The organism is Streptomyces sp. NPDC014889, assembly GCF_043081205.1.
In the GTDB taxonomy this organism is placed as follows: domain Bacteria; phylum Actinomycetota; class Actinomycetes; order Streptomycetales; family Streptomycetaceae; genus Streptomyces.
The window spans coordinates 386,545-441,074 of record NZ_JBIBWH010000007.1 but is presented as its reverse complement, the minus strand read 5'-3'; the positions used below and the strand labels follow the sequence as shown (position 1 = coordinate 441,074).

40 protein-coding genes and 1 pseudogene (1 of these 41 running past the window's edge) are annotated in these 54,530 nt (G+C 73.2%); 16 read left to right on the top strand and 25 right to left on the bottom strand.

The window, feature by feature from the left end; translation table 11 throughout:
* Positions 1–422 precede the first annotated feature (422 nt).
* Both ACF09J_RS17005 and ptsP read left to right on the top strand, forming a co-directional pair.
* Complete coding sequence (locus ACF09J_RS17005) at positions 423–872, top strand: PTS glucose transporter subunit IIA (protein WP_392306191.1); 450 nt, start codon at positions 423–425, stop codon at positions 870–872.
* A 92-nt stretch (positions 873–964) separates the two neighbouring features.
* Entirely contained in the window at positions 965–2,635 is a 1,671-nt protein-coding gene (gene ptsP / locus ACF09J_RS17000) for a phosphoenolpyruvate--protein phosphotransferase (protein ID WP_392306190.1), read from the top strand.
* A gap of 70 nt (positions 2,636–2,705) precedes the next feature.
* On the opposite strand, the gene ACF09J_RS16995 is transcribed toward ptsP, so the two are convergent.
* Together ACF09J_RS16995 and ACF09J_RS16990 are read right to left on the bottom strand one after the other, a co-directional pair.
* Positions 2,706–3,593 (bottom strand): hypothetical protein, encoded by an 888-nt coding sequence (locus ACF09J_RS16995; protein ID WP_392306189.1) that lies wholly within the window; start codon positions 3,591–3,593, stop codon positions 2,706–2,708.
* 124 nt (positions 3,594–3,717) lie between these two features.
* The gene (locus ACF09J_RS16990; protein ID WP_392306188.1) at positions 3,718–5,694 is read right to left on the bottom strand and encodes an acetoacetate--CoA ligase; all 1,977 of its coding nucleotides are present in this window, start codon (positions 5,692–5,694) and stop codon (positions 3,718–3,720) included.
* 214 nt (positions 5,695–5,908) lie between these two features.
* On the opposite strand from ACF09J_RS16990, the gene ACF09J_RS16985 reads away from it, so the two are divergent.
* Entirely contained in the window at positions 5,909–8,269 is a 2,361-nt protein-coding gene (locus tag ACF09J_RS16985) for a glycoside hydrolase family 31 protein (RefSeq protein ID WP_392306187.1), read from the top strand.
* 55 nt (positions 8,270–8,324) lie between these two features.
* Here ACF09J_RS16985 and ACF09J_RS16980 read toward each other — a convergent pair whose 3' ends face one another.
* Positions 8,325–8,861, bottom strand: coding sequence for an NUDIX domain-containing protein (locus ACF09J_RS16980; RefSeq protein WP_392306186.1), 537 nt, complete (start codon positions 8,859–8,861; stop codon positions 8,325–8,327).
* A gap of 231 nt (positions 8,862–9,092) precedes the next feature.
* Here ACF09J_RS16980 and glpK point away from each other — a divergent pair, with 231 nt between their 5' ends.
* Positions 9,093–10,613 carry a glycerol kinase GlpK gene (glpK, locus tag ACF09J_RS16975; RefSeq protein WP_392306185.1) on the top strand — a complete coding sequence of 507 codons (1,521 nt, stop codon included), beginning with the start codon at positions 9,093–9,095 and terminating at the stop codon, positions 10,611–10,613.
* 72 nt (positions 10,614–10,685) lie between these two features.
* On the opposite strand, the gene ACF09J_RS16970 is transcribed toward glpK, so the two are convergent.
* The 5 genes and pseudogenes from ACF09J_RS16970 to ACF09J_RS16950 all read right to left on the bottom strand — a co-directional run bounded on the left by ACF09J_RS16970 (position 10,686) and on the right by ACF09J_RS16950 (position 18,630).
* Positions 10,686–11,291: an ATP/GTP-binding protein gene (locus ACF09J_RS16970; RefSeq protein WP_392306184.1), complete on the bottom strand. Its 606-nt coding sequence runs from the start codon at positions 11,289–11,291 to the stop codon at positions 10,686–10,688.
* Positions 11,275–14,929: pseudogene (locus tag ACF09J_RS16965) on the bottom strand (hydantoinase B/oxoprolinase family protein); the annotation flags it as partial. The pseudogene ACF09J_RS16965 and the gene ACF09J_RS16970, both read right to left, overlap by 17 nt.
* Positions 14,930–14,953: 24 nt before the next feature.
* On the bottom strand, positions 14,954–15,346 hold the full coding sequence (locus ACF09J_RS16960; RefSeq protein WP_392306183.1) for a DUF742 domain-containing protein: 393 nt from the start codon (positions 15,344–15,346) through the stop codon (positions 14,954–14,956).
* An 18-nt stretch (positions 15,347–15,364) separates the two neighbouring features.
* Positions 15,365–15,790 (bottom strand): roadblock/LC7 domain-containing protein, encoded by a 426-nt coding sequence (locus ACF09J_RS16955; RefSeq protein WP_392306182.1) that lies wholly within the window; start codon positions 15,788–15,790, stop codon positions 15,365–15,367.
* Positions 15,787–18,630: a nitrate- and nitrite sensing domain-containing protein gene (locus ACF09J_RS16950; protein ID WP_392306209.1), complete on the bottom strand. Its 2,844-nt coding sequence runs from the start codon at positions 18,628–18,630 to the stop codon at positions 15,787–15,789. Before ACF09J_RS16950 ends, ACF09J_RS16955 begins: the two co-directional genes overlap by 4 nt.
* A 402-nt stretch (positions 18,631–19,032) precedes the next feature.
* Between ACF09J_RS16950 and ACF09J_RS16945 the strand changes: the two genes are divergently transcribed.
* Entirely contained in the window at positions 19,033–19,512 is a 480-nt protein-coding gene (locus ACF09J_RS16945) for a hypothetical protein (RefSeq protein WP_392306181.1), read from the top strand.
* 61 nt (positions 19,513–19,573) lie between these two features.
* On the opposite strand, the gene ACF09J_RS16940 is transcribed toward ACF09J_RS16945, so the two are convergent.
* The 8 genes from ACF09J_RS16940 to ACF09J_RS16905 all read right to left on the bottom strand — a co-directional run bounded on the left by ACF09J_RS16940 (position 19,574) and on the right by ACF09J_RS16905 (position 32,613).
* Positions 19,574–24,274, bottom strand: a complete 4,701-nt coding sequence (locus ACF09J_RS16940) for a hypothetical protein (RefSeq protein ID WP_392306180.1) — start codon at positions 24,272–24,274, stop codon at positions 19,574–19,576.
* 87 nt (positions 24,275–24,361) lie between these two features.
* On the bottom strand, positions 24,362–25,240 hold the full coding sequence (locus ACF09J_RS16935) for a hypothetical protein (protein WP_392306179.1): 879 nt from the start codon (positions 25,238–25,240) through the stop codon (positions 24,362–24,364).
* Between the two features lie 52 nt (positions 25,241–25,292).
* Positions 25,293–26,819 carry a hypothetical protein gene (locus ACF09J_RS16930; protein WP_392306178.1) on the bottom strand — a complete coding sequence of 509 codons (1,527 nt, stop codon included), beginning with the start codon at positions 26,817–26,819 and terminating at the stop codon, positions 25,293–25,295.
* 375 nt (positions 26,820–27,194) lie between these two features.
* Positions 27,195–28,055: an SGNH/GDSL hydrolase family protein gene (locus tag ACF09J_RS16925; protein ID WP_392306177.1), complete on the bottom strand. Its 861-nt coding sequence runs from the start codon at positions 28,053–28,055 to the stop codon at positions 27,195–27,197.
* Positions 28,052–29,215: a glycosyltransferase gene (locus tag ACF09J_RS16920; protein WP_392306176.1), complete on the bottom strand. Its 1,164-nt coding sequence runs from the start codon at positions 29,213–29,215 to the stop codon at positions 28,052–28,054. Before ACF09J_RS16920 ends, ACF09J_RS16925 begins: the two co-directional genes overlap by 4 nt.
* Complete coding sequence (locus ACF09J_RS16915) at positions 29,212–30,339, bottom strand: glycosyltransferase family 4 protein (RefSeq protein ID WP_392306175.1); 1,128 nt, start codon at positions 30,337–30,339, stop codon at positions 29,212–29,214. The genes ACF09J_RS16920 and ACF09J_RS16915 overlap by 4 nt, the downstream gene beginning before the upstream one ends.
* 139 nt (positions 30,340–30,478) lie before the next feature.
* Entirely contained in the window at positions 30,479–31,897 is a 1,419-nt protein-coding gene (locus ACF09J_RS16910; RefSeq protein WP_392306174.1) for a HEAT repeat domain-containing protein, read from the bottom strand.
* Positions 31,898–32,220: 323 nt separating this feature from the next.
* Entirely contained in the window at positions 32,221–32,613 is a 393-nt protein-coding gene (locus ACF09J_RS16905) for an ankyrin repeat domain-containing protein (protein WP_392306173.1), read from the bottom strand.
* 311 nt (positions 32,614–32,924) lie between these two features.
* On the opposite strand from ACF09J_RS16905, the gene ACF09J_RS16900 reads away from it, so the two are divergent.
* Together ACF09J_RS16900 and ACF09J_RS16895 are read left to right on the top strand one after the other, a co-directional pair.
* Positions 32,925–33,119, top strand: coding sequence for a hypothetical protein (locus ACF09J_RS16900; RefSeq protein ID WP_392306172.1), 195 nt, complete (start codon positions 32,925–32,927; stop codon positions 33,117–33,119).
* A 41-nt stretch (positions 33,120–33,160) separates the two neighbouring features.
* Complete coding sequence (locus ACF09J_RS16895) at positions 33,161–34,738, top strand: hypothetical protein (RefSeq protein ID WP_392306171.1); 1,578 nt, start codon at positions 33,161–33,163, stop codon at positions 34,736–34,738.
* 68 nt (positions 34,739–34,806) lie between these two features.
* On the opposite strand, the gene ACF09J_RS16890 is transcribed toward ACF09J_RS16895, so the two are convergent.
* Entirely contained in the window at positions 34,807–36,306 is a 1,500-nt protein-coding gene (locus ACF09J_RS16890) for a PLP-dependent aminotransferase family protein (RefSeq protein ID WP_392306170.1), read from the bottom strand.
* A gap of 99 nt (positions 36,307–36,405) precedes the next feature.
* On the opposite strand from ACF09J_RS16890, the gene ACF09J_RS16885 reads away from it, so the two are divergent.
* The 4 genes from ACF09J_RS16885 to ACF09J_RS16870 all read left to right on the top strand — a co-directional run bounded on the left by ACF09J_RS16885 (position 36,406) and on the right by ACF09J_RS16870 (position 39,898).
* Positions 36,406–37,035, top strand: a complete 630-nt coding sequence (locus tag ACF09J_RS16885) for a YitT family protein (protein WP_392306169.1) — start codon at positions 36,406–36,408, stop codon at positions 37,033–37,035.
* A 17-nt stretch (positions 37,036–37,052) separates the two neighbouring features.
* Positions 37,053–37,820 (top strand): glycerophosphodiester phosphodiesterase, encoded by a 768-nt coding sequence (locus ACF09J_RS16880; RefSeq protein WP_392306168.1) that lies wholly within the window; start codon positions 37,053–37,055, stop codon positions 37,818–37,820.
* A gap of 74 nt (positions 37,821–37,894) precedes the next feature.
* Complete coding sequence (locus ACF09J_RS16875; RefSeq protein ID WP_392306167.1) at positions 37,895–39,244, top strand: MFS transporter; 1,350 nt, start codon at positions 37,895–37,897, stop codon at positions 39,242–39,244.
* A gap of 279 nt (positions 39,245–39,523) precedes the next feature.
* Positions 39,524–39,898 carry an RNA polymerase-binding protein RbpA gene (locus ACF09J_RS16870; protein WP_003977404.1) on the top strand — a complete coding sequence of 125 codons (375 nt, stop codon included), beginning with the start codon at positions 39,524–39,526 and terminating at the stop codon, positions 39,896–39,898.
* Between the two features lie 160 nt (positions 39,899–40,058).
* Here ACF09J_RS16870 and fxsA read toward each other — a convergent pair whose 3' ends face one another.
* The 4 genes from fxsA to ACF09J_RS16850 form a co-directional block, all read right to left on the bottom strand.
* Entirely contained in the window at positions 40,059–40,613 is a 555-nt protein-coding gene (fxsA, locus tag ACF09J_RS16865) for an FxsA family membrane protein (RefSeq protein ID WP_392306166.1), read from the bottom strand.
* Between the two features lie 85 nt (positions 40,614–40,698).
* The gene (locus ACF09J_RS16860) at positions 40,699–41,499 is read right to left on the bottom strand and encodes a polyprenol monophosphomannose synthase (protein ID WP_392306165.1); all 801 of its coding nucleotides are present in this window, start codon (positions 41,497–41,499) and stop codon (positions 40,699–40,701) included.
* 548 nt (positions 41,500–42,047) lie between these two features.
* Positions 42,048–43,652 carry an amidohydrolase gene (locus tag ACF09J_RS16855; protein WP_392306164.1) on the bottom strand — a complete coding sequence of 535 codons (1,605 nt, stop codon included), beginning with the start codon at positions 43,650–43,652 and terminating at the stop codon, positions 42,048–42,050.
* A gap of 89 nt (positions 43,653–43,741) precedes the next feature.
* Complete coding sequence (locus tag ACF09J_RS16850; RefSeq protein ID WP_390833124.1) at positions 43,742–44,182, bottom strand: Lrp/AsnC family transcriptional regulator; 441 nt, start codon at positions 44,180–44,182, stop codon at positions 43,742–43,744.
* A gap of 234 nt (positions 44,183–44,416) precedes the next feature.
* On the opposite strand from ACF09J_RS16850, the gene ACF09J_RS16845 reads away from it, so the two are divergent.
* Together ACF09J_RS16845 and ACF09J_RS16840 are read left to right on the top strand one after the other, a co-directional pair.
* Positions 44,417–44,863, top strand: coding sequence for a hypothetical protein (locus tag ACF09J_RS16845; RefSeq protein ID WP_392306163.1), 447 nt, complete (start codon positions 44,417–44,419; stop codon positions 44,861–44,863).
* 182 nt (positions 44,864–45,045) lie between these two features.
* Positions 45,046–45,297, top strand: coding sequence for a hypothetical protein (locus ACF09J_RS16840; RefSeq protein ID WP_392306162.1), 252 nt, complete (start codon positions 45,046–45,048; stop codon positions 45,295–45,297).
* Here the strand turns inward: ACF09J_RS16840 and ACF09J_RS16835 are convergent.
* The gene (locus ACF09J_RS16835) at positions 45,260–46,432 is read right to left on the bottom strand and encodes an acyl-CoA dehydrogenase family protein (protein ID WP_392306161.1); all 1,173 of its coding nucleotides are present in this window, start codon (positions 46,430–46,432) and stop codon (positions 45,260–45,262) included. The two genes, ACF09J_RS16840 and ACF09J_RS16835, sit on opposite strands and share 38 nt — an antisense overlap.
* A gap of 324 nt (positions 46,433–46,756) precedes the next feature.
* Between ACF09J_RS16835 and ACF09J_RS16830 the strand changes: the two genes are divergently transcribed.
* Complete coding sequence (locus ACF09J_RS16830) at positions 46,757–47,989, top strand: glycoside hydrolase family 18 protein (protein ID WP_392306160.1); 1,233 nt, start codon at positions 46,757–46,759, stop codon at positions 47,987–47,989.
* A gap of 131 nt (positions 47,990–48,120) precedes the next feature.
* On the opposite strand, the gene ACF09J_RS16825 is transcribed toward ACF09J_RS16830, so the two are convergent.
* Positions 48,121–48,741: a TetR/AcrR family transcriptional regulator gene (locus ACF09J_RS16825; RefSeq protein WP_392306159.1), complete on the bottom strand. Its 621-nt coding sequence runs from the start codon at positions 48,739–48,741 to the stop codon at positions 48,121–48,123.
* 197 nt (positions 48,742–48,938) lie between these two features.
* Positions 48,939–50,315 (bottom strand): peptidase C39 family protein, encoded by a 1,377-nt coding sequence (locus ACF09J_RS16820; RefSeq protein ID WP_392306158.1) that lies wholly within the window; start codon positions 50,313–50,315, stop codon positions 48,939–48,941.
* A 268-nt stretch (positions 50,316–50,583) separates the two neighbouring features.
* On the opposite strand from ACF09J_RS16820, the gene ACF09J_RS16815 reads away from it, so the two are divergent.
* Complete coding sequence (locus ACF09J_RS16815; RefSeq protein ID WP_392306208.1) at positions 50,584–51,204, top strand: uridine kinase; 621 nt, start codon at positions 50,584–50,586, stop codon at positions 51,202–51,204.
* A 430-nt stretch (positions 51,205–51,634) separates the two neighbouring features.
* The gene (locus ACF09J_RS16810) at positions 51,635–53,500 is read left to right on the top strand and encodes an AAA family ATPase (protein WP_392306157.1); all 1,866 of its coding nucleotides are present in this window, start codon (positions 51,635–51,637) and stop codon (positions 53,498–53,500) included.
* Between the two features lie 50 nt (positions 53,501–53,550).
* Here ACF09J_RS16810 and ACF09J_RS16805 read toward each other — a convergent pair whose 3' ends face one another.
* Positions 53,551–54,530 carry the end of a pentapeptide repeat-containing protein gene (locus ACF09J_RS16805; RefSeq protein ID WP_392306156.1) on the bottom strand. 2,761 nt of this gene lie beyond the right edge of the window, so only the last 980 of its 3,741 coding nucleotides appear in the window; its start codon lies off the right edge, out of view — the gene reads right to left on this strand; the stop codon is at positions 53,551–53,553.

The following is a 54,530-nucleotide window of genomic DNA, read 5'->3' as shown; positions in this document are numbered from 1 at the left end:
GCGTTGACTTTTGGCACGCTGTTGAGTTCTCAAGGAACGGACGCTTCCTTCGTACTCACCCTCTCGGGCTTTCCTCCGGGCGCTTCCCTTCGGTGATCCAAACTCTATCAGGCTTTTCCCGTCTCTCTGACCACCGTCCTGCGGGCATGCAGAAGATGATCCCGGGATAGGATCTGACAAGTATGGGTGCTGCCGGGCAAGGACGCCTGGTGGCGCCGCTGAGCCCCGAGCAGGGGTACGACTGTACATGGACCCGCGGAGTGGGTGCAAACCGTTTCGTTTGGTGGTCTAGACCACCAACGTGAGCTGTGTAAGCTCTCGCCCGTAACCGGTGCTTACCGTGACATAGCTTGCCGCCACACCGCGCCGTCTCCGGCGATCAATGGCGGCGCACATGAATCTCCACCCCTGGGAGGCTTCCCATGACCACCGTGACGTCCCCCGTCGCAGGACGCGCCATCGGACTGGCGGCCGTGCCGGACCCGGTCTTCTCCGGGGCCATGGTCGGCCCCGGCACCGCGCTCGATCCGGTACGTGAGCCCGCGGACGCCGTGGCCCCCGTCGACGGAGTCATCGTCTCGTTGCACCCGCACGCCTTCGTCGTCGTCGACGAGCAGGGGCGCGGAGTGCTCACCCATCTCGGCATCGACACCGTGCAGCTCAACGGCGAGGGCTTCGAGCTGCTGGTGAAGAAGGGCGACACGGTGGTGCGCGGTCAGGCGGTGGTGCGCTGGAACCCCGCCGCCGTCGAAGCCGCCGGCAAGTCCCCCGTGTGCCCGGTCGTGGCCCTTGAGGCCACCGCCGACAGCCTCTCCGATCTTCGCGACAGCGGAGAGGTGAAGACCGGCGACAGCCTCTTCACCTGGAAGTGACCCCGCTGCCTCCCCTGGGACGGCCTCCCGAGGGGTGGCGCACATCAACCACCGCGGCGGTGGGACCCGCCGCACTACCGGAGACGGGTGAGATGGAGACAACGCTGCGAGGCGTCGGTGTGAGCCACGGTGTGGCGATCGGCGAGGTTCGGCACATGGGTACGGCGGTGCTGGAACCGCCGGCCAAGCAGATCCCCACTGAAGAGGCGGAGCGCGAACAGGGGCGCGCCCGTCAGGCGGTGGAGGCCGTCGCGGCCGATCTGATGGCACGCGGCAATCTGGCCGGGGGCGAGGCGCAGGCGGTGCTCGAGGCACAGGCCCTGATGGCGCAGGACCCCGAACTGATCGCGGATGTGGAGCGGCGTATCGCCGTCGGCAGCACGGCCGAGCGCGCGGTGTACGACGCGTTCGCCGCCTACCGGGACCTGCTCGCCGGTGCCGGTGAGTACTTCGCGGGCCGGGTGGCCGACCTGGACGACGTGCGGAACCGTATCGTCGCCCGTCTGCTCGGGGTGCCGATGCCGGGTGTGCCGGACAGCGACGAGCCGTACGTGCTGGTCGCCCGTGACCTGGCGCCGGCGGACACGGCGCTGCTGGACCCGACGCTGGTCCTGGGCTTCGTCACCGAGGAGGGCGGTCCGACGAGTCACAGCGCGATTCTGGCGCGGGCGCTCGGTGTGCCGGCCGTGGTGGCGCTGCCCGGCGCCGTGGAACTGGCCGAGGGCACGGTGATCGCCGTCGACGGCAGCACCGGCGAGATCTTCGTGAACCCCGGTGAGGAGAAGAAGGCCCAGTTGGAGGCCGCGGCCGCTGAGCGCAGGGCGGCGCTGGCCTCCGCGACCGGTCCCGGTGCCACGTCGGACGGCCACAAGGTGCCGCTGCTCGCGAACATCGGCGGTCCGGCGGATGTGGCGGCGGCGCTCGAAGCCGGTGCCGAGGGTGTGGGTCTGTTCCGGACCGAGTTCCTGTTCCTGGACGACGACAAGAACGCGCCGTCCGAGGAGAAGCAGGTCGCGACCTACCGGCAGGTCCTTGAGGCCTTCCCCGAGGGCCGGGTCGTGGTGCGTGTGCTGGACGCGGGCGCGGACAAGCCGCTGGGCTTCCTGACGCCGGCCGACGAGCCGAACCCGGCTCTCGGCGTGCGGGGGCTGCGGACGCTGCTCGAACACCCGGAGGTGCTGCGCACTCAGCTGTCGGCGCTCGCCAAGGCCGCCGAGGGCCTGCCGGTCTACCTCGAGGTGATGGCCCCGATGGTCGCGGACCGGACGGACGCCAGGGCGTTCGCGGACGCGTGCCGTGACGCCGGGCTGCGGGCGAAGTTCGGTGCGATGGTCGAGATCCCGTCGGCCGCGCTGCGGGCGCGCTCGGTGCTTCAGGAGGTGGAGTTCCTTTCGCTGGGGACCAATGACCTCGCGCAGTACACCTTCGCCGCCGACCGTCAGGTGGGTGCGGTGTCCCGCCTGCAGGACCCCTGGCAGCCCGCGCTGCTCGACCTGGTCGCGATCGCCGCCGAGGCGGCGCGGGCCGAGGGCAAGAGCTGCGGTGTCTGCGGTGAGGCCGCGTCCGACCCGCTGCTCGCGTGTGTGCTGACCGGTCTGGGTGTCACCTCCCTCTCCATGGGTGCGGCGTCGCTTCCCCATGTACGGGCGACGCTGGCGAAGTTCACGCTGGCGCAGTGCGAGCGGGCGGCGGCCGCGGCGCGGGCCGCGGAGAGCGCGGACGAGGCGCGTGGCGCGGCGCAGGCGGTGCTGTCCGGCGAGTGACCGTGCCCGGCCGGTCGCCGGCTGGTTTGCGAGGGGCGCTCCACTGTCCGGTGGGGCGCCCCTCGGTTGTTCAGCCGTGCCGCGGGGCCGGTCCTTCCTCTCCGAGGTCGGGTGGCTCGCCGTAGTCGACGCCGGATTCCGGGGAGATCAGGTCGCCGGATTCGATGTCGGTGCAGTAGGCGTCGAAGACCTCGCCGGCGGTGAGCGGTTCGAGGCCGCCGGCGCGCAGGCGCCAGCCGTAGACGCGGTCGGCGGTGCCGGGGGCGGTGGTGCGCATGACGAGCCCGCCGGGGCCGTCGGTGGCGATGCCGAGGGCGAGGACCGTGGTGAACTCCAGGGCTTCGGCCTCGTCGAGTTGTGTGGTGTCGCCTTCGTCGTCGGCGTGGAGGACGGCGAGGAGGGTTTCGGGTGTGCCGGTGACGCTGCACACCAGGTGCCTGTTGCCCGGCGGGGCCGTGTCGAGGATGCGGGCCACGAGGTCCGCGGCGCGGGCGAAGGCGGCACGGCCGATGTTCTCGCCGCAGGAGGCGCAGGGGCCGAGCCGGGCCAGGAGGGTGGAAGCATACTCCCAGGTGGCCTGGCGGACGGCCTCGTCGACGAGGTCGGGGACGAGTTCGGCCAGGGGCCGGCCGTCGTAGGGAAGTGCGGGGCCCGTGCCGGCGAGTTCGGCGGTGAAGCGGGCGCGGCTGGACGGGACGTCGGGGTCGAGACCGGTGGCCTCGCAGTATTCGGCGTACTCCTCGGGGTCGAAGAGGGCCACCGTGGTGTGGCCGCCCTGCGCGGCCACGAGTCGGAGGAGTTTCTCGACCTGGTGGAGGTAAGTGGTGTGGTCGTCGAAGGTGAAGCTGCGGTAGCGCCGCATGGCGCGGAAGTCCTGTTCGTCGGTGAGCAGGCCGATGGTGCCGGCGATCTCCCGGCGCAGGACGCGTCGCATGGTCAGGTGGTCGGTGTGCGCCATGTTTCCCCCTGTGAGCGCAGTCGATCTGTGCTCACTCACCGTAATCGGCGCCACTGACAACGGGGCCGGGCCGGTGTTCGCGGGGCGTGCGGTCCCCCCGCCGTGGGTGGGGGGACCGGGGTGCTCAGGCGCGCTTGCGGGCCAGTTCTTCGTAGAAGCGCAGCAGGTCGAGGTCGTCGACCGAGCCGGGGTTGACCGCCTTGTCCAGCGGCGTGCCCTGGAGGAGGCGCTTGACCGGGACCTCGATGCGCTTGCCGGTGAGGGTGTGCGGGATGCCCGGCACCTCGATGACCTCGTCGGGGACGTGGCGTGGGGAGAGCTGTTCGCGGATGGTCCGCTTGATGCGGCCGAGCAGCGCGTCGTCGAGGGCGGCGCCGGGGGTCAGCTGCACGAAGAGGGGCATCCAGTAGCCGCCGTCGGGCTGTTCGACGCCGATGACGAGGGATTCCTTGATCTCGGGGAGGCGTTCGACGGCTTCGTAGATGTCGGCGGAGCCCATCCTCACGCCCTGGCGGTTGAGCGTGGAGTCGGAGCGGCCGTGGATGATCACCGAACCGCGGGAGGTGAGCGTGATCCAGTCGCCGTGCCGCCATACGCCGGGATACATGGCGAAGTAGCTGTCGTGGTAGCGGCTGCCGTCGGGGTCGTTCCAGAAGTGGATCGGCATGGAGGGCATGGGGTTGGTGACCACGAGTTCGCCGACCTCGTCGATCAGCGGTGTGCCGTTCGGGTCCCAGGACTGCAGGTCGGTGCCCAGGCACGGGGCCTGGAGTTCGCCGATGTGGACCGGGAGGGTCGGTACGGCTCCGGCGAAGCAGGAGCACACGTCGGTGCCGCCGCTGACGGAGGCGATCCACAGGTCCGCCCCGCTCTCGGCGAACTCGTCGTGCAGCCAGCGGAACCCGTCGGGCGGCAGCGGCGATCCGGTCGTCGCGACACACTGCACCGTCGACAGGTCGAAGTCGCGCGAGGGGTGCACTTCCGCCTTGCGGCAGGCCATGACGTAGGCGGCGGAGGTGCCGAAGAGGGTGGCGCCGGTGCGTTCGGCGATACGCCACTGGGCGCCGGTGTCGGGATAGCCGGGGCTGCCGTCGTACAGGATGATCGTCGTGCCGGTCAGCAGTCCGGAGACGAGGAAGTTCCACATCATCCAGCCGGTCGACGTGTACCAGAAGAAGCGGTCTTCGGGGCCGAGGTCGCAGTGCAGGCCGAGTTGCTTGAGGTGCTCGACGAGGATGCCGCCCTGGGACTGCACGATCGCCTTGGGCAGGCCGGTGGTGCCCGAGGAGTACAGCACCCACAGGGGGTGGTCGAAGGGCACCGGTTCGAAGACGGGTTCGACGTCGGCGGAGGTCAGGCCGGACCACTCCAGGGCGCCCTCGGGTGCTTCGGTGCCGAGGAGCGGGATGTGGACGACCGCGCGCAGGGTGGGCAGTTCGCGGCGCAGTTCGGCGACGACGTCGCGGCGGTCGTGCTCCTTGCCGCCGTAGCGGTAGCCGTCGACGGTGAACAGGACGACGGGTTCGACCTGCTGGAATCGGTCGAGGACGCTGCGGGCGCCGAAGTCCGGGGCGCAGGAGGTCCAGACGGCGCCGACGGCGGCCGCGGCGAGGAGGGCGACGACGGCCTCGGGGATGTTCGGCAGGTAGCCGCTGACCCTGTCCCCCGGGCGTACGCCGAGGGCGCGCAGCTCGGCGGCCAGGGAGCCCACCTGGCGGCGCAGCTCGGACCAGGTCACCGGGCGCGGTTCGTGCGTCTCGTCGACGTGGAGGAGCGCGGGCTCGTCCGCGCGCGTGGCGGCCGCGCGCAGGGCGTGCTCGGCGTAGTTCAGGGTGGCGCCGGGGAACCATTCGGCGCCGGGCATCGACCGGTCGCCCAGTACGCGCGCGTAGGGGCTGGTGAACCGTACGTCGAACCACTGTGTGACGGCGTTCCAGAAGGCTTCCAGCTCGTCGACGGACCAGCGGTGCAGGGCCGGGTAGCCGCCGGCGGCCGGAGCGCCGTGGTGCTCGGCGGCCCAGGCCTGGAACTTCGTGATCTGTGCCTGGGCGATCCGCTGCGGATCGGGCTGCCAGAGCGGCTGGGGGTTCGCGGTCGACATGGGGCGGCTCCCGGACTGTGCGCGTCGTGTGCGTCGGTCCGCGCACGTGCTGGGGTGTGCGCGTGACGCGGCTGACACGGACGATGCCATGTGATCGACTTCTGCACCAGGGTGCACCGCACATAGTCCCCGGCGTGAAGATGTGGTCGCGGCACGGATGAACGGCAGTTGAACGCCACGCGCGCACACAGCCGTGAATGGCAGGGTGAGCAGCATGGACGGTCGTGACCTGGTGCGTTCGGTGAAGGCGGTCGGTTCGGTGGGGGTGGCCCACGGGCTGCGCACGGTGCGGGCCGCGTGGCGCCGGCGGCGTGTCGACGCCGGCGGCCTGCCGTCGCGTGGGGCCGAACGCGCGCGCGTGCCCGGCGCGGTGCGGGACGTGGAGCCCGGGCCCGGGGGCGGGGTCGTCCGCTTCGCCCGCTCGGAGCTCCGTATCGCCGTCGCCGGGAACGGGGCGGTCTTCTGGGGCTGGGACGGCGCCGGGCCCGAGCCGTCGTACGCGCTCGCCGGCCCTTGCCCGGAGCCGGACTCGCGCGCGGTGCTGGAGCCGGACAAGGACGGCGGCTGGCGGATCGTGGCCGAGCGGGTCACCGTCGGCGTCTCGCGGCACGGTGCCATCGAGGTCCGCACCCCCGGGGGCGTGCCGCTGCGCCGGGATCTGCCACCACGCTGGTGGGAGCCGGCCGGCGGGGGCCCGGCACGGTGGTCGCAGCGGTCGGAGGTGGCGGCCGACGCGCGGTTCTTCGGTCTGGGCGGCCGGGCGCGCGGTCCGCGGCTGCGCGACGGCACCTATCGCCTGTGGAACACCGATCCCGGCCACGCGTGCGGTCCCGGTGACGATCCGCTCCACGTCACCATGCCGGTCCAGCTCGTCGTGGCCGACGCGGGCACGCACCTGGTGTTCCACGACAACTCCTGGGACGGCGCGGTCACCCTCCGGGAGGGGGCGGAGGGGGCCGGCTCGGGCCACGACAGGGCCGGGGTGAGCGAGCTCAGGATGGACGGGGGTCCGCTGCGCTGCTGGGTGGTTGTCGGCACCCCCGCGCGCGTGGCGCACGTCTGGTCCTCCCTCACCGGACCGGCCGCGCTGCCGCCGGCGTGGGCCCTGGGGCACCATCACACACGGTGGGGCGGCGACGAACAGGAGGTGCGGCGGATCGTCGCGGGCCACCACGAGCACGGACTGCCGCTGGACGCCGTGCACCTGGACGCCGGCCATTACGACGCGCATCAGGTGTTCACCATCGACGAGGACCGCTTCCCCAAGCTGCCGGTGCTCGCCGAGGAACTGCGGCGGGACGGGATCCGGCTGGTGTCCGTCGTCGAACCGGCCGTGAGGGCCGCGCCGGGGAACGCCGTGTACGACGGCGGTACGGCCGCGGGCGCCTTCGTGCGGGACGGCTCGGGCCGGCTGGTGCGGGGCGTCGTCCGGCCCGGGGAGGCGGTCTTCCCTGACTTCACGCACGCGCGCGTGCGGCAGTGGTGGGGCGGCTTGTACCGGGAGCGGCTGGATCAGGGCTTCGCCGGTTTCTGGCACGGCATGAACGAGCCGACCTCCTTCGCCGCCTTCGGGGAGACGACCCTGCCCCGGTCGGCCCGGCACGCCCTGGAGGGCCGGGGCGGCGACCATCGCCAGGCGCACAACGTGTACGCCCTGTGCATGGCCGAGGCGGCGTACGAGGGGCTGCTCGGCCTGGTGCCCGAGGAGCGGCCGTTCCTCTTCTCGCGGTCGGGGTGGGCCGGGATGCAGCGCTACGGCGGCGCCTGGTCGGGAGAGATGGCTGGCTGGGCGGGGCTGCGGGCGTCGCTGTCACTGGTCCTGGGGCTGGGCCTGTGCGGAGTGCCGTACTCCGGCCCGGACGTGGCAGGTTCCGGCGGCGGTCCCTCGCCCGAGTTGTATCTGCGCAGGCTCCAACTGGGGTCCTTCCTGCCGCTGTTCCGCACGCACGCCGGCCCGCGGGCGGGGCGCGGGGAGCCGTGGGAGTCCGGGCCGGAGATCCTGGAGCACGCGCGCGTGGCGCTCGTCGAGCGGCGGCGTCTGCTGCCGTACTTCGTGACCCTCGCGCATCTGGCGCGGCGCACCGGGGCGCCCTATGTGCGGCCGCTGTGGTGGGGCGCTCCGGAGGACCGGGCGCTGCGGGACTGCGAGGACGCCTTCCTGCTCGGCGACGGCCTTCTGGTCGCCCCTGTGCTCGATCCCGGTACGGACCGGCGGGCGGTGCGGCTGCCGCGGGGCCGCTGGTACGACACGGCGACGGGACGGGCGTACGAGGGGCCGGGGCAGGTGCTGGTCGACGCCCCGCTCTCCCGGATCCCGGTGTTCGCGCGCGCGGGCACCGTGATCCCCGTGCTGGGCGATGACGGCGGTCTTGAGCTGGAGGTGTGGGCGCCCGCTCCGGGGCGTGCCGGGGGCGGCCTCGTGGTGCCGGACGCGGGCGGCGGCTGGGAGGAGCCGGGGATCGAGCGCTACGCGACCCGCCGGCAGGGCGGGAAGGTCGTCGTCGAGTGCGAGCGGGAGGACGGTGCCGGCGAGCCGCCTCATCCGCTGCGCATACGGGGGCTCGGCGCGTCCTGACTCCGGGAGTGCGCCGGGATGAGAGGCGCCGGCCGCGCCACAGCGTGGGGCCGGCTCAGACGTAGCGGCCGTCGAACCAGGCCCGGACGGCCCGTGTGTGCAGGGGGAAGGCGAGTTCGGCGGGCCTGCGCAGCAGGTTCCGGTCCTCCGTCTCGTCGGTGGCGGTGAACGACGGCAGGCCCTCGGCGGGGCGCTCGGGCAGCAGTCCGAAGAGCAGCAGATGCCCGTCGGGAGAGCTCATCGCGTCGGCGAGCCGTACATCGCGCGCGGCCGCCTCGATCCCGGTCTCCTCCCGGAGCTCGCGGACGACGGCGTGACGCCAGTCCTCGTGGTCGTCGACGTAGCCGCCCGGCAGGGCCGTTCTCCCTCGCGCGGGGGCGATGGTGCGGGTGATGACGATCAGGGCGGTGCCCCGGGTGTCGTACACGGGCTGGAGGGCCACCGCGACCGGCAGCGGGTTGCGGTAGGCCACGGTGCCGCACGCCGGACAGGTGCGCGGCCGGCCGCCGACGCCCTCGCCGTACGGCGCTCCGCAGCTCGAACAGTGGGAGTGCGGTACGGACTTGGCGGTCGCGTGCGGTATGTCGGACACGCGCGGACTGTATCCGATCGGCGGGCGTACGTCCTCCGTCGGCGGTTGCCACCGTTGCCGCCGCCGTCCTTGACGCTCCCTGCGCGAGGGAGAACACTTCCCCGGGCGTGGGCGCCTTCGCCGCCCATCCCGGGCTGTTTCCGCCGATGTGGGACAAACTGTTACCAGTGAGGGCGCAGGGGATGGATGGTCCCGGCCCTCGGCCGCTTCTCCACCTCACAAGGGGTAGCCATGACGGACAACGCCGAGAAGTTCGTGGCCGCCATCGACCAGGGCACCACCTCGAGCCGCTGCATCATCTTCGACCACAGTGGCGCCATCGTCGCCGTCGACCAGCGCGAGCACCGCCAGATCTTCCCCAAGCCCGGCTGGGTGGAGCACGACGCCACCGAGATCTGGTCGAAGGTGCAGGCGGTGGTCGCGGGCGCGGTCGCCAAGGCGGGGCTGCGGGCCGACCAGCTCAGCGCGCTCGGCATCACCAACCAGCGCGAGACGACCGTCCTGTGGGACCGGGCCACCGGCAAGCCCGTGCACAACGCGATCGTCTGGCAGGACACGCGGACCGCGGCGCTCTGCAACGAGCTGGGCGGTTCCGAAGGGCAGGATCGTTTCCGCGAGCAGACCGGCCTGCCGCTCGCCAGCTACTTCTCCGGCCCCAAGGCGGCCTGGCTGCTGGACAACGTGCCCGGCCTGCGCGATCGCGCCGAGCGCGGTGAGATCGCCTTCGGCACGATCGACACCTGGCTCATCTGGAATCTGACCGGCGGCGTCGACGGCGGCCGGCACGTCACGGACGTCACCAACGCCGGCCGCACCATGCTGATGAACCTGCAGAACCTCCGGTGGGACCAGTCGATCCTGTCCGCCATGAACGTCCCCGAGGCGATGCTGCCCGAGATCAGATCCTCCTCCGAGGTGTACGGGGCCGCTGTCGGCCAGCTCGCCGGGGTGCCCGTGGCATCCGCCCTCGGCGACCAGCAGGCGGCCGTGTTCGGTCAGGCCTGCTACGACGTGGGCGACGCCAAGAACACCTACGGCACCGGCAGCTTCCTGCTGCTGAACACCGGCAACCGGCCCGTGCCGTCCAAGAGCGGCCTGCTCACCACCCTGGGCTACAAGATCGGCGACGAGGCCCCGGTGTACTGCCTGGAGGGCGCCATCGCCATCACGGGCGCGCTGGTGCAGTGGTTCCGCGACCAGCTCGGCATCATCCGCACCTCGGACGAGATCGAGACGCTCGCGGCGAAGGCGGAGAACAACGGCGGCGCTTACATCGTGCCCGCCTTCTCCGGCCTGTTCGCGCCGTACTGGCGCTCCGACGCGCGCGGGGTGGTCACCGGCCTGACCCGGTACGTCACCAAGGCGCACCTCGCGCGGGCGGTGCTGGAGGCGACCAGTTGGCAGACGCGCGAGGTCGTGGACGCCATGTACCAGGACTCCGGGGTACAGCTGACGACCCTGAAGGTCGACGGCGGCATGACGAAGAACAACCTGCTCATGCAGCACCAGGCGGACGTGCTCGACGTGCCGGTGATCCGGCCCAGGATCTCCGAGACCACCTGCCTGGGCGCCGCCTACGCGGCCGGGCTGGCCACGGGCGTGTGGAACGACCTCGAAGAGCTCAAGTCGCACTGGCAGAAGGACGCCGAGTGGATCCCTTCCATGGACGCCTCGGTCCGTGACCGCGAGTACCGCAACTGGCGCAAGGCCGTGGAGAAGAGCTTCGGCTGGCTGGACGACGGCGAGAGCTAGGGAGCCGGCCCTCAGGGCCTCGTACGCGGCCCGTACCCCCGTCCGGCCGGGGTGCGGGCCGTGTGTGCGGCGTCAGACGGCGGTGGCCCGGCGGCGTTGCGCGGCGTGGGCCATCGCGTGCTGGACGACCTCGATGAGGACCTCCTTCACCGACTCGCGTTCGCGGGCGTCGCACAGCAGCACCGGGACGAGGCCGTCGAGGTCGAGGGCCTGGCGGACGGTGTCCACGGCATAGCGGGCGGCGCCGTCGAAGCAGTTGACGGCCACGAGGAAGGGGATGGAGCGCCGCTCGAAGTAGTCCACGGCGGCGAAGCACTCCTCGAGGCGACGGGTGTCGGCCAGCACGACCGCGCCGAGCGCGCCCTCGGACAGTTCGTCCCACATGAACCAGAACCGCTCCTGCCCGGGCGTGCCGAAGAGGTACAGCACCAGGTCCTCGCGCAGCGTGATACGGCCGAAGTCCATCGCCACCGTGGTGGAGTGCTTGCCCTCCACGCCGCTGAGGTCGTCGACCGGCCGTCCGGCCTCGGTCAGCAGTTCCTCGGTGCGCAGCGGCCTGATCTCGCTGACCGCGCCGACGAGGGTCGTCTTACCCACGCCGAAGCCGCCGGCCACCAGGATCTTGAGCGTGACGGGCTCGACCGGGGGCTTGCCACGCTCGGAACGGCCGAGGATCATCGCGTGCTTCTCCTGCTCGATGCGGTGTCGGACGGCGGCGGGCCGTATCCTCCGCCGCCGGGGGTCTCGACGACGAGCACGTCGTCGGGGGCGACGTCCACGGAGTCCCGTCCGCCGAGTTCGGCGACCGTGCCGTCAGCGCGTTCCACCCGGTTGGCGCCGAGGGCGCCGGGCTCGCCGCCTGCCATGCCGTAGGGGGGCACCCTGCGGTGCTGGCAGAGCGTGGAGACGGTCATGGCCTCCAGGAAGCGGATGCGGCGCACCGCGCCGTCCCCGCCCGGCCACCGTCCGGCGCCGCCGCTGCCGCGCCGGACCGCGAACTCCTCCAGCCGCACGGGCAGCCGCCATTCGAGGACTTCGGGGTCGGTGAGCCGGGAATTGGTCATGTGTGTCTGGACCACACAGGCGCCGGGGAATCCGTCGCCCGCGCCCGATCCGGAGGCGACGGTCTCGTAGTACTGGTGGCGCTCGTTGCCGAAGGTGATGTTGTTCATCGTGCCGGAGCCCTCCGCCTGTACGCCGAGCGCCGCGTACAGGGCGCCGGTGATCGCCTGGGAGGTCTCCACGTTTCCCGCGACGACGGCGGCCGGGGGACGCGGGGAGAGCATGGAGCCGGGCGGCACGACGATCCTCAGGGGGCGCAGACAGCCGTCGTTGAGCGGGATGTCGTCGGCGACCAGTGTGCGGAAGACGTACAGGACGGCTGCGTTGACCACGGAGAACGGGGCGTTGAAGTTGGTGGTGAGCTGCTCGGAGGTGCCGGTGAAGTCGATCGTCGCCGACCGTCGCTCGCGGTCCACGCGCACCTGTACCCGGATGACGGCGCCCGAGTCGGTCTCGTAGGCGTACTCGCCGTCGTCCAGGGCGTCGATGACGCGGCGGACGGCCTCCTCCGCGTTGTCCTGGACGTGCCGCATGTAGGCCTGGACGACGTCGAGGCCGAAGTCGTCGATCATGCGGGCGACCTCGTCGACGCCCTTCTGGTTGGCGGCGATCTGGGCGCGCAGGTCGGCGAGGTTGGTCTCCGGGTTGCGGGAGGGGTGTCGCGCGCCGGTCAGCAGGCGGCGGGTCTCCTCCTCGCGCAGGCGGCCGTTCTCGGCGAGCAGCCAGTTGTCGAAGAGGACGCCCTCCTCCTCGATGGTGCGGCTGTCGGCCGGCATGGAGCCCGGCGCGATCCCGCCGATCTCGGCGTGGTGGCCGCGCGAGGCGACGTAGAAGAGGATGCGGTCACCCTGCGTGCCTGCGGTGTCGAAGACCGGGGTGATGACGGTGACGTCCGGCAGGTGGGTGCCGCCGTGGTACGGGTCATTGACCGCGTAGGTGTCACCGGGCCGCATCCGGGGGCCGCGGCGCCGGATGACCTCCTTGACGCTGGTGCCCATCGAGCCCAGGTGTACGGGGATGTGCGGGGCGTTGGCCACCAGGTTTCCGTCCGGGTCGAACAGGGCGCAGGAGAAGTCGAGGCGCTCCTTGATGTTGACGGACTGGGCCGTGGACTCCAGCCGGGCGCCCATCTGCTCGGCGATGGACATGAACAGGTTGTTGAACACCTCCAGCAGGACCGGGTCCGCTTCCGTACCGAGATCGGAACTCTGCGTGACCGCCACGCGTTCCAGGAGCAGATGCCCGTCGTCCTTGGCCACGGCCCGCCAGCCGTCGTCGACGACGGTCGTCGCACTGGCCTCGGTGACGATCGCGGGGCCGGTGACGGGGTCGCCGGGGGTCAGGTCCTCCCGGCGGTGGAGGGGTACGTCGCGCCAGGCGCCGGCGGTGTGGAGCCTGACCGTCTCCGGGGCGGTGGAGCGTCCCGCGCGGGCGTGCTCGTCCGGGGCGAGGGCGGACAGATCGGGGGGTTCGGTGAGGCCGGTGGCTTCCACGGAGAGGGATTCGACGACGATCGGGCGGTCGAGCGTGAAGGAGTACGTGGCGCGATGACGTCCTTCAAAGGCGTGCCGCATGGCGGCGGGCTCGGTCAGCTCGACGGTGAGGATGGTGTCCGTGCCGTCGTAGCGGAGCTGGGCGCGGCGGGTGACACGGACGCGCTCCTCGGGGACGTCCTCGGCGCGCAGTTCCGCGCGGGCCGCGCCCTCCAGGTCGTCGGCGGTCTTGAGCACGCCCGGCATGGCGGCGGGTTCCAGGGGTGCCTCGACGGACTGCTCGCGCATGGCCGTGGTGTCGGCGAGGCCGATGCCGAGCGCGGACAGGACGCCCGCCATGGGTGGGACGAGCACGGTGCGGATGCCGAGCGAGTCGGCGACCATGCACGCGTGCTGTCCGCCCGCGCCGCCGAAGGTGGTGAGGGCGTAGCGGGTGACGTCGTGGCCCTTCTGCACGGAGATCCGTTTGACGGCGTTGGCGATGTTGGCGACGGCGATCCGGAGGTATCCCTCGGCGACCTGTTCGGGGGTGCGGTCGTCGCCCGTCCGCTCATGGATCTCACGGGCGAGCGCGGTGAAGCGTTCGCGGACGAGTGCCTCGTCGAGGGGCTGGTCGCCGCCGGGCCCGAACACCTCCAGGAAGTGGGCCGGCTGGATGCGGCCGAGCATGACGTTGGCGTCGGTGACGGTGAGCGGGCCGCCGCCCCGGTAGCAGGCGGGCCCCGGGTCGGCGCCCGCCGAGTCCGGGCCGACCCGGTAGCGGGAGCCGTCGAAGTGCAGGACCGAGCCGCCGCCGGCGGCCACGGTGTGGATGTCGAGCATGGGGGCGCGCAGCCGGACGCCGGCGATCTGCGTGGTGAGGACGCGCTCGTACGCGCCCGCGTAGTGGGAGACGTCGGTGGAGGTGCCGCCCATGTCGAAGCCGATAACCCGGTCGAAGCCGGCGAGCCGGGACATGCGGGCCATGCCGACGATGCCGCCGGCGGGCCCGGACAGGACGGCGTCCTTGCCGCGGAACTGTCCGGCCTCGGCGAGCCCGCCGTTGGACTGCATGAACATCAGCCGTACGCCGTCCAGCTCGGTGGAGACGTGCTGGACATAGCGGCGCAGCCCGGGCGACAGGTAGGCGTCGACGACGGCGGTGTCGCCGCGCGGGACGAGCTTCATCAGGGGGCTGACCTCGCTGGACAGCGAAATCTGCGGGAAGCCGACGCGGGCGGCCAGGTCGCCGACGGCCCTCTCGTGCGCGGGGTGCAGATGGCTGTGCAGGCAGGCCACGGCGACGGCGCGGATCCCGTCGTCGTACGCCTGCCGGAGGGGGCCGGTCAGCGCGTCCAGATCGGGGGCGCGCAGCACGGTGCCGTCGGCCGCGATGCGCTCGTCGACCTCGACGACCCGCTCGTACAGCAGCTCGGGCAGCTCGATACGGCGGGCGAAGATGTGCGGGCGGTTCTGGTAGGCGATGCGCAGGGCGTCCCGGAAGCCGCGGGTGACGACGAGGACGGTCCGCTCGCCCGTGCGCTCCAGCAGGGCGTTGGTGGCCACGGTGGTGCCCATGCGGACCGCCTCGACGGAACGGGCGGAGCCGTCGGAGCCGTCGGGGCCGTCGAGGAGCGCGCGGATGCCCGCGACGGCCGCGTCGGCGTACCGGGCGGGGTTGTCGGACAGCAGCTTGTGCGTGACCAGACGTCCGTCCGGGCGCCGTGCGACGATGTCGGTGAACGTGCCGCCCCGGTCGACCCAGAACTGCCAGCCCGTCATGTCACCACCCCGCTTCCGTGTAGCTCACAGCGCCCGCAGGCCGTTGATCACGTCCCGCAGGATGCTCTCGTCGGGCAGTTCCGCGGGCGGCACCGGACGTGTCACGTGGACGTACTCCTCGTCCACGAGGTCGCCGACGAGCACGCGCACCACGCCGAGGGGCAGATCGAGCTCCGCGGCGAGTTCGGCGACCGACTGCGGGGACCGGCACAGCTCGACGATGTCCACGTGTTCCGGCGACAGCGTGACGTCCGCCTCCGGGTCGTCCACATGCGGCTCCGTGACGACCACCGCGATCAGGTCGAGGCGGTGCTGGGCCGCGTGGCTGGTGCGGCCCCGCGTCATGGCGTACGGGCGGACCACCGGTCCGGCCTCGTCGTCGAACCAGTGGCTTCGTGCCTGACCGTCTCCGCTCATGTCATCCCACTACCCGCCTCAGGGCGCATCGGTGCGTGGAGCGGCACCCAGATGCGCACCGACCCGCTTGACGAGCAGGGTCATCTCGTAGGCCACCTGGCCGACGTCGGAATCGGCGTCCGACAGGACGGCGAGGCAGCTGCCGTCGCCGGCCGCGGTCACGAACAGGAAGGCGTCGTCGAGCTCGACGACCGTCTGCCGGACGCCGCCCGCGTCGAAGTGCCGGCCCACGCCCTTGGCGAGGCTGTGGAAGCCGGAGGCGACGGCGGCCAGGTGCTCGCTGTCCTCCCGGGTCAGGTCCTTGGACACGCCGGTGGCCAGTCCGTCCCGGGACAGGACGATGGCCTTGCGGATGCTCGCGACCTTGTCCACGAGTTCGTCGAGGAGCCAGTTCAGCTCCACCTTGTCCGTCGCGGTGTGGCCGGTCGCCTTCGGTGCGGTCATCGACCGTCCCCCTTTGTCGTTCCCTGTGCTGTGCTGCCGTGCGGGGTTCGGTCCCCCGCGGCGTTCTCCTCGCGGCCGCGCTGCCAGCCGCGCTGGAGCGAGGCCATCCGGCTGCGTACCTCGTCGGCGTCGCGTTCGACGGGGTCGGGGCCGTCCTCGGCGGGCCGGCCGGGGCTCTGTTTCAGTTGCGGGGCGAGACTGGCCTGCCGTACCCGCCGGGGCAGCGGACCCGCGTCGGGTTCCGGGCCGCCGGGTGACTCTGCCGGGTCGTGCCCCTCGCCGTCCGGCCCGCCGGCGGCAAGCGCGGGGCGGACCGTGCGCCGCGGCAGGGCCGGAGCCTGCCGCGGCCCCTGGCTCGTGGCCGGGGACTCCTCGGCGCCTCCGCGGTCCCCGCGGCCGCCGGCTCGGGCCGGTCCCTGCGGGGCCTCGTCGCGACGGCGGACCGGCAGCGGGGTCGCCGGTTCGCGCTCCGGGCGGTCGGGGCCCGCCGCGTCACCGGCGTCGGCCGTCGCGCGCCGGGATCTCTGCTCGGTGACCGGGCGTCCGTGGGAGCTGACCAGCTTGGGCGTGCGGCGCCGGGGCAGCGGGACCGGGCGCCCCGGGGTGTCCTCCTCGCCGGTCTCCTGCGGCGTGCCGCGCCGGCTCGTGCTCTGCCGGTGCTCGGCGAGGCTGCGGGGCAGCACCTCCTGTGCCGTCTCCCGTGCCGGGGAGGGGCGCGGTCCGAACAGTCCGCCGCGTTCGCCGGCTTCCTCGTCGAGGACGTCCGGGAAGTCCTCGATGGCGTCCAGGTCGACGGGGGCCTCGAGCTCCACCGGCCCGTCCAGGACGGAGGCGGGCAGTCCGGGCAGCCGCACGGGTGCCTGGGCGAGAGCGGTCCCGCGGCCCGGCTCGCGGTCGGCCTTCCCTGCGGGCCGGTCGAGACGGAAGCCGACGCCGTTGGTGTCCGGGACGTCGTCCGTCAGCAGCGCGTCGGGGATGAGCACGACGGCGGTGGTGCCGCCGTATGGGGACGGCTGGAGCGAGACCCGGACGTTCTGCCGCTGGGCGAGCCGGCTGACCACGAACAGCCCGAGCCGGTCGGTGTCGGAGAGCTCGAACTCGGGTGTCTCGGCGAGCCGGAGGTTGGCGTCGAGCAGCGCCTCGGCGGCCATGCCGAGGCCCCGGTCGTGGATCTCCAGGGTGAAGCCGTTGGCGACGCGTTCGCCGATGACCTGGACCGCGGTGTGCGGCGGCGAGAACACCGTGGCGTTCTCCAGGAGTTCGGCCACGAGATGGGTGAGGTCGGCGACGGCGGGGCCGATGACGGCGGTGCGCGGCAGCCGCCGGACCTCGATGCGTTCGTAGTCCTCGACCTCGGCGACGGCGGCGCGCACGATGTCCATCAGCTGGACGGGCTTGCGCCACTGCCGGGACGGGGCGGCGCCGGAGAGGATCACCAGGCCTTCGGCGTGCCGTCGCATCCGGGTGGTCAGGTGGTCGAGCCGGAACAGGTCGGCGAGTTCGTCGGTGTCCTCGGTGCGACGTTCCATCGCGTCGAGGAGGGTGAGCTGCTTGTGCAGCAGGACCTGGCTGCGGCGGGCGAGGTTGACGAAGACCTCGGAGACACCGGCGCGGAGATCGGCCTGCTTGACGGCGGCCTCGACGGCGGCCCGCTGGAGGGTGTTGAGGGCCTGGCCGACCTCGCCGATCTCGTTCCTGTCGTACTCCAGGCGCGGGACCTCGGTCTCGATGTCTACCTGTTCGCCGGCCGACAGGCGGCGCATCACGCTGGGCAGCCGGACGCCGGAGGCCTCGTGGGCCTCCAGGCGCAGTTGCCCGAGGTCGCGGATCAGGCTGCGGCCGACGCGCACGGAAAGGACGAGTGAGACCAGCACGGCGATCAGGCCGAGGACGCCCGCGACGGCCGCTTCGAGGATGACATTCATGGCGACCGGGCGGACGCGGTCCTGGAATCGGTCGTTGGCGTCGTCGTTGAGGGTGCCCAGCTCGTCGAGGACGTCTCCGGCCGCGGTGTCCCAGCTCTGCACGGTCACCGCCCGCGGTATGCCGGACGTGCTGGAGACGGCGGCCTGTTCGGCGGTCCGCACCGGTGCGGAGGAGGCGTTCTGCCAGAAGCGGTCGTAGCGGCCGCGCTCGGAGGAGGGCAGCAGGGGCAGTTCGACCTCGTAGAGCAGGGAGCGCTGGGCGACCAGGTCGGAGACACCGCGGGTCTCGGCGCGGGTGAGATGGCCGACGATCAGCGAGGAGCCGAGCAACGCGTCCTCGCGGGAGAGGAGTTCGCGGGCCTGGGCGAGACCGACCAGGGCGCGGTACTGCTTGGCCAGGTCGGCGTCGTCGACGACGTGGAGGTTGGCGAGCAGGGCGTAGCAAGGGTCGACGAGCCGGTTGTAGAGGTCGAGTGCCTGGGCGCGTCCGACGGCGCGGTCCTCGACGCTGCGGCGCAGGGAGTCGATGCCGTCGAGGGCGTCCAGGGCGACGCTCAGACGTCCGGTGCCGTCCGGGCCGAGCGCTTCGCGGACGTCGGGGTCCTTCGCGGTCCCGCGGATCTTGGCGATGGCCTCGTCGGTGGCACTCCTGCTGCGGCGCAGTGCGGTGAGGCTGTCGGAGGCGCGCGGGTCGGCGAGGTGGACGAGGGTCTGGCGGCGTTCCTGCTGCACGGCCCGCACGGCGTCCTCGGTGGGGTAGGCGACCTTCCCCACCACGTTGGACGCGTTGAACAGCTGGGTCACGTGCCGTCCGGTGATCAGTGTGGCGAAGGCCCAGATCGCCGTGAGCGAGAGCAGCGGCACGAGAAGCAGCGCCACGATCTTCCGGCGGATGGACTTCCCGCGAAAGCGCATGGCCTCCCCCAGCTCGTCCCCCAAGGGCCCGGGGGTACACATGTGCGTCAACAAACGGCGCGAGCCTACTACCGACATGCAGTCAACTCGAAGAGCTGTCCGGAGCCTGTTCTTCCGCATTGGCGCCGGGTACGGGCGAGTTGTCGGGGCATTGCGGGAGATGCCGGTCCGCGGGACCGGGACGACGGGGTACCGCAACGGGGCGCCCGGCCTGGCCGGTTGACCGATTTTTTTCGTCGGCCGGGAATCTTCGTGACGTCTCGTTCGTCCTTGTCCACGGGAGATGGGGGCGGAATCGGCCACAGCACGCGCAGTGTGCGTCCGGACCGCGTAAAACAGCGCAAGCCGGGCAGCCACTGGGAAGCCGAACTTTCGGGCACCGGAGTGAGTGGTCTGCCGGCGGTGGGGAGGGACACAGTGATGGGGACAGCGGAGCGACCGCCCGTGGACGGGCCTTCGTCGCACACGGGCGGGCGTTCGGAGCAGCCGTCCTGCAAGCCGTTGTGGGTCGAGGAGCCCGCGCGGCGGCGGAGGCTGCCCGATCCGGTGCGTACGGCCGCCGTGCGGGCGGTGCTGATCGTCTCCGTGACGCTGATACAGGCGGTGGTGGCGTTCCTGTTCAGTGTGTCCGGGTCCTGGCTGGCGTTTCCGATGGTCCTGAGCAGCGTGGCCAGCACGGTGGTGGCCACCTGGGCGGCGCTCGACGTGTGGGTGACCCGCCAGGTGTGGAACCAGCGCAACGGCGTGGTGTCGGCGCCGAGCAGCACCGCGCGGGCCCTGCGGCGCGAGCGACGCCAGGCACGGCGGGAGGCGCGGGCCGCCGAGCGGGCGCGAAAGCGGATGCGCGGCCGGGGCGGCGCGGGGCGGCTGTCGCACCCGTAGGGCTGACCGGCCGCCGACGGGCGGCGGCCGGTCGAGCGGCCCGGGCCGGCCCGACCGGGCCTCAGGCCGGGCGCTTGAACATCCGGGTCGCCGTGATCTCGCTGTGCACCGCCTCCCCCGCCGGAGCCTGCTGCGGCAGCCCCGGCCTCAGGTGCTCCTCCACGCTGATGTACTTCAGTCCTGCCCTGAGGTCGGCGTCGTTGCGCAGCCGGATGACCAGAGGGAACTCGGCGAGCGCCGTCGTGTCGAACAGGCCGGTGGTGTACAGGAGCTGCACCCCGAGGGCGTCGGAGACGGCACGCTGGAGCTCCAGCAGGTAGGTGGCGTTGGCGCGGCCGATCGGGTTGTCCAGGAAGAGCGTGCCGGCGTGGCGGTGCTTGTCCCGGCCGCGGTCGTTCGACCTCAGGGCGGCCATCGTGCAGTACAGGGCGATGGCCGCGGTGAGCAGCTGGCCGCCGGAGAACACGTCGCCCATCTGCCCGACGGGGACCCGCTCGGCGCGCAGTACGGCGTCCGGCTTGAGGATCTCTACGGCGACGCCCTTGGGCTGGAGCGCCGCGCCGACCCCGCGCAGCAGCAGGGACATGCCGTCGCGCCGCAGGTCGGAGTTCTTCTTCACGGCGGCGCGGGTCGCGTCGTCGACGACCTCGCCGAGCCGCTCGGTGAGCGTGGCCTGGTCGGGCTCGTCGAAGCGGATGCGCAGGAACTCCTGCCCGGACCACTCGCCGAGGCCTTCCGGGAGGCGGGACAGTCGCTGCGCCGACCTGAGCGTGGCGAGCGCCGACTCGACCAGTCCGCGCAGCCGGTCCACGATCGAGTCCCGGTTGCGTTCCAGTTGGGCCAGCTCGTCGGTGAGCACCCGGAGCCGGGGCGCGAAGGCCTCCGCCCACTTCTGGGCGTGCTCGGGCAGGGCGGAGGCGGGCAGTTCGCGGATCTGCTGCCGGGCGGGAGTGCGCACCTGCTCGTAGCGGGTGGAGTTGGCGTGCCGGACGAGGACGTCGCTCGCCTCGCGGACGGCGGACTCCGCGGCGGACAGGTCGGCGGCGCAGCCGCGCAGTGACCTGCGGGCCTCCGCGGCCGCCTGCCGGGCACCCTCCGGGCTGCCCGGGTACGGCTCGGGTTCCTCCTGCTCCTCGTCACCCGCCTGCTCGCGCAGCAGGTCGCGCAGCATGCCGGCGATCTCGTCGAAGCCGCCGGCCGCGTCCTCGGCGGCACGGTGGGCCTCCAGCAGTCCGGCGTGCGCGTCGCGGGCCTGGGCCAGCGCCTCGGTCCGGGAGGCGAGTTCGGCGGTGGCGGTGCGCAGCAGGGCCTGTGCGTGCTCGGCGTCGCGCGGGAGCAGTTCCCCGGGGAGTTCGGTGTGCGCCTCGCCGTCGTCGGGCGCGTGCCGCTCGGCCTCGCCGCGCAGCCGGCCGAGCTGTTCGCTCGCGGAGGACATCCGGGTCTCCAGGAGCTGCACGAGCTCCTCGGCGCGGGCGGCGGCGGCCTGCCGGGACGGCCCGTCGGAGCCCTCGGGCGACTCAAGGAGCTGTTCGGCGCGGGTGCGGACCTTGTTGCTGAGCCGGTCGAGTTCGGCGCGGGCGGCGCTCTCGTCGCTCTCCGCCCGGGCCTGCTCGGCCCGCAGGTCCGCGCCGACACCGACCTTCTCGTACAGCTGGGAGGCGGCACGGTAGGCCTCGCGCAGGGCGGGCAGGGACACCTTGGGCGCATCCCCGTCGCTCTCCGGGACGTCGTCGGGGGCGCCGGCGATCTCGGAGCGCTCGGCGCGCAGCGCCCGTGCGGTGCGGCGGGTGTCGTCGGCGGCGCGCTGCGCGGCGCGCCGGTCCTCGTCGGCGGCGCGGGCGCGTTCCAGGCAGGCCTGGGCGCGGGCCTCGGACTCGACGGCCTCGTCGGCGAGTTCCCGCAGCCGGGCCTGCCACCCGGCCCGCTCGCGCAGCCGGAACGCGAGCCCGGCGAGGGCGTCGGCGGCGCGCCGTGCCCTCTGGGCGGCCTCCTGCCGTTCGTCACGCTCCTGGGCGGCCTCGGCGGCGGACTCGTCGGCCTCCGCCCGCAGGCTGCGCGCCTCCGCCAGCTCGGCCTCGGCCTCCTCGGCGAACGAACGCGTGTCCTGCGCGGCCTGTGCCAGCTCCAGCAGCCGCCCGGCGGGGCAGCCGGCGCGCCAGGAGGCGAGCCGCGCGGCCAGCTCCCGGTCCTTGCCGAGCCGGGCGGCGAGCCGGCGGATCTCCTCGTCCCGCTCGGTGGCCCGTGCGCGCAGCGCCTGCCGTTCCTCGTCGGCGGCGAGCTCGTCGTGCATGGCCGGGTTCGGCGGGACGAGGAAGACGTCTCCCTCGGGCGCGCCGTCGGCGGGGGTGGGGGCGAGCAGCGCGGCCGCGGTGCCGACGGCCACGGTGGAACGGGGCAGCAGGGCCGCGTCCGCGAGGGCCGCGCGGGCACGCGCGTGCGTGTCCGGGTCGGTGATGATCACGCCGTCGACCAGTTCGGGCCGGGCCGCCAGTACGCGCGCGTGGTCGGCGGGGTCGACGGACTGGGCGAGGTAGCGCCAGCCGGGCAGCGCGGGGATGCCGTGCTCGCCGAGGAACTCCACGGTGGCCAGGACGTCCGGGCCCGGCGGCAGCAGCCCGCCGTCGCCGAGCGCGCCAAGGATCCGGGAGTCGTCGGCGGCGGCGGTGCGCAGTTCGAACAGGTGCCGCTCGGCGGAGGAGACGGCGTCGTCGAGCAGTTCGCGCAGCTCGTCGGCGAAGCGGTCCAGGTCCTCCGGGGTGAGCCCGCCCTCGGACCGGTCCGGGTCCGCCACCGCGGCGTCCTGCCCGGCGCCGTACGGCGCCTCTGCGGTGCGGTGGGCCGTCTCGGCGCCCGGCGCCGTGGCGGCCGTGGTGTCCGGTCCGGTCCGGGGCGCCGGCACTCCTGCCCGCGCGGTCGCGCCCGGCAGGCTCAGCAGTTCCGCAAGCCGTCCCTCGGACGCCAGCGCCTCCGCGATACGGCGTTCGGTCTCGTGGGCGCGCCGGGCCGCCGTCGCCGCGTCGGCCGCGCGGGCCGCGGTGAGTTCCGCGCGGGATTCGGCCGAGGCGGCCTCGCGCGCGTGTTCCGTGGCCTTCCGGGCGGCCTCGCGGACCTGGTCCCAGGCGGCGACGGCGGTCTTCTCCGCGTCGCTCGCGGCCAGGGCCGCACGGGCCGGGTCGGCGTCCGGGGCGCTGTCGTCCAGCCAGCCCGCGCGGACCGCCTCGGCGGTCTCCTGCTCGACCTCGGCGAGGCGCTGGCGCAGGTGCCCGGCCTCGCTGCGGGCGCGCTGCGCCTCGGTCGCGGCGGCGGTCTGGTCCCGGTAGGCGGACTCGCTGACCTCCTGGAGCTGTGCGGAGCGCTCCTCCTCCTCGTTGGCGAGGGTCTCGGCGCTTCCGGCGGCCGAGTGCAGGGCCCGTACGAGGTCGGTGGCGGCCTTGGCGCGCGCGGCCAGCGCCGGGGCCGCGTCCCGCTCGGCCTCCTGGATCGCGGCGGAGACACGGGCCACGCGGTCGGCGGCGGCACGGTGGCGCAGCACCGTTTCGGCGGCCTGCCACGCCGAGTACAGGGTGCGCGCGTCGGCGAGCTCCCGCTTCTGCGCGGCCGCGGACTTCTCGGCGGCGGCGAGGGCCAGTGAGGCGTGCCGGTAGGCGAGTTCGGCGGCGATGAGGGCGCTGCGCTCGCGGGCGCCCTCGGAGTGGGTGACGGCGTAGGCGGCGGCCGTCACGCGCTGGGCGAGGTCGGCGGCCCGGATCCGCTCACGCACCGCCCGGGCGGACAGCCGGCGTGCCAGGGTCCGGGTGCGCCGCTCGGCCGCGGCATGGATGTCACGCGCGCGTGTGCGGGCCTCGGCGGCCTCGACGATCCGGCCCAGCAGGTCGACCGAGCCTGCGGTGAAGTCCCGTTCGGCGATCAGCTCGGCGCGCCGGCCCAGCTTGTTGCCGAACCCGCTGACCAGGTCGGCGAGTCCGTCGGTGTCGCGGGTGTCGGTGACCGCGCGCAGCAGCAGGTCGGTGAAGTCGGAGTCCTTCTTCACCGCGAACAGGCCGGCCGCCTCGCCCTCGTCGGCGTTCATCTCCCGCTGGTAGCGGAAGAGTTCAGGGTCGAGGCCGAGGTCGCCCAGGTGCTCGGTCCAGCGTTCGTGGATCTCCTCGAAATGGATCTCCAGGTGCGGGTAGGTCTTTCCCGCCTCGGTGATGGCGTCCCGGAAGCCCTTCATGGTGCGGCGGCGGCCCCGCGCGCCCGACTGGCCCTCGGCGGACGGCCGTACGGACGTGGCCTCGGCGACCGGGAGGTTGTCCAGGGTGAGTCCGGGCCCGGGCCGGAAGGAGTACCAGGCCTCGGCGAACTTCCGCGGGTCGTTGGAGACTTGGCGCCCGCGCCACTCGCTGACCTTGCCGACGACCACGCACTCGCCGGTCTGCACGTGCTGCCACTCCAGCGCCACGTGCCCGCAGTCGTCGGCGAGCAGGAACTTGCGCAGCACGCCGGAGCTGGCGCCGCCGAGGGTGTTGCGGTGGCCGGGCAGCATCACCGAGAAGATCAGCTTGAGCAGGACGGACTTGCCGCCGCCGTTCTCCAGGAACAGCACACCGGCGGGGGCGGGCCGGCGCGGCGGGCCGACCGGCTCGTCCTCGAAGAACTCCGCCTGGATGGGCGCGGGGTCGGGCACCGGCTCGCCCACCCCCCGCAGGTCAAGCACGGTGTCGGCGTAGCGCGCACCGGCGGGCCCGATGGAGTAGAGGCGGACCCGGGACAGCTCGTACATGGCGGACTCTCGTCAGTCTTCTTGCAGTTGGGGGGTGGCGGGCTTCGTTCGGACGGGGAGTGGCGGAAGGCGGCGGCGCCTCGGGCCTCAGGAGTGGAACGGCAGCCCCGCGTCGGCCACCAGGTCCAGGTCGTCGGTGTCCTCGGCGGGCAGCAGGCTCGGGGTGCCGCCGGTCACCGGGACTATGCCCAGTTCGAGGAGTTCGGCCAGGGCGGCGCTGCCCGCCATGTCGCGCACCTGGAGTTGGTAGCGGGCCGTCGTGCGGTACGTGCCGCCGCTCTCGTCGCCGGTGCGCTGGAGGAACCCGGAGTCGGTCAGGAACGCCAGGGCCTTGGCCACGATGCCCGTGGTCGAGGCGGCCGGCCGGCGCGCGTCCTTGGTCGCGCCGGTCGCGCTGCGTCTGGCCCAGATCCGCCAGGCGGTCTCGAGGCCGGGCGCGTCGGTGGCCGGGTCGGTGTTCTCGCCCCGCTGCTCGGCGCGTTCCTCCAGGCGGCGGCAGGCCTGGCGGACGAAGGCGTCGACGCCGTTGACGGTGACGCGCCCGATGTAGCTGTCGTCGGCGAGGTCCTCGGGACGCGGGAACGCCAGCGCGGCCACCGCGAGGTGGGCCAGCCCGTGCAGGAAGCGGTCGCCCGAGTCGGCGGCCGTGCGGCGCGCGTAGTCGCTCATGCGGACGGCGAACACCGAGTCCTCGGCGGCGGTGACCGCCATCCCGGCGCGCGGGGACACCTCCAGCACGACAAGACCGAGTCCGGCGGCCACGGCGTCCGCGAGCCGTGCGAACGCCTGGTCCTCGCGGTGGCGGCGCAGCAGGTCCGCGTACTCCTGGTCGCGGGCGGGCTGCAGCTTGGGCTGGAGCCCGAAGGCGACGAGCCGGGCCGCGTCGGCGGCGTCGGCGGGTGTGACGGCGACCGCCGTGGGCGCGCCTGCGGCTTCCGGCTCACTCCGGTCGACGTGCTCGGTCACGGTTGGGGCTCCTTGCTGGGGTGTCGCTCGTGCGTACGGTTGCCGGCGGGGCTCACGCCGCCTCCGTCCGGTCGGCCGCCATGCCCGCCGCGTCCAGCAGTGCCGTGCCGACGATGAGGTCGGCGCCGCCGAACTCCTGATCGTCCAGTTCGGTCCCGTCGTCCACGGCGAACAGCAGCTTCTCCTCGCCCTGACGATAGGCGGTGCCGACCGGGGGGCTGGCCGCGTGGACGGCCAGCAGGGCGACCAGGTACGGCAGGTCGGGGTCCTTGTCGCGGGCCTCGGCGAGCAGGCCCGACAGCCGCCGCGGGGCGTCGGCCGGCAGGTCGAGGAGTTCCATGGCGGCCGCGAGCTGCTCCTCGCTGAACCGGCTGTCGTCGGGGGTGGCGATCAGGTCGGGCTCGGGCATCTCGGCGCCCAGGTGCTCCCGCTCGACGGGCGGCGTCAGCAGGATGTCCACGAGGTCCGCGACGCGGACGGACACCGGCGTGCGCAGCCCGGTGCCTCGCGCGAAGAAGGCGTCCGTGACCCGGATCGCCTGCTCCAGGGGCAGCGGGAGGGTGGGCGCGAGCAGATGGCCGTAGAGGTCGGTCCCGGAGGTGGTCAGGGGGGTGGCGAAGGCCTGCCGGTCCTGCTCGGCACGGAACAGGGGGCCGGCCTCGAGGAGCCGGGACTGGAGCTGGGTGTGCCTGCGGATGCAGTCCTTGACGATGTCCACCAGCTCGGCGGCGCGCCGCTTGTGCTCGGGGTCCTCCGACTCGTCGCGCGCCTTGCGGATGTTGGTCAGGATCGCGTTCTCGTGCCGGTAGCGGTCGGCGACGTGGTCCAGGGCCTCGGCGATCATGTCGGGGACGGCACTGAGCCAGTCCACCGCCCGGACGTTGCGCCGGGTCGCCTCCAGGGCCCTGCGCAGCGTCTCCGAGTACTGCACGGTCCGGTAGCGGGCCTGTTCCGCGGCGAGCTGGGCGTCCGCGAGGCGGCCGCGGCTGATCAGCACCTCCAGCTTGACCTCGGCGGCGATCTGGGCGCTGGTGACGTCGGTGTCGAGGGCGCCGACGAGGACGTTGACCGCCTCGTCCGTCGTGCGCAGGTAGACGCTGCCGCCGGGGCCGGGGACCTCCTCGATCAGCTTGAAGTCGTAGTCGCGGCGCACATACGTGCCGTCCGGTGCGAAGGTGCCGTACACCGCGCGGAAGCCGCGGTCGACGCTGCCGACGTTGATCAGGTTCTCCAGGACCCAGCGGGCCACGCGCTCGTGCTCACCCGCGGGGCGCCGCGGGGCCTGCGCGGCGACGCGCGGGACGAGCCGGGCCACGACCTGGTCGTGGTCGGCGCCGGTGTCGAAGTCCATGTTGAGGGTGACGAGGTCGATGGCGGCGAGCGCGACCTCCGACATGCCGTACACCGAGTACTCGCCGGCGAGGTTGGCCTTGCGGGCGTCCAGGTCGTGCAGCGGCGCGGTGCAGGCGAGCGCGCGCAGCCGCCGCGCCAGCCCCTCGTCGGCGGCAGGCCCCGGTGCAGGGCGCGGCCCCGCGCTGAGCTGGGGCGGAACGCTGTCCGTCGATGCAGGCGAAGTCACGGTGCACAGATTAGGTCCTTGGTCCGACAATGACCCAAACGGCACGGAGGAGGCCGCCGCCGTGCGTCTTCGCGACCGCTCCCGGTCGGGCCCGGAACATCAGCCGGTCGTGGCTGGGACACGACCCCGTGGGCTGCCCTCGGCCGCGTCGGGTCGCCCGCGACGAGGCGCTCGGCTCCTGCCTCGGCCCGCGGGGGACCAGTCGGCGCATTCGACGGCCGCCGTACCGTCCCCGGCTCGGGCCGCTCCGGATTCCGGGTGCTTCGGGCACAGGACGCTGTGCGTTTCGGCCACTCGGACTCGGGCCGATCCGGGCTCCGGCCGCCCCGGACTCCGGCCCCTTTCAGCCTCGGGCCACTTCGAGCTCAGGCAGGCTCACGCCACTTCCGGCTCGGACCTCTCCGGTACCGACAGCGCCGCCAGTGCCGCCGACACCGATGCCGACGAGCGCAGGTCGAGGCGGGCGCTTGTGCCTCGGGCCCGGTGGCGGAGTTCGTCGGCGGCCAGGATGAGGAGTTGCGGGAGCAGGTCGGTGCAGCGGCGGGCCACCCAGCCGGTGCCCGCCGTGGCCAGCCACCACAGGCTCGCCGACCTGGTGGGGGCGGGGAACTCCGGCTCGGGCGAGGGCGCGGGCCCGCTCGCCACGCCCGCCTCCGCGAGCAACGCGTGGAAGCGGACGGCGAGTTGGCGGTGCCCGCGCTCCCCCGGGTGCAGCCGGTCCGCGCTCCACATCGCGCGGTCGGTCAGCCACTGGCCCTCGTCTGCGTGCAGGTGCACGGCGCCGTACCGCTCCGACAGGGCGTGCACCACCGTGTTGACCGCCCGCTGGCGCCGGGCCAGCGGGCGGGCCAGCGCGCCGGGCAGGCCGAGCATCGCGCCGGGGTCGGGCAGACAGGCCGTCAGCAGGACCGCGCCCCGGCGTGTGAAGGCCGTGCAGACCTGGTCGAGGCGGGCGGCCACGGCGTGGATGTCGAAGGTGCGGCGCAGTGTGTCGTTGACGCCGACGACGACCGACACGACGTCCGGGCGCAGGTCCAGGCCGGCCGGGGTCTGCCGTTCCAGGACGTCGCGGGTCTGCGCCCCGCTGACCGCGAGGTTGGTGAACTCCACGGCCGCGGGCTTCTCGGCGAGGCCGCCGGCGAGCAGGGCCGCCCAGCCGCGCCATCCGTCGCCCGTGGGATCGCCGACGCCCTCGGTCAGCGAGTCGCCGAGCGCGACGAAGCGCACGGACCTCATGCCACGCCCTCCGGCTGCGCGCGCCGTACGGGTGCGGGGACGTCGTGCGCGGCGAGGAACGCGTCCACGGAGGCGGTCCACCCGAAGCACTCCGCACGCGCGCGTGCCGCCTCGCGCCGCTCCCGCTCCGGGCGTGCCAGCAGGCCCTCCACGGCGTCGGCGAACGCCTCGCCGTGGTCCGCCGCGCTGTCGCCGGCCGAGCCGATCACCTCCGGCAGCGCGGAGGAGGCGCTGGCCACCACGGGGGTGCCGCAGGCCATCGCCTCCAGCGCGGCGAGTCCGAAGGTCTCGGCCGGCCCGGGCGCCAGGCACACGTCGGCGGAGGCCTGGAGCGTGGCGAGCCCGCCGCGGTCGCGGACATGTCCGAGGAACGTGACCGGCAGCGCCCGCTCACGGGCCCGCTGCTCCAGGCGCGCCCGCAGCGGACCGTCCCCGGCCACCACCAGCACCGCCCGCCGTCCGCGCCGCAGCAGCGCCTCCAGGGCGTCCAGGGCGTTGCCGGGCCGCTTCTCCACGGACAGCCGGGAGCACATCACCAGCAGCGCCTCGTCGTCGCGCGCGTACCGGGCGCGCAGTGCGGCCTCCCGCAGTGCGGGATGCCGTTCCACCAGGTCGACGCCCAGCGGCGCGCGTACGACGTTGCGCGCGCCGACGCGCACGAACTCGCGCTCGGCGAACTCGGTGGTGCACACCACGCGCGCGTAGGTGTGCGCGGTACGGACGTTGAGGGTGTCGGCGGCCCGCAGGGACAGTGCCTGCGGCACACCCCAGGTGCGCAGCACGCCGTCGGCGGTCTCGTGGGAGACCATCACGGCGGGGACCCGGGCGCGCCTGGCCCACTTGCCGGTCCACCGCAGCGTCGTGCGGTCGGAGACCTCGAGGCGGTCCGGTGCGAGTTCCTCCAGGAGGGCGGCCACGCGCCGCTTGTCGGTGAGGACGCGGTAGCCGCCGGTGCCGGGCAGCAACGGTCCTGGCAGGGTGATCAGGCGGCCCTGTTCGGTCTCCTGGTCGGTGTGGCGGTCGCCGGGGACGATCAGCACCGGTTCGTGGCCGGCCGCCTGGTAGCCCTTGCCGAGTTCGCGCAGGGCGGTGCGCAGTCCGCCGGACGTGGGTGCGACGAAGTTCGCCAGCCGTACGAGGGTGAGCGGCGTGGTGGTCATGCCGCCACCGCCGTCCGCCGCGCGGCGAGCACGTCCTCGTAGTGGCCGATGAGCTGGTCGCCGATCGCCGCCCAGCTCCGCCCCTCGACCGCGGTGCGGCCGGCCGCCGCGAACGACGCCCGCAACGCCGGGTCCGCGGCCAGCGCCCACACGGCGGCGCGTACGGCGGCCGCGTCGCGCGGTGGGACGAGGAACCCGGTGCGACCGTGGTCGACCAGGTCGAGCGGGCCGCCCGCGGAGGGCGCGACGACGGGCACCCCGGAGGCCATGGCCTCCTGCACGGTCTGGCAGAACGTCTCGAAGGGCCCGGTGTGCACGAAGACGTCCAGCGAGGCGAAGATGCGGGCGAGGTCGTCGCCGGTGCGGCGGCCCAGGAATACGGCGCCCGGCAGGGCCTCGGTCAGTTGCGGCCGGCTGGGCCCGTCGCCGACCACGACGACCCGCACGCCGTTCATCCCGCAGACGCCGGCGAGCAGTTCGACCTGCTTCTCGGGGGCGAGCCGGCCGACGTAGCCGACGATCAGCTCGCCGTTCGGGGCGAGTTCGCGGCGCAGTGCCTCGTCGCGGTGCTCGGGGCGGAAGCGGACGGTGTCCACTCCGCGGCCCCACAGTCTGACCCGGGGCACGCCGTGTGCCTTCAGGTCGTTCAGGGCGGCGCTGGAGGGGGCGAGGGTGAGGTCGGCGGCGGCGTGGACGGAGCGGATGCGCCGCCAGGCGGCCGCCTCGCCGGCGCCCATGTAGGTGCGGGCGTAGCCGGCGAGGTCGGTCTGGTAGACGGCGACGGCGGGGATGCCGAGCCGGGTGGCGGCCGCCATGCCGCGGACGCCGAGGACGAAGGGCCCGGCCAGGTGCACGAGGTCGGCGCGGTGCTCGGTGAGCGCCGCCGCGACGCGCCGGCTGGGCAGCGCGACGCGGACCTGGGGGTAGCCCGGGAGCGGAAGGGAGGGGACGCGGACGACGGGGCACGGCGCGGGGGCGTCGGGTCCGGTCGAGGCGGCGGTGGCGGGAGCCACGACGAGGGGGGCGTGACCGCGATCGACGAGGTGCCGAGCGGTCTGGAGCGCGCAGTGGGCCACGCCGTTCACATCGGGGGGAAAGGATTCGGTCATGATGACGACACGCATACCGGTGTTGTCGCCGTGCTGGACGTGCCCGCGTCAACGTGGATCTTTCCGGACGTGGAACGTCCCATGAGCGTTGGGCTGTGCGGCCCTGCGGGACGGCTCCCGGCCGCGCGCTCCTGGCCCCCGGGTCACCGGGCGTTCACGCGGTGGGCGCGTCCGGTCCGATCCGGCTGCGTACGGCGGTCTGGACCTCGTCCTCCTCGGCCGGGTCGGAGGCCAGCCTGCGCAGTCGCTCGACGACGCGCGTGTCACCGGTCTCGGCGTGCCGGGCGGCGATTTCGCGGGTGGTCTCCTCGCAGTCCCACAGGCATTCGACGGCGAATCCGGCGGGGAAGGAGGGGTCGGTGGCGGCGAGGGCGCGGGCGGCCCGGCCGCGCAGATGGGAGGAGGCGGTCTCGCGGTAGATGTGACGCAGAACGGGCGCGGCGCAGGTGATGACGAGCCGTCCGGCGCCGTCGACGAGGGTCCACAGGGTGGGCGCGTCGGGGCCTTCGCCCCGGACCGCCTCCCGGAGGGCGGCGAGGACGAGGTCGCGGTCCCGTACCGTGCCCCGGCAGGCGAGCACGCGTCCGGCGGCGGCGCCCAGCGGGTCGGGGCGGCGGGCCCAGCCGCGCGCCCGGTCGACGGCGGCGGCGCCGCGCATGCGTTCGAAGGCCTCGACGGCCGCCTCCACCACGGTGGCCGAACCGTCGGAGACCGCGGACTCGACGAGGTCCAGGGCGTCGGGGTCGTCGCCGTCGGCGAGGTAGCGCAGGGCCGTACAGCGGGCCGCGTCGGTGCCCGCCCGGGCGGCGCGCAGGATCTCGGGCCGGTCCCCGGGTCCGGCGACGGCGGTGAGACAGCGGGCGGCCGGGACATGGCGGGCCGTGCCGCGGTCGGCGCCCTGCTGGGCCCAGTCGAACACCGCCCGCACGCTCCACCCGGGCCGGGGGCCGGTGGGGCGCATCTGCCGCTGCCACAGGTCGAAGGAGCCGGCCTCGTGCGCGGCACGCACGCGCGTGGCGACCGACTCGCGCGGGTCGTCGGCCCACAGCCGCCACGGCCGGGGCTCGAAGGCGTCGCGCACCGCTGCGGCCAGCTCGGCCTCGCCCTCGGCGTCGGTGGAGAAGCGGGCGAGGACCGGCGCGGCGAGGGCGCGCAGTCCCGCGTCGTCGTCCCTGAGCGCCAGCTCGTCCAGGGCCCAGGCCCAGTTGGCGCCCGTGGCGGCGTACCGGCGCAGCAGGGCGAGCGCGTCGCGCCTGCCGTAGGAGGCGAGGTGCCCGAGCACGGCGAGGGCGAGTCCGGTGCGTGACTCGTCGGTGTCGAGGGCGTCCTCGGAGTCGAAGAGGTGCGCCTCGATCTCGTCCGGTTCGCCGTCGAGGTCGAGGAAGAGCCGGGCGTAGTACAGGGAGCGGTTCTCCACCTGCCAGTCGTGGCGCGGGTCGCGCAGCACGCAGTGGTTCAGTGCCGCCAGCGCCTCGGCGCGGGGGGCGGTGAGCGCGTGCAGCGTGCCGTCGCCGCGGCCCCGCTGGAGCAGGCCGAGCAGCGTACCGCTGGGCGCTATGACCGGATCGAACATGGGAAACAGCCTCACATCAAGCGTCGACGCAACCGGGGAACTCGCACTACCTGGCCGCGCGACAACACGTCGGGGCGCCCGCCGTCCGCTGCTTGCTGTAGACCATCTTCCTCTGCCTCTCGTCGGTGGCCCATACGGGCCTGATCACAGCCCGCGCGGTGCGGCAACACCTGCCCAGCCATCGCGTCCGTGAACCACGACGTCATGATGACCCGGCGCCCGCGCTGCCGCGACCGAAATTTCCGGCGGCCCCGTACCGCCTCCCCCGTTGTCCGTGCCGTTCCTGGTCAGGAGGCCGGAGCGGCTGCTCGCGGCCCTGGGGATCAGCTCTCGCCGAACATCTCCAGCAGCTCCGCCCTGCCGAACATCCGGGCCGTGTCGACGGCCGAGGGGGTGCCGGCGGACGGGTCCGCGCCGCCCTCCAGGAGGGCCTTGATCACTTCCAGCTCGCCCTTGAAGACCGCTCCGGCGAGGGGCGTCTGGCCCCGGTCGTTGACGCGGTCGGCGTCGGCGCCCCGGGCCAGCAGCGCGCGGACCGCGGCCGCGTGGCCGTGGTAGGCGGCGAGCATCACCAGGGAGTCGCCGCGGTCGTTGGTGAGGTCGGCCGGGACGCCCGCGTCGACGTACGCCACGAGGGCCTCGGTCCGCCCCTGCCGGGCCAGATCGAAGATCTTGGTCGCCAGCTCCACGACCTCCGGGTCGGGGGCTTCACTCATCGGCCGGACCGCCTCTCACTGCGAACGTTCGGTACTGCGGGGAGCAAGCGTACGGCGGTCCAGGCTGGTCGGCCGTACGGGTGAATCGCCAGCGTACTGGCTCGTGCGCCACATGACCGGGGGCGCCCGAGGTAAAGATCACCACGGACGTGGTCGGACGCCACAGTGCCGCTCAGGCATCTCAGGGGACTCCGCCACCCGATGGAAATCGAACGAAATTCACCCAGTTGCACCTTTTGTCATATGGATACATGCTGTGATGCTGGAAGAACTCAGGGTGATTGTCCCCACTCGACACCAGGAGACCTCCCATGATCCTCTCCGTCTCAGGCGTAATCCTGTTCGGCTTCGTCGTCGTCGTCTTCTTCCGCAAGGACGGGCTGAAGCCGTCGCACGCGTGCGTCTCCGCGCTGTTCGGCTTCTACCTCTCGAGCACGGCCATCGCCCCGAGCATCAAGGCCGGCGGCGAGAGTCTGGCGAGCCTTCTGGGCGGCATGAGGTTCTGACGACGTCCGTCCCTCCCGTACCGCATCTCCAGGAGGCAGCAGTGGCCCGGCGCCCCCTCCCCCGCATTCTGAGCACAGGCAGCGCGCAGCTCACCCGGAGCCGGGAGCTGGCACGGACGGCGGCGGACAGCGCCACCGACGTCCTCCACCCGCTGATCACCATCACGCGTGGTCTGCGCCGGCTGGCCTCCGCCGGACGGCGCAAGTGGTCGGACACGCCGAAGGACCGGCGCGGCCCGCTGCTGTTCCTCGTGGCGTCGCTGTTCCTTGTCGTGGCGCTGGTGCCGTACGGCCCGCTGCTCGCCGCCGTCGTACTGATGGCGGCGGCGGCCTGGCACGGCCGCGACCGCACCCCGGCGAAGCCCGAGGGCCCGGACGAGTCGCGCGCCCGGCGCCTGGCACTGCTTTATGAGGCCCTGGTGCCCTACTTCTCGGCGGCCGAGGACCCGGCACCGCTGTACGCGCACGGCGGCGCGTGGGAGAAGGCCTTCCCCGCCTACGAGTTCGACGACTCCGGGCGGGTGCGCCACCTGGTGGTCCGGTACCCCGCGTACTTCACCGACGGCGAGGCCGAGTCCCGCGCGCGGATCGAGCATCTGCTCACCGCCAAGGCCGGCCGCGGCCGCGAGTACCTCTTCTCCTGGGACGAGGAGGGCAACCAGCTCGCCTTCACCGCCCTCGCCCCGCTGCCCACGGACATCGCCGCGCAGCGCTTCGTCACGGCGCCGGGCGAGACCGTGCTCGGCTTCACCGACCCCACCGAGGTGCAGCGCACGCTCCCCCTCGGCTACGGCGAGGAGCAGCGCGACGTGCCGCCGGTCGTCTGGCGCACGGGCCGGCGCTCCACCGAGCCGCACCTGCTGGCCCTGGGCCAGGCCGGCAGCGGCACCTCGACACTGCTGCGTTCTCTCGCCCTCCAGGCCCTCCAGCACGGCGACGTGCTGATCGTGGACGGCGGAGGCACCGGCGAGTTCGCCTGCCTGACCGGCCGGGACGGGGTGCTGGCGGTCGAGTGCGGGCTGGCCGGGGTGCTGGCGAGCCTGGAGTGGGCGGCCACCGAGACCGAGCGCCGGCTGATCGCCGTCAACCGCGCGCGGCAGGCGGGCCATCCGCCGCCGGAGGACACCAGGCGACCGCTGTGGCTGCTGCTCGACCGGCCCACCGCGTTCACGCACCTGGCCGCGGCGGACGGCCGCAAGGATCCGCAGGCGCTGCTCCAGGTTCCGCTGCGGCACGGGCGCGCGGTCAACGTGGCGGTGGTCGTGGCCGAGCAGTTCGACTGCGCGGAGGCGCTGAGCGACGCGGTACGGCAGCACACGCGCGCGCGTGTCGTCCTCGGGCCGGCGACGGCGGAGCAGCTCAAGGCGGTGCTGGGGGCGCCGCCGCACACGACGCCGCTGCCCGTCGTCCCGGCCGGACGCGGGTACGCCCGGCTGGGGACGAAGCCGGTCCACCGGCTCCAGGTGCCGGCCACGCCCGACCCCTACGACGACGCGGCGAACGACGCCCATCGGCAGGCCGTGCTCGATCTTCTGCCGCCGAAGACCACACCGGCCGACGGGGAGCGGGTGCCGGAGCCCACGGAGGCCGTGACGGAAGCGGTCGCGGAGCCCTCGTGAAGCCTTTCGGCCTCGGTGACGGCCCGGGCCCTCATGGGCCCGGGGGAGCCACGCGCTCCCGGCAGTGCTCAGGCGACGAACGTACGAGGGGACTCGCTCCCACCGGAGGTTCCCGCCTCCACCAGCCGGGCCGCCGCCGCAAGCCGCGTAGCCGCCTCCTCCGCCACCGCTCCCGCGACCGTGAACGGCAGCCGTACATAGCCCTCGAAGGCCCCGTCGACACCGAAGCGGGGACCCGAGGGGACACGGACGCCCACCCGCTCGCCGGCCTCGGCGACGCGGGAGCCCGAGAGGCCGCCGGTGCGCACCCACAGCGTGAGGCCGCCGCCGGGCACCTCGAACTCCCAGCCGGGCAGCTCGCGCCGGACCGCCGCCACCAGGGCGTCCCGGTTGTCGCGGGCCTGGACCCGCCGGACCTCCACGGCCTCCTCCCACCCCCCGGTGCTGAACAGCCAGTTCACGGCCAGCTGCTCCAGCACGGGGGTGCCCATGTCGGCGTAGGCACGAGCGGCGACCAGGCTGCGGATCACGTCGGGGGCGGCCCGCACCCAGCCGATGCGCATCCCGGCCCAGAAGGCCTTGCTGGCCGAGCCGACGGTGATCACCGTGGATCCGGCCGGGTCGAAGGCGCACACCCGGCGCGGCATCTCCAGCCCCGGATCCAGGTACAGCTCGCTCATCGTCTCGTCGACGACGAGCACCGTCCCGGCCGAGCGGGCCGCCTCCACCAGCCGGCGCCGCTGCTCCTCGTCGGCGAGCGCGCCGGTCGGGTTGTGGAAGTCGGCGACGACGTAGGCGAGCCGGGGCGCGGCCTCGCGCAGCACCTGGCGCCAGCGGTCCAGCTCCCACCCGGTGAGTCCCTCGGCCATGGCGACGGGCACGAGGCGGGCGCCCGCCTCCCGCATGAGCTGGAGGATGTTCGCGTAGGACGGCGACTCGACGGCGATGCGCTCTCCGCGGCCCCCGAAGAGGTGGCAGATGGCGTCGATGGCGCCCATGGCGCCCGTCGTCACCATGATCTGCTCGGGCATGGTGGGGATCCCGCGCGCGGTGTACCGCTCGGCGATCATCGACCGCAGTGCGGGCAGCCCGGCCGGATAGTCGCCGTGGGTGTGGGCGTACGGCGGCAGTTCCTCCAGCGCGCCCTGCACGGCGCGGGTGAGCCACGGTTCCGGGGCGGGCAGGGCCGCGGTGCCCAGGTCGATCACCGAGCCCAGCGCCTCCGGCGGCAGGGGCTCCAGTCCCCGCGCGGGCAGCGGATTGCCGGCCGGCACCGCGGTCCAGCTCCCCGCGCCGCGCCGGGACTCCAGGAATCCCTCGGTGCGCAGCGCCTCGTACGCGGCGGCGACGGTGGTGCGGCTGACGGAGAGGGAAAGGGCGAGTTCGCGCTCGGCGGGCAGCCGGGCGGCGACCGGGACCCGGCCTTCGAGCACCAGCAGCCGGATGCCGTCGGCGAACGCCCGGTAGGCGGGCGGGCGGCGTGAGCCCGGGCCCGCCGGGCGGTCCTGCTGCGACGTGAGCAGCCGAGCGAGCTGCGCGGCTCCCACTGCCGAGGTCCACTGCGCCATGACGACCAGTCCACCTTCCTAGAATTGGCCATGGATGGAACATCTGCCCCCACCACAGAGTGTCATCCACCAGGCCACTTCCACCACCAGGGGGACACTTTGTCCGCACCGGCCCGCCTAGGGCGCCGACTGATCCAGCTCTACGCCGGCCTCGTGCTGTACGGCGCGAGCTCCGCACTCCTCGTCCGGGCGGGCCTGGGACTGGAACCGTGGAACGTGCTGCACCAGGGCCTGTCCGAACTGACCGGCCTGACGATCGGCACGGTCGCGATCATCGTCGGCGCCGTGGTGCTGCTCCTGTGGGTCCCGCTGCGCCAGCGTCCCGGCGTCGGCACGGTCTCCAACGTCTTCGTCGTCGGTCTCGCCATGGACGGCACCCTGGCCCTGCTGCCCGACGCCCGCGCCCTGGCCGTCCGGATACCGCTGCTCGTGGCGGGCATCGTGCTCAACGGAGTGGCCACCGGCCTCTACATATCCGCCCGCTTCGGGGCCGGCCCCCGCGACGGGCTGATGACGGGACTGCACCAGCGCACCGGCCGCTCGATCCGCCTGATGCGGACGGCCGTTGAGGTGGCGGTCGTGGTCACCGGCTTCGTCCTCGGCGGCACGATCGGCGTCGGCACGGTGCTGTACGCGATCTCGATCGGCCCGCTGGCCCAGCTCTTCCTGCGGCTGTTCGCCGTTCCGGCGCCGGCCGGAGACAAGACCGTTGCCGCCGGGACACCCTGACGAGCCATACTGCGTGCGTGACCACGCCCGTACGCCACCCGTACCTGGACCATCCGGGGCCCATCCCGTTCGCGCACCGCGGCGGGGCGGCCGACGGGCTGGAGAACACCATGGCGCAGTTCCGGCGCGCGGCCGCACTGGGCTACCGCTACATGGAGACCGACGTCCACGCCACGGCGGACGGCCGGCTCGTCGCCTTCCACGACGCGACCCTGGACCGGGTGACCGACGGGGCGGGCCGGATCGCCGACCTGCCGTGGGACGACGTGCGCCAGGCGCGCGTGGCGGGCCGGGAACCCGTGCCGCTCTTCGCGGAGCTGCTGGAGACGTTCCCCGAGGTCCGCTGGAACGTCGACGTCAAGGCCGAGCCCGCCCTGCGCCCCCTGCTGGACGTGATCGAGCGGACGAACGCCTGGGACCGCGTCTGCGTCGGCTCGTTCTCCGAGGCCCGCGTGGTCCGGGCGCAGCGGCTGGCCGGGCCGCGGCTGGCGACCTCGTACGGCACCCGGGGGGTGCTGGCGCTGCGGCTGCGCTCCTGGGGCCTGCCGGCGGTGCCGCGCCGGTCCGCGGTGGCCGCGCAGGTGCCCGTCTCCCAGTACGGCGTCCCGGTGGTCGACGGCCGGTTCGTCCGCGCCGCCCACGCGCGCGGGCTGCACGTGCACGTGTGGACGATCAACGACCCCGCCCTGATGCACCGGCTCCTGGACCTCGGTGTCGATGGCATCATGACCGATCACATCGACACGTTGCGCAAGGTCATGGAGGAGCGGGGTGTCTGGGCCTGACGCCCCGGAACGCTCCCGTCCGCCGTCGCGGACCGTCGGCAACAGGGGAACCAGCGGGGAAGCGAGGGCACGGGGTGGGCAGTGACACCGTGCGGGCAGGGCAGGCCGGCGACGAGGCCGCCGACCGGCGCCGCGAGCAGCGCGGATGGTACTTCTACGACTGGGCGTGCTCCGTCTACTCGACGAGTGTGCTCACCGTGTTCCTCGGCCCCTATCTCACGGCGGTGGCCGAGTCGGCGGCGGACCCGGACGGGTTCGTGCATCCGCTGGGCATCCCGGTGCGGGCCGGGTCGTTCTTCGCGTACTGCGTCTCGGTGTCGGTGATCGTGGCGATCGTGCTGATGCCGATGGCCGGCGCGGCGGCCGACCGCACCGGCCGCAAGAAGCCGCTCCTCGCGGCCGCCGCCTACGTGGGCGCCGGCGCCACCACGGGCCTGTTCTTCCTGGACGGCCACCGCTATCTGCTGGGCGGTCTGCTGCTGATCGTCGCCAACGCGTCGGTGGCCGTGTCGATGGTCCTCTACAACTCCTACCTGCCGCAGATCGCCGCGCCCGAGGAACGGGACGCGGTCTCCTCGCGCGGCTGGGCCTTCGGCTACGCGGCCGGCTCACTGGTGCTGGTGGCGAACCTCGTCCTGTTCACCGCCCACGACTCCTTCGGCGTCTCCGAGTCGGCGGCCGTGCGCATCTGCCTGGCCTCGGCCGGTCTGTGGTGGGGCCTCTTCACGCTCGTCCCGCTGAAGCGGCTGCGCGACCGCCGCACCGCCCCCGCCGCGGCACCGGTCCACGGGTGGCGCCAACTCGCCGCCACCGTCAGGGACATGCGGGGCAAACCGCTCACCCTGTCCTTCCTGCTCGCCTATCTCGTCTACAACGACGGCATCCAGACGGTGATCTCGCAGGCCTCGGTGTACGGCTCACGGGAGCTGGGCCTGAGCCAGTCGACACTCATCACGGCGGTGCTGATGGTGCAGGTGCTGGCAGTGGCGGGGGCGCTCGGCATGGGACGGCTCGCCCACAGGTACGGGGCCAAGCGCACGATCCTCGGCTCGCTGGCCGCGTGGGCGGTCATCCTGGCGGCCGGGTACTTCCTGCCGGCCGGGGCGCCGATGTGGTTCTTCGTGCTGGCCGCCGGGATCGGGCTGGTGCTCGGCGGCAGCCAGGCGCTGTCCCGGTCGCTGTTCTCACACCTGGTCCCGCCCGGCAAGGAGGCCGAGTACTTCTCGGCGTACGAGATGAGCGACCGGGGCATGAGCTGGCTGGGACCGCTGCTGTTCGGGATCACCTACCAGCTCACCGGCAGCTACCGGGACGCGATCATCTCGCTGGTGGCGTTCTTCGCGATCGGGTTCGTGCTGCTCGCCCGGGTTCCGGTGCGCCGTGCGATCGGCGACGCCGGCAATCCGGTTCCCGAGCGGATTTAGCACTCAAGGCGAAAGGGCGGTAGTGTACGCGTTTGGCCTGCCAGGCGTACCGTTACTGCGTGTCAAAGATGCCGAAACGCTGGGTGACATCTCCTTACGGATGTGACAAACCGGGCGCCGGTGGGTACTGCACTGGTTGACAAGGCTGCGGCTACGACGGCGACGCATGACCCGGAACGGGACATCGGAACGGGAATCTTTACCGCCGACCGGACGTTGACCGGATGACGACGACAGCGACACCTGTCCTGTGGGCGACAAGCCCGGGAGGCACGATTCATGAGTGAGCGAGCTCTTCGCGGCACGCGCCTCGTGGTGACCAGCTACGAGACCGACCGCGGTATCGACCTGGCCCCGCGCCAGGCCGTGGAGTACGCATGCGAGAAGGGGCATCGTTTCGAGATGCCCTTCTCGGTCGAGGCGGAGATCCCGCCGGAGTGGGAGTGCAAGGTCTGCGGGGCCCAGGCACTCCTGGTGGATGGCGACGGGCCGGAGGAGAAGAAGGCGAAGCCGGCGCGTACGCACTGGGACATGCTGATGGAGCGGCGCACCCGCGAGGAGCTCGAAGAGGTCCTCGAGGAGCGCCTCGCCGTGCTGCGGTCCGGCGCGATGAACATCGCCGTCCATCCCCGGGACAGCCGCAAGAGCGCGTAGTCCCCGCCGGGGGCCGGGCCGATTCGCAGCGCACGCCACGCAGCACACCAATGGCAGCGGGCGCCGTACGATCCTGTACGGCGCCCGCTGCCATTGTGTTCTTTTCCGGGTTCTCCGGCAGCCCACGAGGGATTCGCCCCGGTTCCGGATGTCCCTCATGTCACCGGGTCAGCGGCGGGCGCTGCTCGTCCGGGGCGTCCGGCTCGTCCCTGATGACCTCGCCCTGGACCACCTTGCCGTCGGGGCGGTGGATGCGGACCTGCTGGAAGGCGTCGCCGAGGGTGCCGGGGCCGGCCTCGCGCAGCCTGCGGTCGACGGTCCGCCCGGCGTAGCGGCTCACGGCCTGCTGGACCGGCGGAAGCAGCAGGAGCAGGCCCACCGCGTCCGAGATCACACCGGGGATCATCAGCAGCAGGCCGCCCAGCATCATCAGGCCGTTGCCACCGCGGCGCGCGGAGGGGGCGCCGCCCTGCTGGAGTGCCTCGTTGAGGTTCTGGAAGGCGCGGCGGCCCGCCTGCTTGATCACCACCGCGCCGAGGACGACGCCGGCGACCAGCAGCGCGAAGACCGTGAACCCGCCCGCCGCTCCGGCGACCACCGTCAGCAGCCAGATCTCCAGCACGATCCACGCCACCAGCACCAGCGGCAGATACCGGCGGGGCCCGGAACGCCGGGGCCGGGCGGAGTACGAAGAGGTCGGAGCGCCAGTCGTCATGCTCCCAGTGTGCCTGGCGGCTGCTCAATGCCGGATAAGGGCCGGTGCCTCGCGCAGCAATCAGGCCGAATCCGGACGGAGGACCCTATGCCTGGGGCTTGCCGCCCCGGCCGGTGATCCTGGTCACCCGCTCGCCCACACCCCACGCGGTGACCCGCCACAGCGCCTCGACGAGGATGTCGCGGCTCATCTTGGAGTCGCCGTGCTCGCGCTCGACGAAGGTGATGGGAACCTCGACGACGTGGTAGCCGGCCTTCACGGCGCGGCGGGCCAGGTCGACCTGGAAGCAGTAGCCCTGCGAGGCGACCTCGTCCAGGCCCAGGCCCTCCAGCGTCTCCCGGCGGAAGGCGCGGTAGCCGCCGGTGATGTCCCGCAGGGGCAGGTCGAGGGCGAGGCGCGAGTAGGTGCTGCCGCCGCGGGAGATGAACTCGCGGGACTTCGGCCAGTTCACCACGCGTCCGCCGGGCACCCAGCGGGAGCCGAGGACCAGGTCGGCGCCCTTGAGGGCGGTCAGCAGGCGGGGCAGTTCCTCGGGCTGGTGGGAGCCGTCGGCGTCCATCTCGATCAGGACGCCGTAGTCGCGCTCCAGGCCCCAGCGGAACCCCGCCAGGTAGGCGGCGCCGAGTCCCTCCTTGCCCTTGCGGTGCAGCACGTGCACGTGCCCGTCCTCGGCCGCCAACTCGTCGGCGAGCTTGCCCGTGCCGTCGGGGCTGTTGTCGTCGGCCACGAGGACGTGCGCCTCGGGAACGGACGTGCGCACCCGGCTCACGATCGTCTTGATGTTCTCCGCCTCGTTGTAGGTCGGAATGATCACCAAGGCCGTGCCGAGCGGGCCGGGTCGCCTGTCCCGGGAGCCGGCCGCGGGGTTGCCGTCGCCGTCGTTCACTGCTGCCCCTTCATGTCCGTACGCAGGGGACCACCATAGTGGCCCCGGCCTGCGAGGACGTGACATCGCAGGCTGTACGGGGGTGTCGATTCGGCAAGAGCGGGGTAAGAGCGCTCGCTCCGATCGTGCCATGGAGTCCGCCCGCGCGGCGGATGGGGGCCCGGCGCCCTTCGGGCCGACCTGGGACCCGCTGGCTGCGGATCGACCGAAAGCCGTTGTCTACTGAGCGCCCGGGCCCCACCCCGGTCACACCTTGCCGACCGTCCGGAACGTTCCTCCGCGGACGCGGGCGCTGAGCCTGGCTCCCAGCGACGGTGACCCGGTGCGGCACACCGTCCCTGACCCAGCGGCGCCGTGACGCGGGAACGGAAGTTCCCCGGCCGGGCGTCCGGTGGTGGACCCGGCAGAACCTACCGGCCCGCTGCCGTCGCCTGTCAACCAGCGCCTTGACCTGTGCAAATACCCATGGCCGCCGGGCCGGTGCGGAGGATGCGCAGGTCGCGCGACCGAGCGGCGGGCGCGGGGCGGCGCCGTGCGCCCGCGGGAGATCACTCGCCCGGCCGTACGAACACCGTCCGTCCGCCCACCACGGTCCGCAGGCAGACGGGCAGGTCACGCCCAGGGGTGAGGTCGGGCAGTCCGGGCGTTCCGGAACGCGGGTCGGTCGACCAGCGCGCGACCCGGTCGTCGGGGGCCTGGACGACCAGTTCGCCGGTGCTCCAGACGGCGTAGTCCGCCGGTGCGCCGGGCACCAGGACGCCCGCGTCGTCCCGTCCGACCGCCCGCCAGCCCCCGCGGGTGTGCGCGGTGAACGCGGCGCGTACGGAGACACCGTGCCCGGGAGTGCGGTGGAAGGACGCCGCCCGGACCGTGCCCCACGGATCCAGCGGCGTGACGGGGCTGTCGGAGCCGAACGCGAGGGGGACGCCGGCGCGCAGCAGGGACGCGAACGGGTTCAGCGTCCGCGCCCGCTCGGCGCCGAGGCGCTGGGCGTACATGCCCTCCTCGCCGCCCCACAGGGCGTCGAAGGCGGGCTGTACGGACGCGGTGAGGCCGAGTTCGGCGAAGGCGGCGACGGTCTCCGGGGTGAGCATCTCGGCGTGCTCGACGCGGTGCCTGGCGGCGCGCACGCGGGCCAGGCCGACCTTCTCGGCGGCGGCGCGCACGCCGTCGACGACCGCGGTGACGGCGGCGTCGCCGATGGCGTGGAAGCCCGCCTGGAGGCCCGCCTCGGTGCAGGCGGCGACGTGGGCGGCGACGGCGGCCGCGTCCAGGTAGGCGGTGCCGGTGTGGTCGGCGTCGGTGTACGGCGCGTGCAGGCAGGCGGTGTGCGAGCCGATGGAGCCGTCGACGAAGAGGTCGCCCGCGGCGCCGAGGGCGCCCAGCCGGCGCGCCTTGTCGACGTCCTGCTCCGCCCAGTAGCCGACGACCCGGGGGCCCGGTTCGTCGGCGGCGAGCCGCAGCAGGTCCGTGAAGTCGTCCTCGGAGGAGATGCGCGGACCGCCGCACTCGTGCACCGAGCCGATGCCCAGGGAGGCGGCGCGGGCGAGCGCGGCGCGCTGCGCCTCGGCGCGCTGGGCGGGCGTGACGGCGGCGAACGCGGCCGCCCGCACGGCGTGGTGGGCGTCGGCGGTCAGCGGGCCGTCCACGGGCCCCTTGACCTCCGGTACGAGGTCGAGGAGCGCGGTGGTGACGACCGCGGAGTGCACGTCGATGCGGCTGAGGTAGAGCGGCCGTCCGCCGGTGGCCTCGTCGAGTTCGGCGCGCGTCGGGGGGCGTCCGCCGGGCCAGCGGGCCGCGTCCCATCCGTGGCCGAGCAGAACGCGGTCGTCCGGACGGGCGGCGGCGAAGTCCCGTACCAGGGCGAGCGCCGCCTCCAGGGTGGGTGCGTCGGACAGGTCGAGACCGGTGAGCGCGAGGCCGGTGGCGGTGGTGTGCACATGGGCGTCGGTGAACGCCGGGGCGACGAGGGCGCCGTCCAGGTCGACCACCTCGTCGACACCGTCGGCGAAGGCGTCCGCCGCCCCCTCCGAGCCGACCCAGGCCACCTGGCCCGCCTCCACGACCATGGCGGTCGCGAACGGGTCGGCGGGACTGTGGATCTCGCCCCTGCGCAGCAGGACGGTCCGGACCTCGGCAGCACGCTCACTCATGCCCCCAGTCTCCCGCCTCCCCCGAACCCCCCGGCAGGCAGGTCGCCCCGACGTACTCCGGCGCTCCGCCGGGGGCCCGCCAGGTGGGGTCAGACGCGGGGCGGGCGGGATTCGTACGGGGTGGAGAGGACCACCGTCGTACGGGTCGAGACGCCCGCCAGCGTGCGTACGCGGGCGAGCAGCTCCTCCAGCTCGTGCGGGGTGGAGACGCGGACCTTGAGGATGTAGTTCTCGTCGCCGGCGACGCTGTGGCAGGCCTCGATCTCGGGGACGCCGGCCAGGCGGTCGGCGATGTCGTCGGGGGCGCTGGGGTCGAAGGGTTTGACCGAGATGAAGGCGGTCATGGGCAGCCCCACGGCCTCGGCGTCGACGACCGCGGCATAGCCGCGGATGACGCCGCGCTGCTCCAGCCGGCGCACCCGCTGGTGCACGGCCGACGTGGACAGACCGGTGGCCTTGCCCAGGTCGGTGTAGCTCATCCGCCCGTCCTTGACGAGCAGCTGCACGATCTGTCGGTCCAGCTCCTCCATGGCGCAAGAACCTACAGGGCGCCTGAACTCCCGGGACAGCCGAACGGCCCGGGTCGTGCCCCGTTGGCGGACAAACACACCACGGCGGGCACCTGCGGGCGGCATGTGACCAACGCCACACGCCTCGAAGCCCCTCCGTGATGCTCTCGTGATTACCGGCGAGACCGGACGGGAAGTGCTTGCTGTGGTCGAGGCCGCAGCGCCTTCACGGCCCAGCCTTAGGGGGAGAATCCCATGCAGAGTCTCAAGCGCCCTGGTCGTTCTGTGCCCAGGCGACGGCAGTCGGTCGTCGAGCTCCAGCCGGAGTGGCTCGAATCCGATACCGACGACGATGCGGACGGCGCCGAAGCCGACGCCTACGACACCTTCGAGATGTACCGGGTGATGTGCCCGGAGTGCGCGCAGCCCATCGCCCTGCTGGCGGACGAGGAGGTGCTCCCGGAGCACGCGCTGTGCGCCTCGCCGTGGAACCCGTTCGGGCTCACGGTCTGCGCCGGTACGGGCCGCTGGGCGTCCGAGGCCCGGCCCGCGGACGAGTCCTTCGATCCTCAGGAGCAGGACACCGCGCTGCTGTTGACGCTTCCGCAGGGACTCGACTGGCGCACGCAGCCGTTCTCGCACGTCGGCGGTCCGGGCTCCCGCCCGATGCGCGTGCCGCAACTGCGCCGGTACGCCGCCTGAGCGGCGCCGCGGCAGCGCCGGGCACCCTCGTCCGCCCCCGCACCACGGCCGGGCACGCCGGCCGCCGTGGTGCCCGAACAGCCCACCCGCGTTCCCGGAGGGCCGCAGGCCCGGACGCCGGTGAACTCACGCTCGATTCCACCGGGCGGTGACCTGTCCGCCGTACGCCGCGTTGCCCGGGTATGACCACCACGCATCCGGCAGCCGGACGACGGCGGCGCATCTTCGTGCCGCCGCCGCCCGCAGAATCGGTTCCGCCTGCGCCTTCTCAGCCCACGGACCCGCCGATCTACCGCGACCTGATGCGCGCCTGGGCCGACCGGGGCCGCACCCTGCCGGGACGGCACGACCCGGAGTGGGTCCGCCTGGCGGCGCCACCGGCCGGTCTCGCGCAGCTCAGCGGGTCTCGGGACCCGCTACGTGACGGGCGATGACCATCCTCTGGATCTGGTTGGTGCCCTCGACGATCTGCAGGACCTTGGCCTCGCGCATGTAGCGCTCGACCGGGAAGTCCGTGGTGTAGCCGTATCCGCCGAGCACCTGGACGGCGTCCGTGGTCACCTTCATGGCCGTGTCCGTGCAGAACAGCTTGGCCATGGCCGCCTGCCGCGCGAACGGCAGGCCCGCGTCCCGCAGCCGCGCCGCCGCCAGGTACAGCGCGCGGCCCGCCTCGATCTGCGTCGCCATGTCGGCGAGCATGAAGCGCAGGCCCTGGAAGTCGGAGATCGGCCGTCCGAACTGCTGCCGGCCCGCGGCGTAGCCGACCGCCTCGTCCAGCGCGGCCTGGGCGAGGCCGATGGCGCAGGCCGCGATGCCGAGCCGTCCGGAGTCGAGCGCGGACAGGGCGATGGCGAAGCCCTGTCCCTCCTCCCCCAGGCGCCGGTCGTCGCCGACCCGGACGCCGTCGAGGTGGATCTGCGCGGTGGGCGAGCCCTTGAGGCCCATCTTCTTCTCCGGGGCCGCGGCGCTCAGGCCCTCGGCGTCGCCCGGCACCAGGAAGGCGGTGATCCCGCGCGGGCCCCGCTCACCGGTGCGGGCCATCACCGTGTAGAAGTCGGCGACGCCGCCGTGGGTGATCCAGGACTTGGTCCCGGTGAGCACCCAGCCGTCGCCGTCCCGGACCGCCTTGGTGGTGAGCGAGGCGGCGTCGGAGCCGGAGGCCGGCTCGGAGAGGGCGTAGGCGCCCAGCAGGCCGCCGCCCAGCATCGCGGGCAGATGCTCGACCTGCTGCTTCTTGCTGCCGTAGGCGGCCAGTCCGTAGGAGGCGAGGGTGTGCACGCTCAGGCCGAGGCCGACGGTGAGGCGGGCCGCGGCCAGTTCCTCCAGGACCTGAAGGTAGACCTCGTAGGGCTGGTCGCCTCCGCCGTACTCGGAGTCGTAGGGCAGGCCGAGCAGGCCGGAGCGGGACAGCAGAGTGAAGGCCTCGCGCGGGAAGAGTCCCGCGTCCTCCTCCTCGGCCGCCTTCGGGGCGATCTCGTGCTGCGCGATGTCGCGGACGAGCGAGATCAGATCCCGGGCCTCCTCCGTGGGCAGTTGCCGGTCCACCGGCTGCGGGGCGCGGTCGGGCATGGCGACGCTCTCCTCCCTTTCGGGCACATCGGCGGATGTGCGCCTTGGGTGGGGCGGCTCCGCCGGGGTCGTTCTCGGGCCCAGCCGGGTGTCGGCGATCCCGGGTCACGGTAGCTGCTGACCAGCGGCTGTGCGCTGTGAGTATGCCCGATCCGGGGCATCTCGTCACCGGTTAACGAGCGCTTACTTCCAGAAATCCTGAGGGTCCGAAATTGGTCCGAACCATTGACGCACTGGTCTAGTCCTCCTAGGGTGCCCCGGACCAACGCATTCCGCGTTCATGCCAAATCGGCACGATCCCCTCTCCCCCACGAGGAGACACCGATGCACACTCCGCACCGCCTCCGGGCGCTGCTGTCCACCGCCTGTACCGTCGCCCTCGGCGCAGGGCTGCTCGCCGGCGCGAGCACGGCCACCGCCACCCCCACCCGGTCCGCCGCCCCGTCGGCCGCCGAGGGCTCCAAAGTGGTCGGCTACTTCACCGAATGGGGCGTCTACGACCGCGGCTACCACGTCAAGAACATCGAGACCTCCGGCTCCGCGGCGAAGCTCACCCACATCAACTACGCCTTCGGCAACGTCACTGGCGGCCGGTGCGCCATGGGCGACGCCTACGCGGCGACCGACCGCGCCTACACCGCCGACGAGTCGGTGGACGGGACCGCCGACACCTGGGACCAGCCGCTGCGCGGCAACTTCAACCAGCTCCTGAAGCTGAAGGAGAAGCACCCGGGTCTGAAGGTGCTGTGGTCGTTCGGCGGCTGGACCTGGTCGGGCGGCTTCGGCGAGGCCGCGAAGGACCCGGCCGCCTTCGCCCAGTCCTGCTACGACCTGGTCAACGACCCCAAGTGGGCGGGCGTCTTCGACGGCATCGACATCGACTGGGAGTACCCCAACGCCTGCGGCAACACCTGCGACACCAGCGGCCGCGAGGCCTTCACGAACCTGATGACGGCGCTGCGCGCCAAGTTCGGCGGCGACGCGCTGGTCACCGCGGCGATTCCGGCGGACGCGGGCGACGGCGGCAAGATCGACGCGGCCGACTACGCGGGCGCCGCGGCCCATGTCGACTGGTACAACCCCATGACCTACGACTACTTCGGCGCCTGGGACGCGACCGGGCCGACGGCTCCGCACTCGCCGCTGACCTCCTACTCCGGCATCCCGAAGGAGGAGTTCACCGCCTCGGCGACCATCGCCAAGCTCAAGGACCTCGGGATCCCCGCCTCGAAGCTGCTGCTCGGCATCGGCTTCTACGGGCGAGGCTGGACCGGCGTCACCCAGGACGCCCCGGGCGGCACCGCCACGGGCCCGGCCAACGGCACCTACGAACAGGGCATCGACGACTACAAAGTGCTCAGGGACACGTGCCCGGCGACCGGCACGGTGGGCGGCACCGCGTACGCCAAGTGCGGTGACGAATGGTGGAGTTACGACACTCCGCAGACCATCGCGACGAAGATGGCGTACAAGAACGACCAGAGCCTCGGCGGCACGTTCCTCTGGGAGCTGAGCGGGGACACGGCGAGCGGCGAGCTGATCAAGGCGACCGACTAACCGGGCGTCGCGACGGGGCAAACGTTGCCTGTCGCGGCACTAGCGCCGCGTTCTGGACGCGGGGCGGAGGGCGAGTCCCCCTCCGCCCCGTTTTCTTCTCGTCCCTTGCTCCTCAGCCTTCTCGGCTTTTCTCAGCCGTCGCGGCGGGCCGGTGCGGGGGCCGGGTGGGTCGGGTCGATCTCCTCGATGGCGCGCAGCGTGCCGCCGAGGGTCTTCACCAGCAGGTCGCGCATGGTGTCCCGGGAGAGTCCGGGCCGGCCGATCCAGTCCAGGGTGGCGCCCTCGACACTGCACACCCAGGCGAGCAGCCCCATACGGGCCACCGGGGCGATGGCGGTGCGGCCGTAGGCGCCCTCCGCGATGGTCGCGACGATGGCCTCGCGCACGCCGTCCCGGATGGCGTGCACCTCGGTGTCGAAGCCGACGCCGCCGCTGACGATGGTGCGGTAGGCGGCCTGGTTGTGCTCCGCGTAGTGCAGGTAGCCGTCGATGGTGCGGTGCACCCGGTCCACGGCGGGCATGTCCAGGCCGCGTGCCGCGAAGGTGACCAGGTCGGCGACGGAGTCCTCGATGATCGCCAGGTAGTAGCCGCGTTTGGACCGGAAGTAGTAGTAGATCAGTCCCTTGGCCACATGGGCCTGCCGGGCGATGTCGTCCATCGAGAGGGCGTCGTAGGAGGTGTCGGCGAACAACCTCCGCCCGATGGCGAGGAGTTCGGTGCGACGACCCGCGGAGCGCTCGGTGCCGCGCACCCGGCCGGGGGGCCTCCCCGCCCGAACGGAGTCGAGAGCGTGCGGGAGGGCGGTCTCACGCGGTTGCCTGATGTTCAATTCGACCCTGGCCTCCAACTGGCGGTCGGACCACCGCAGTATGGCAGGCCGGCCGGGCGTGGAGGCAGGGCGCCGGAAGGCCCCGGTCGCCCGGGGCCCTCGTACGCGCGCGCTTTCGGTCAGCTCACGCCCACGGCGGCGAGCGCCTTGCGCTGAGGGCCGGTGAGACGGGCCGGGAAGTACAGGTAGCAGATGCCGCCGGAGCCGGAGGCGACCTTGCCGGAGGCGTTGTAGCGCTTGGTCCTGAGCCAGATGTTCTCGAACTCCCGGCGGCGATACACGCGCCGTACCGCCGAATCGTTCGGCGAGGCCGGGTCGTTGGCGATGACGTCGCCGTCGGCGGTGAAGCCGATGACGGTCATGAGGTGGCCGTTGGTGCCGTAACCGGCCCCGGTCAGCTCGGTGTTGAGGAAGGACTGGGAGGTTATGGCCGGGATGCCGGCCGCGATCAGCGTCTCCAGGTCGGTGAGCGAGCCCAGCCGGGTCACCACCCCTTGCAGGTCCTTGAAGGTGGCGGCGTAGGCGGCGTTGAACGGCCAGTTGCCGCAGCCCTGGTACTGGTGGTCGTACGTGTAGCGGGCCGCGTTGCACACCTGCGGGTCGGCGTAGGACGGGTCGACCCAGGACAGTTGACCGGGGGTGAGCCGTCCGCCCCAGTACTCGATGATCATCTGCGAGGAGGTCGGGCTGCACCAGGCCTCGCCGCCGTTGTCGTACTCGGGGTACTGGCCGGAGTGGATCGACTGCGAGTAGCGCGGGACGATCAGCTCCTTGGCCAGACCGGGCACGGAGGCCGGGACGGTGAAGCGGTCGGGGATGTCGGAGCCCATGGCGCCGATCCGCCAGACCGTCGGCGTGAGCCGGGTGCCGGGCCTGCGGTGGAGGGTGAGCCGCAGCCGGTAGGAGACGAGACGCAGACCGGAGGCCGGGTCGTCCAGGGAGAAGGTGTCCGTCCAGATCGTGCTGCGGCCGTCGCTCTGGCCGTCGACGGAGGTCCGTTTGATGTCCTGGTCGCCGGCCGCCCAGCGGCCCATCACGTACCAGGGGGTGTCCGTGCCGTCGGAGTACGTGCCCCGCAGCTCGACCTGGATCCAGGTGCCGGCCGGGGTGTGCGCGTTCCAGGAGGCGACCGCCTCCGTGGCCGGCACGGACAGCCGGTGCGCCGGGCTGGTCCAGGTGGCGTACTCCCAGGTCGCGGTCGTGCCGGTGTGGGGGTCGGTGTAGTCGGAGGTGCCGGCGGGCCTCTCGATCTCCAGTCCGGGCCGGGCGCCCGCGACGGCGCGGGTGCCGCGGGCCGTGCCCGCGCGCCAGTCGGTGTACGTGGTCCAGGAGTGGTGGTCGACCGGGCGGGCCGGGGCGGCTCCGGCGCCCTTGGCGCCGGCGGCGGGGGCGGCCGTGGCGGCGGCGGCCACCGGGGCCGCACCACCCGCCATCGCCGCCGCGGCGACCGCGACGGCCAGGACGGATCTGCGGGACGGCTGTTCGGCTCTGCTCATGGGTGGATGACCCCCAGGTGTCCGACGTCGGGGCGGGCCCGTGGCTGCGCCCACTATGGCCGCGCCGTCCGGCTCCTGCCAGCACTTCGACATACGCCACGCCCACCAATATTGGTCTCCACCACTGGCATGACCTGCGCGGAGTCCCCTCCCCGCCGGGCAGCCGGCCGCGCGCGCCGGCCATCGCGGCCACCGGTGGGGCGGGGAGCGGTCACTAGAATGACCACCGAGAACACGCCGTCGCCCTCCTCGTACTCCGGGAATCGCCATCCGCGCCCTCGCCGCCTTCCTCCGTGATGCGCCGCCGTCCTGCGGGACCGTGCGGCTGATCGGTGTCGACGGGCACGCGGGGTCCGGGAAGTCCACGTTCACGGGGAAGTTGGCCACGGCGCTGGGGGGCGCGCCCGTACTGCACCTGGACGACGTCGCGAGCCACGAGGGGCTCTTCGACTGGGAGGGGCGGCTGCTGAGGGAGGTCGTCGAGCCGCTCAGGCGGGGGGCGACGGCACGCTACGCCCCCTACGACTGGCGGGCGCGGCGGTTCCGGGCCGCGCGGGCGCTGCCGCCTGCGCCCGTGATCCTGGTCGAGGGCGTGGGCGCCGGACGGCGGGCGCTGCGCCCGTATCTGGCCCACCTGCTGTGGATGGATCTGCCGTGCGAGGAGTCCTGGGCGCGAGGCCGGTCGCGGGACGGGGAGGCGCAGCGGGAGTTCTGGTCCGGGTGGGTCGGGGCGGAGCGGCGGCACTTCGCCGAGGACCCCTCGCGGCCGTTCGCGGATCTTCTGGTACGGCAGTCACCAGAGGGGTACGCGGTGCTTCCGGGGCCTGCCGGGACCGTTGGACCGGACCTGTTCGTCACCCACGGTGACGGGCCGTCGGCAATGTGCTGAACTTGTGAAGACCGTTGTCGCCAACTTTCCCGAGTCCCTCAACTCCGCTTGACCCGGGGGCCGTACAGGTCTTACGTTCTCAATGAGCGGTCATCGCGTACCGCCCGCAGACACGAAGCCCCCGGTTGTTCCCCCGTGATCGGGGGCTTCGTTCTGCCCTTTTCGCGTTCTCCGGACGCTGCGTGACGTCATTTGCTCACACTCGGTCACCACGCCGGGTGCGTCCCGTCCGCCCCCGCCTCGCCGAACGGCGCGTGCGGCACCCTTCGGCGCGCGGCGGCCCCACGGGTACCATGCCCTCGGTGCGAACTTCGAACGACTGCTTCGCGCACCTGCAACTCCGGTCCGCGGTACAGCGGTTCGACCACAGGAAGCCGTCAGGTGGATGCCTGGCGGCGAACCTTCGGGGGCACGGTTTGTGGGGGACGTGATGGACTTCGGCACGCAGGGCCCGAAGGCCCCGGCCGACCTCGCGTGGCTGCGAGGCGTGGACGCCTACACCATGGGCGCCTATCCGCAGGCGGAGGAGGAGTTCCGGGCCGCGGTGCGGCTGGACCCCGCGATGGCCGACGGCTGGCTCGGCCTGCACGCGCTGCGCGTCGACACGACCACCGCGCTGCTGAGGATGTTCCGGCACCGCGAACGCTTCGGCGAACAGCGCGCCCGGCACCGCCGCACCCTCAACTCCTGGTACTGGCTGGGCTGGTGGGTGCAGCCGGTGCTGGAGAGTCCGCGCGACCTGCTGCTCGCGCACGCCTCGCACTGGCTGGACGGCCGGCACGTCCCCGAGCTGGACCGCGCCCTCGCCGGACTGCCGCCGGTGGACGCCGACGCCCAGGTCCGCTTCCTGCACGCCTGCCGCGCCTACCTCGTCAAGGACTGGGAGCAGCTCGTCCGGCACACCGACCCGCTGCTCGACGATCCGCTGCTCGGCATCGAGGCGGGACTGTTCGGCGGCATGGCCCGGGTGCGCCTGGAGATGTACGGGCAGGCCGAGCCGCTGCTGTCGGCCGCGCTGATGCGCTGCCGCAGCGAGCAGCCGCAGCGCAAGGAACTCAGGTACTGGCTTGCACGGGCGCACGAGGGCACCGGCCGCAGCGCCGCGGCGCTCCCCCTGTACCGGGCGGTGCACCGGGTCGATCCGGCCTTCATGGACACCTCGGCACGGCTCGCGGCGATCGCCGAGGGCGACGGCTACGAGGACACGGCCGGTCTCGCCGCGATCACCCTCACCGGCCTCGGACAGGACCTCATGGACGGTCCGGATCTGCTGGACCCGCTCTTCGGCGCCGAGGGCCGGGACCTGAAGCTGTCCGGGACCGATCTGCCGGTGACCGGTCCGCTGCCGTCGGTGGCCGATCCGTCGGTGCGCCGGCGCACACCGGCCGCCGACCCGCCGCTGCCCACCGGGCCGACCGACCCCGCTTTACTGGAGGAGGCACTCGCCGAACTCGAGCGCATGGTGGGCCTGGAGCCGGTGAAACGGCAGGTCAAGGCCCTGTCGGCGCAGTTGAACATGGCGCGGCTGCGGGCCGGGCAGGGGCTGCCCGTGCAGCCGCCCAAGCGCCACTTCGTCTTCTCCGGCCCGTCGGGCACCGGCAAGACCACCGTGGCCCGCATCCTCGGCCGTGTCTTCTACGCGCTCGGCCTGCTCGGGGGCGACCACCTGGTGGAGGCGCAGCGGGCCGACCTGGTCGGCGAGTACCTGGGGCAGACCGCCGTCAAGGCCAACGAGCTGATCGACTCCGCGATCGGCGGCGTGCTCTTCGTCGACGAGGCCTACTCGCTGTCCAATTCCGGCTACGGCAAGGGCGACGCGTACGGGGACGAGGCCCTTCAGGTGCTGCTCAAGCGGGCCGAGGACAACCGCGACCACCTGGTGGTGATCCTGGCCGGCTATCCCGAGGGCATGGACCGCCTGCTGGCCGCCAACCCCGGGCTGTCGTCGCGCTTCACCACGCGGGTGGACTTCCCGTCGTACCGGCCCGCGGAACTCACCGAGATCGGCAAGGTGCTCGCGGCGGAGAACGGCGACATGTGGGACGACGAGGCCCGCGACGAGCTGCACTCGATCGCCGGGCACGTGGTCGACCAGGGCTGGATCGACGAGCTCGGCAACGGGCGGTTCCTGCGGACCCTGTACGAGAAGAGCTGCGCCTACCGGGACCTCAGGCTGTCGACGTACCCGTCCACACCGACGCGGGACGACCTGTCGACCCTGCGCCTGCCGGACCTGATGCAGGCGTACGGCGAGGTCCTGTCGGGCCGGGGGCCCCAGGACCCGTCGGGGGTGTGACGGACGGATCCCGGAGCCGAGGGGCGGTCACCCGGAGCCGGAGGGGGCGGTCAGTCGTCGAGGATCGCGCCGCGTTCGCCCATGAAGCGCAGCCACTCCCGGTGCCAGCCCGTGGTGCCCCGCAGGTCCACGCCGTGCCAGTCCGGTTCGGAGCGGCGGCCGACCAGACGCTCGCCCAGCGACTCCCCCGAACCGCTGTCGAACAGCCGTACCCAGCCGTCCGCACCGGCCGTCGCCACCACCCCGGACTTGGTGTGCAGCGCCACGGAGAGCACGGCCTGTCCCCCGCCCACGGACCAGTTCCGCTCCCGGTGCCCCAGGTCCCAGGAGCTGAGCGTGCCGTCCCGGCAGCCGCAGTAGAGCACCCCCGTGCCCGCGTCGTACACGAGGCCGAGCACCGTGTCCCCCAGTACGGCGAGGTCGGCGGCGTGGCTGCCGTCGTCCTGGGCGAAGAGCCGGATCCTGCGGTCGTCGCTGCCGCTGGCCACCAGGCCCGTGCCCGGCAGCGCGCACAGGCAGTACACCCCGGCGTCCGGGTGCGGCACCCACTGCCCGACGGGCCGGCCGGTGGCGGCGTCCAGGACGGTCGCGGTCCCGGCGGAGGAGCCGGCGAACATCAGGCCGGCGTCGGGGTCAAGGGCGAGGGAGCGCACATAGCCGGAGGAGACCCGCGTCCGCCAGACCTCGTCGCCGTCGAGGGTCCACAGCTTCACGGAGCCGTCGGTGCCGCCCGAGGCGATCCGGGTGTCCCCGACCGCGACGGCGGAGGTGGTGGGGGCGCCGTGGTGGGCGATCTCCAGGAACGCCTGCCCGTTCTCCCGGTCCGCCAGGTACACGCCGCCGTCGAGGGCGGCCGCGACCACATAGCGGCCGTGGGACATCAGGGCCATATTGCGGAAGACACCCGGGCAGCGCATCGTCTCCAGGGTGTCCAGCCGGGCCCGGTCGAGGACCTGCACCAGGCCCTCGGCCGTGCCGGCCACGACCGCGCCGTCGTCGGGCAGCATGCCCACCGCGGAGACCACCTGGG

Coding starts and splice junctions, on each gene's coding strand:
- ACF09J_RS16830 (WP_392306160.1), top strand. CDS start 46,757: ATGCACACTCCGCACCGCCTCCGGGCGCTGCTGTCCACCGCCTGTACC.
- ACF09J_RS16840 (WP_392306162.1), top strand. CDS start 45,046: ATGACCACCACGCATCCGGCAGCCGGACGACGGCGGCGCATCTTCGTG.
- ACF09J_RS16850 (WP_390833124.1), bottom strand. CDS start 44,182: ATGGAGGAGCTGGACCGACAGATCGTGCAGCTGCTCGTCAAGGACGGG.
- ACF09J_RS17005 (WP_392306191.1), top strand. CDS start 423: ATGACCACCGTGACGTCCCCCGTCGCAGGACGCGCCATCGGACTGGCG.
- ACF09J_RS16900 (WP_392306172.1), top strand. CDS start 32,925: ATGATCCTCTCCGTCTCAGGCGTAATCCTGTTCGGCTTCGTCGTCGTC.
- ACF09J_RS16920 (WP_392306176.1), bottom strand. CDS start 29,215: ATGACCACCACGCCGCTCACCCTCGTACGGCTGGCGAACTTCGTCGCA.
- glpK (WP_392306185.1), top strand. CDS start 9,093: ATGACGGACAACGCCGAGAAGTTCGTGGCCGCCATCGACCAGGGCACC.
- ACF09J_RS16820 (WP_392306158.1), bottom strand. CDS start 50,315: ATGAGCAGAGCCGAACAGCCGTCCCGCAGATCCGTCCTGGCCGTCGCG.
- ACF09J_RS16855 (WP_392306164.1), bottom strand. CDS start 43,652: ATGAGTGAGCGTGCTGCCGAGGTCCGGACCGTCCTGCTGCGCAGGGGC.
- ACF09J_RS16940 (WP_392306180.1), bottom strand. CDS start 24,274: ATGTACGAGCTGTCCCGGGTCCGCCTCTACTCCATCGGGCCCGCCGGT.
- ACF09J_RS16995 (WP_392306189.1), bottom strand. CDS start 3,593: ATGGCGCACACCGACCACCTGACCATGCGACGCGTCCTGCGCCGGGAG.
- ACF09J_RS16905 (WP_392306173.1), bottom strand. CDS start 32,613: ATGAGTGAAGCCCCCGACCCGGAGGTCGTGGAGCTGGCGACCAAGATC.
- ptsP (WP_392306190.1), top strand. CDS start 965: ATGGAGACAACGCTGCGAGGCGTCGGTGTGAGCCACGGTGTGGCGATC.
- ACF09J_RS16835 (WP_392306161.1), bottom strand. CDS start 46,432: ATGCCCGACCGCGCCCCGCAGCCGGTGGACCGGCAACTGCCCACGGAG.
- ACF09J_RS16960 (WP_392306183.1), bottom strand. CDS start 15,346: ATGAGCGGAGACGGTCAGGCACGAAGCCACTGGTTCGACGACGAGGCC.
- ACF09J_RS16870 (WP_003977404.1), top strand. CDS start 39,524: ATGAGTGAGCGAGCTCTTCGCGGCACGCGCCTCGTGGTGACCAGCTAC.
- ACF09J_RS16890 (WP_392306170.1), bottom strand. CDS start 36,306: ATGGCGCAGTGGACCTCGGCAGTGGGAGCCGCGCAGCTCGCTCGGCTG.
- ACF09J_RS16910 (WP_392306174.1), bottom strand. CDS start 31,897: ATGTTCGATCCGGTCATAGCGCCCAGCGGTACGCTGCTCGGCCTGCTC.
- ACF09J_RS16845 (WP_392306163.1), top strand. CDS start 44,417: ATGCAGAGTCTCAAGCGCCCTGGTCGTTCTGTGCCCAGGCGACGGCAG.
- ACF09J_RS16985 (WP_392306187.1), top strand. CDS start 5,909: ATGGACGGTCGTGACCTGGTGCGTTCGGTGAAGGCGGTCGGTTCGGTG.
- ACF09J_RS16950 (WP_392306209.1), bottom strand. CDS start 18,630: ATGCGCTTTCGCGGGAAGTCCATCCGCCGGAAGATCGTGGCGCTGCTT.
- ACF09J_RS16915 (WP_392306175.1), bottom strand. CDS start 30,339: ATGCGTGTCGTCATCATGACCGAATCCTTTCCCCCCGATGTGAACGGC.
- ACF09J_RS16990 (WP_392306188.1), bottom strand. CDS start 5,694: ATGTCGACCGCGAACCCCCAGCCGCTCTGGCAGCCCGATCCGCAGCGG.
- fxsA (WP_392306166.1), bottom strand. CDS start 40,613: ATGACGACTGGCGCTCCGACCTCTTCGTACTCCGCCCGGCCCCGGCGT.
- ACF09J_RS16955 (WP_392306182.1), bottom strand. CDS start 15,790: ATGACCGCACCGAAGGCGACCGGCCACACCGCGACGGACAAGGTGGAG.
- ACF09J_RS16925 (WP_392306177.1), bottom strand. CDS start 28,055: ATGAGGTCCGTGCGCTTCGTCGCGCTCGGCGACTCGCTGACCGAGGGC.
- ACF09J_RS16810 (WP_392306157.1), top strand. CDS start 51,635: ATGGACTTCGGCACGCAGGGCCCGAAGGCCCCGGCCGACCTCGCGTGG.
- ACF09J_RS16970 (WP_392306184.1), bottom strand. CDS start 11,291: ATGATCCTCGGCCGTTCCGAGCGTGGCAAGCCCCCGGTCGAGCCCGTC.